Annotated in this window: 59 protein-coding genes and 1 tRNA gene (2 of these 60 cut by a window edge); 34 read left to right on the forward strand and 26 right to left on the reverse strand. The window is 37.7% G+C overall.

What is annotated here, in order from left to right; all coding sequences use genetic code 11:
• The 5 genes from mtaA to BLP52_RS11285 form a co-directional block, all read left to right on the forward strand.
• Positions 1-923 carry the 3' portion of a methylcobamide:CoM methyltransferase MtaA gene (gene mtaA, locus BLP52_RS11265; protein ID WP_091710589.1) on the forward strand. The gene continues 106 nt to the left of window position 1, outside the view, so the window shows 923 of its 1,029 coding nt (coding positions 107-1,029); its start codon lies off the left edge, out of view; its stop codon occupies positions 921-923.
• A 141-nt stretch (positions 924-1,064) separates the two neighbouring features.
• Complete coding sequence (locus BLP52_RS11270; RefSeq protein WP_091710590.1) at positions 1,065-1,976, forward strand: ATP-grasp domain-containing protein; 912 nt, start codon at positions 1,065-1,067, stop codon at positions 1,974-1,976.
• Between the two features lie 300 nt (positions 1,977-2,276).
• On the forward strand, positions 2,277-4,328 hold the full coding sequence (locus BLP52_RS11275) for a methyl-accepting chemotaxis protein (protein ID WP_091710591.1): 2,052 nt from the start codon (positions 2,277-2,279) through the stop codon (positions 4,326-4,328).
• A gap of 343 nt (positions 4,329-4,671) precedes the next feature.
• A complete protein-coding gene (locus BLP52_RS11280) occupies positions 4,672-6,741 on the forward strand; it encodes a methyl-accepting chemotaxis protein (protein WP_091710592.1) in 2,070 nt (689 codons plus the stop codon).
• Positions 6,742-7,043: 302 nt separating this feature from the next.
• Entirely contained in the window at positions 7,044-7,586 is a 543-nt protein-coding gene (locus BLP52_RS11285; protein ID WP_091710593.1) for a DJ-1/PfpI/YhbO family deglycase/protease, read from the forward strand.
• Positions 7,587-7,681: 95 nt separating this feature from the next.
• Here BLP52_RS11285 and BLP52_RS11290 read toward each other — a convergent pair whose 3' ends face one another.
• On the reverse strand, positions 7,682-8,449 hold the full coding sequence (locus tag BLP52_RS11290; protein ID WP_091710594.1) for an MBL fold metallo-hydrolase: 768 nt from the start codon (positions 8,447-8,449) through the stop codon (positions 7,682-7,684).
• An 86-nt stretch (positions 8,450-8,535) separates the two neighbouring features.
• Between BLP52_RS11290 and BLP52_RS11295 the strand changes: the two genes are divergently transcribed.
• Together BLP52_RS11295 and BLP52_RS11300 are read left to right on the forward strand one after the other, a co-directional pair.
• Positions 8,536-8,619 (forward strand) — tRNA-Leu (locus tag BLP52_RS11295).
• Positions 8,620-8,742: 123 nt separating this feature from the next.
• Positions 8,743-9,222 (forward strand): DNA-deoxyinosine glycosylase, encoded by a 480-nt coding sequence (locus BLP52_RS11300; RefSeq protein WP_091710595.1) that lies wholly within the window; start codon positions 8,743-8,745, stop codon positions 9,220-9,222.
• 32 nt (positions 9,223-9,254) lie between these two features.
• Here BLP52_RS11300 and BLP52_RS11305 read toward each other — a convergent pair whose 3' ends face one another.
• The 6 genes from BLP52_RS11305 to BLP52_RS11330 all read right to left on the reverse strand — a co-directional run bounded on the left by BLP52_RS11305 (position 9,255) and on the right by BLP52_RS11330 (position 17,801).
• Positions 9,255-12,152, reverse strand: a complete 2,898-nt coding sequence (locus BLP52_RS11305; protein ID WP_091710596.1) for a type I restriction endonuclease subunit R — start codon at positions 12,150-12,152, stop codon at positions 9,255-9,257.
• Positions 12,142-13,404 (reverse strand): restriction endonuclease subunit S, encoded by a 1,263-nt coding sequence (locus tag BLP52_RS11310; protein ID WP_091710597.1) that lies wholly within the window; start codon positions 13,402-13,404, stop codon positions 12,142-12,144. The genes BLP52_RS11305 and BLP52_RS11310 overlap by 11 nt, the downstream gene beginning before the upstream one ends.
• Positions 13,401-14,894 (reverse strand): type I restriction-modification system subunit M, encoded by a 1,494-nt coding sequence (locus BLP52_RS11315; RefSeq protein WP_091710598.1) that lies wholly within the window; start codon positions 14,892-14,894, stop codon positions 13,401-13,403. The genes BLP52_RS11310 and BLP52_RS11315 overlap by 4 nt, the downstream gene beginning before the upstream one ends.
• Positions 14,891-16,375, reverse strand: coding sequence for a type I restriction-modification system subunit M (locus BLP52_RS11320; RefSeq protein ID WP_091710599.1), 1,485 nt, complete (start codon positions 16,373-16,375; stop codon positions 14,891-14,893). The genes BLP52_RS11315 and BLP52_RS11320 overlap by 4 nt, the downstream gene beginning before the upstream one ends.
• A gap of 184 nt (positions 16,376-16,559) precedes the next feature.
• Entirely contained in the window at positions 16,560-16,706 is a 147-nt protein-coding gene (locus BLP52_RS14450; RefSeq protein WP_154717860.1) for a hypothetical protein, read from the reverse strand.
• A 261-nt stretch (positions 16,707-16,967) separates the two neighbouring features.
• Positions 16,968-17,801, reverse strand: a complete 834-nt coding sequence (locus tag BLP52_RS11330; RefSeq protein ID WP_091710601.1) for a TrmB family transcriptional regulator — start codon at positions 17,799-17,801, stop codon at positions 16,968-16,970.
• 175 nt (positions 17,802-17,976) lie between these two features.
• On the opposite strand from BLP52_RS11330, the gene BLP52_RS11335 reads away from it, so the two are divergent.
• From BLP52_RS11335 to BLP52_RS11345, 3 genes are all read left to right on the forward strand, one after another.
• The gene (locus BLP52_RS11335; RefSeq protein ID WP_091710645.1) at positions 17,977-18,729 is read left to right on the forward strand and encodes a class I SAM-dependent methyltransferase; all 753 of its coding nucleotides are present in this window, start codon (positions 17,977-17,979) and stop codon (positions 18,727-18,729) included.
• A gap of 74 nt (positions 18,730-18,803) precedes the next feature.
• Complete coding sequence (locus tag BLP52_RS14710; protein ID WP_238380814.1) at positions 18,804-19,001, forward strand: CRISPR-associated endonuclease Cas1; 198 nt, start codon at positions 18,804-18,806, stop codon at positions 18,999-19,001.
• A gap of 251 nt (positions 19,002-19,252) precedes the next feature.
• The gene (locus BLP52_RS11345) at positions 19,253-19,810 is read left to right on the forward strand and encodes a GNAT family N-acetyltransferase (protein ID WP_238380815.1); all 558 of its coding nucleotides are present in this window, start codon (positions 19,253-19,255) and stop codon (positions 19,808-19,810) included.
• Between the two features lie 130 nt (positions 19,811-19,940).
• Here BLP52_RS11345 and BLP52_RS11350 read toward each other — a convergent pair whose 3' ends face one another.
• The 4 genes from BLP52_RS11350 to BLP52_RS11365 form a co-directional block, all read right to left on the reverse strand.
• Positions 19,941-20,366, reverse strand: a complete 426-nt coding sequence (locus BLP52_RS11350) for a GNAT family N-acetyltransferase (protein WP_091710602.1) — start codon at positions 20,364-20,366, stop codon at positions 19,941-19,943.
• A 388-nt stretch (positions 20,367-20,754) separates the two neighbouring features.
• Positions 20,755-22,458 (reverse strand): SulP family inorganic anion transporter, encoded by a 1,704-nt coding sequence (locus BLP52_RS11355; protein WP_091710603.1) that lies wholly within the window; start codon positions 22,456-22,458, stop codon positions 20,755-20,757.
• A gap of 440 nt (positions 22,459-22,898) precedes the next feature.
• Positions 22,899-23,501: a c-type cytochrome gene (locus BLP52_RS11360; RefSeq protein ID WP_238380816.1), complete on the reverse strand. Its 603-nt coding sequence runs from the start codon at positions 23,499-23,501 to the stop codon at positions 22,899-22,901.
• A 140-nt stretch (positions 23,502-23,641) separates the two neighbouring features.
• Positions 23,642-24,079: a hypothetical protein gene (locus BLP52_RS11365; protein WP_091710604.1), complete on the reverse strand. Its 438-nt coding sequence runs from the start codon at positions 24,077-24,079 to the stop codon at positions 23,642-23,644.
• A gap of 385 nt (positions 24,080-24,464) precedes the next feature.
• Here BLP52_RS11365 and BLP52_RS14455 point away from each other — a divergent pair, with 385 nt between their 5' ends.
• The 5 genes from BLP52_RS14455 to BLP52_RS11390 all read left to right on the forward strand — a co-directional run bounded on the left by BLP52_RS14455 (position 24,465) and on the right by BLP52_RS11390 (position 27,479).
• Positions 24,465-24,716 (forward strand): hypothetical protein, encoded by a 252-nt coding sequence (locus BLP52_RS14455; protein WP_154717861.1) that lies wholly within the window; start codon positions 24,465-24,467, stop codon positions 24,714-24,716.
• Positions 24,717-24,918: 202 nt separating this feature from the next.
• Positions 24,919-25,350: a DUF2798 domain-containing protein gene (locus tag BLP52_RS11375; RefSeq protein WP_274377649.1), complete on the forward strand. Its 432-nt coding sequence runs from the start codon at positions 24,919-24,921 to the stop codon at positions 25,348-25,350.
• 169 nt (positions 25,351-25,519) lie between these two features.
• Positions 25,520-25,786 carry a hypothetical protein gene (locus BLP52_RS11380; RefSeq protein ID WP_091710607.1) on the forward strand — a complete coding sequence of 89 codons (267 nt, stop codon included), beginning with the start codon at positions 25,520-25,522 and terminating at the stop codon, positions 25,784-25,786.
• 394 nt (positions 25,787-26,180) lie between these two features.
• Positions 26,181-26,765 (forward strand): YkgJ family cysteine cluster protein, encoded by a 585-nt coding sequence (locus BLP52_RS11385; RefSeq protein WP_091710608.1) that lies wholly within the window; start codon positions 26,181-26,183, stop codon positions 26,763-26,765.
• A 153-nt stretch (positions 26,766-26,918) separates the two neighbouring features.
• The gene (locus BLP52_RS11390; RefSeq protein WP_162272981.1) at positions 26,919-27,479 is read left to right on the forward strand and encodes a YkgJ family cysteine cluster protein; all 561 of its coding nucleotides are present in this window, start codon (positions 26,919-26,921) and stop codon (positions 27,477-27,479) included.
• Here BLP52_RS11390 and BLP52_RS11395 read toward each other — a convergent pair.
• Entirely contained in the window at positions 27,438-27,692 is a 255-nt protein-coding gene (locus BLP52_RS11395) for a hypothetical protein (protein ID WP_091710610.1), read from the reverse strand. The genes BLP52_RS11390 and BLP52_RS11395 overlap by 42 nt on opposite strands.
• A 229-nt stretch (positions 27,693-27,921) precedes the next feature.
• On the opposite strand from BLP52_RS11395, the gene BLP52_RS11400 reads away from it, so the two are divergent.
• The 7 genes from BLP52_RS11400 (at position 27,922) to BLP52_RS11430 (ending at position 33,957) form a co-directional block, all read left to right on the forward strand.
• A complete protein-coding gene (locus BLP52_RS11400) occupies positions 27,922-28,230 on the forward strand; it encodes a (2Fe-2S) ferredoxin domain-containing protein (RefSeq protein ID WP_091710611.1) in 309 nt (102 codons plus the stop codon).
• Positions 28,231-28,567: 337 nt separating this feature from the next.
• Positions 28,568-30,016, forward strand: coding sequence for a saccharopine dehydrogenase NADP-binding domain-containing protein (locus BLP52_RS11405; protein ID WP_091710612.1), 1,449 nt, complete (start codon positions 28,568-28,570; stop codon positions 30,014-30,016).
• Between the two features lie 173 nt (positions 30,017-30,189).
• Positions 30,190-30,792, forward strand: coding sequence for an NAD(P)H-dependent oxidoreductase (locus BLP52_RS11410; protein ID WP_162272982.1), 603 nt, complete (start codon positions 30,190-30,192; stop codon positions 30,790-30,792).
• 157 nt (positions 30,793-30,949) lie between these two features.
• Positions 30,950-31,711, forward strand: a complete 762-nt coding sequence (locus tag BLP52_RS11415; protein WP_091710614.1) for a formylglycine-generating enzyme family protein — start codon at positions 30,950-30,952, stop codon at positions 31,709-31,711.
• 43 nt (positions 31,712-31,754) lie between these two features.
• Positions 31,755-32,129, forward strand: coding sequence for an iron chaperone (locus BLP52_RS11420; RefSeq protein WP_091710615.1), 375 nt, complete (start codon positions 31,755-31,757; stop codon positions 32,127-32,129).
• Between the two features lie 40 nt (positions 32,130-32,169).
• Positions 32,170-33,132 (forward strand): NAD(P)-dependent alcohol dehydrogenase, encoded by a 963-nt coding sequence (locus BLP52_RS11425; RefSeq protein ID WP_091710616.1) that lies wholly within the window; start codon positions 32,170-32,172, stop codon positions 33,130-33,132.
• Between the two features lie 219 nt (positions 33,133-33,351).
• The gene (locus tag BLP52_RS11430; protein ID WP_091710617.1) at positions 33,352-33,957 is read left to right on the forward strand and encodes a hypothetical protein; all 606 of its coding nucleotides are present in this window, start codon (positions 33,352-33,354) and stop codon (positions 33,955-33,957) included.
• Between the two features lie 77 nt (positions 33,958-34,034).
• Here the strand turns inward: BLP52_RS11430 and BLP52_RS11435 are convergent, their stop codons facing one another.
• From BLP52_RS11435 to BLP52_RS11445, 3 genes are read right to left on the reverse strand one after another with little or no spacing between them, the layout of a single operon-like run.
• Positions 34,035-34,814 (reverse strand): alpha/beta fold hydrolase, encoded by a 780-nt coding sequence (locus BLP52_RS11435; RefSeq protein WP_091710618.1) that lies wholly within the window; start codon positions 34,812-34,814, stop codon positions 34,035-34,037.
• Complete coding sequence (locus BLP52_RS11440) at positions 34,792-36,063, reverse strand: radical SAM/SPASM domain-containing protein (protein WP_238380821.1); 1,272 nt, start codon at positions 36,061-36,063, stop codon at positions 34,792-34,794. Before BLP52_RS11440 ends, BLP52_RS11435 begins: the two co-directional genes overlap by 23 nt.
• Positions 36,064-36,089: 26 nt before the next feature.
• Positions 36,090-36,803 (reverse strand): hypothetical protein, encoded by a 714-nt coding sequence (locus BLP52_RS11445; RefSeq protein WP_238380818.1) that lies wholly within the window; start codon positions 36,801-36,803, stop codon positions 36,090-36,092.
• Positions 36,804-37,103: 300 nt separating this feature from the next.
• Between BLP52_RS11445 and BLP52_RS11450 the strand changes: the two genes are divergently transcribed.
• The 3 genes from BLP52_RS11450 to BLP52_RS11460 all read left to right on the forward strand — a co-directional run bounded on the left by BLP52_RS11450 (position 37,104) and on the right by BLP52_RS11460 (position 39,068).
• The gene (locus BLP52_RS11450; RefSeq protein ID WP_091710620.1) at positions 37,104-37,709 is read left to right on the forward strand and encodes a methyltransferase family protein; all 606 of its coding nucleotides are present in this window, start codon (positions 37,104-37,106) and stop codon (positions 37,707-37,709) included.
• 55 nt (positions 37,710-37,764) lie between these two features.
• Positions 37,765-38,049 carry a ferritin family protein gene (locus tag BLP52_RS11455; RefSeq protein ID WP_091710621.1) on the forward strand — a complete coding sequence of 95 codons (285 nt, stop codon included), beginning with the start codon at positions 37,765-37,767 and terminating at the stop codon, positions 38,047-38,049.
• 149 nt (positions 38,050-38,198) lie between these two features.
• On the forward strand, positions 38,199-39,068 hold the full coding sequence (locus tag BLP52_RS11460) for a cation diffusion facilitator family transporter (protein WP_091710622.1): 870 nt from the start codon (positions 38,199-38,201) through the stop codon (positions 39,066-39,068).
• Between the two features lie 45 nt (positions 39,069-39,113).
• Here the strand turns inward: BLP52_RS11460 and lon are convergent, their stop codons facing one another.
• On the reverse strand, positions 39,114-41,510 hold the full coding sequence (lon, locus tag BLP52_RS11465) for an endopeptidase La (protein WP_091710623.1): 2,397 nt from the start codon (positions 41,508-41,510) through the stop codon (positions 39,114-39,116).
• A gap of 80 nt (positions 41,511-41,590) precedes the next feature.
• Positions 41,591-42,022 (reverse strand): MarR family winged helix-turn-helix transcriptional regulator, encoded by a 432-nt coding sequence (locus BLP52_RS11470; protein WP_238380819.1) that lies wholly within the window; start codon positions 42,020-42,022, stop codon positions 41,591-41,593.
• A 152-nt stretch (positions 42,023-42,174) separates the two neighbouring features.
• Between BLP52_RS11470 and BLP52_RS11475 the strand changes: the two genes are divergently transcribed.
• Complete coding sequence (locus BLP52_RS11475; protein WP_091710625.1) at positions 42,175-42,402, forward strand: ChaB family protein; 228 nt, start codon at positions 42,175-42,177, stop codon at positions 42,400-42,402.
• Positions 42,403-42,509: 107 nt separating this feature from the next.
• On the forward strand, positions 42,510-43,169 hold the full coding sequence (locus BLP52_RS11480) for a YggS family pyridoxal phosphate-dependent enzyme (RefSeq protein ID WP_091710626.1): 660 nt from the start codon (positions 42,510-42,512) through the stop codon (positions 43,167-43,169).
• Positions 43,170-43,179: 10 nt separating this feature from the next.
• Here the strand turns inward: BLP52_RS11480 and BLP52_RS11485 are convergent, their stop codons facing one another.
• The 6 genes from BLP52_RS11485 to BLP52_RS11510 all read right to left on the reverse strand — a co-directional run bounded on the left by BLP52_RS11485 (position 43,180) and on the right by BLP52_RS11510 (position 48,202).
• Positions 43,180-43,944: a helix-turn-helix transcriptional regulator gene (locus BLP52_RS11485; RefSeq protein ID WP_238380822.1), complete on the reverse strand. Its 765-nt coding sequence runs from the start codon at positions 43,942-43,944 to the stop codon at positions 43,180-43,182.
• A 71-nt stretch (positions 43,945-44,015) separates the two neighbouring features.
• Positions 44,016-44,801, reverse strand: a complete 786-nt coding sequence (locus BLP52_RS11490; RefSeq protein WP_091710628.1) for a helix-turn-helix transcriptional regulator — start codon at positions 44,799-44,801, stop codon at positions 44,016-44,018.
• 149 nt (positions 44,802-44,950) lie between these two features.
• A complete protein-coding gene (locus BLP52_RS11495) occupies positions 44,951-45,739 on the reverse strand; it encodes a helix-turn-helix transcriptional regulator (RefSeq protein ID WP_238380820.1) in 789 nt (262 codons plus the stop codon).
• Positions 45,740-45,965: 226 nt separating this feature from the next.
• A complete protein-coding gene (locus BLP52_RS11500) occupies positions 45,966-46,364 on the reverse strand; it encodes a hypothetical protein (protein ID WP_091710629.1) in 399 nt (132 codons plus the stop codon).
• A 125-nt stretch (positions 46,365-46,489) separates the two neighbouring features.
• Positions 46,490-47,008 (reverse strand): pentapeptide repeat-containing protein, encoded by a 519-nt coding sequence (locus BLP52_RS11505; RefSeq protein ID WP_091710650.1) that lies wholly within the window; start codon positions 47,006-47,008, stop codon positions 46,490-46,492.
• Positions 47,009-47,446: 438 nt separating this feature from the next.
• On the reverse strand, positions 47,447-48,202 hold the full coding sequence (locus BLP52_RS11510; RefSeq protein WP_091710630.1) for a hypothetical protein: 756 nt from the start codon (positions 48,200-48,202) through the stop codon (positions 47,447-47,449).
• Positions 48,203-48,363: 161 nt separating this feature from the next.
• Here BLP52_RS11510 and BLP52_RS11515 point away from each other — a divergent pair, with 161 nt between their 5' ends.
• The 3 genes from BLP52_RS11515 (at position 48,364) to BLP52_RS11525 (ending at position 50,235) form a co-directional block, all read left to right on the forward strand.
• Complete coding sequence (locus BLP52_RS11515) at positions 48,364-48,882, forward strand: hypothetical protein (protein WP_154717863.1); 519 nt, start codon at positions 48,364-48,366, stop codon at positions 48,880-48,882.
• Between the two features lie 176 nt (positions 48,883-49,058).
• Complete coding sequence (locus BLP52_RS11520; protein ID WP_091710632.1) at positions 49,059-49,592, forward strand: PGF-CTERM sorting domain-containing protein; 534 nt, start codon at positions 49,059-49,061, stop codon at positions 49,590-49,592.
• A 4-nt stretch (positions 49,593-49,596) separates the two neighbouring features.
• Complete coding sequence (locus BLP52_RS11525; RefSeq protein ID WP_091710633.1) at positions 49,597-50,235, forward strand: CDGSH iron-sulfur domain-containing protein; 639 nt, start codon at positions 49,597-49,599, stop codon at positions 50,233-50,235.
• A gap of 53 nt (positions 50,236-50,288) precedes the next feature.
• Here BLP52_RS11525 and BLP52_RS11530 read toward each other — a convergent pair whose 3' ends face one another.
• Complete coding sequence (locus BLP52_RS11530) at positions 50,289-50,765, reverse strand: metal-binding protein (RefSeq protein WP_091710634.1); 477 nt, start codon at positions 50,763-50,765, stop codon at positions 50,289-50,291.
• 83 nt (positions 50,766-50,848) lie between these two features.
• Between BLP52_RS11530 and BLP52_RS11535 the strand changes: the two genes are divergently transcribed.
• From BLP52_RS11535 to BLP52_RS11550, 4 genes are all read left to right on the forward strand, one after another.
• Positions 50,849-51,328: an META domain-containing protein gene (locus BLP52_RS11535; RefSeq protein WP_091710635.1), complete on the forward strand. Its 480-nt coding sequence runs from the start codon at positions 50,849-50,851 to the stop codon at positions 51,326-51,328.
• A gap of 54 nt (positions 51,329-51,382) precedes the next feature.
• Positions 51,383-52,168 carry an HD domain-containing protein gene (locus tag BLP52_RS11540; RefSeq protein ID WP_091710636.1) on the forward strand — a complete coding sequence of 262 codons (786 nt, stop codon included), beginning with the start codon at positions 51,383-51,385 and terminating at the stop codon, positions 52,166-52,168.
• Between the two features lie 128 nt (positions 52,169-52,296).
• Positions 52,297-54,663 (forward strand): PAS domain-containing sensor histidine kinase, encoded by a 2,367-nt coding sequence (locus BLP52_RS11545; protein WP_091710637.1) that lies wholly within the window; start codon positions 52,297-52,299, stop codon positions 54,661-54,663.
• Between the two features lie 112 nt (positions 54,664-54,775).
• Positions 54,776-55,855, forward strand: a complete 1,080-nt coding sequence (locus tag BLP52_RS11550) for a hypothetical protein (protein WP_091710638.1) — start codon at positions 54,776-54,778, stop codon at positions 55,853-55,855.
• Positions 55,856-55,900: 45 nt separating this feature from the next.
• Here BLP52_RS11550 and BLP52_RS11555 read toward each other — a convergent pair whose 3' ends face one another.
• Both BLP52_RS11555 and BLP52_RS11560 read right to left on the reverse strand, forming a co-directional pair.
• The gene (locus BLP52_RS11555) at positions 55,901-57,076 is read right to left on the reverse strand and encodes a type III PLP-dependent enzyme (RefSeq protein ID WP_091710639.1); all 1,176 of its coding nucleotides are present in this window, start codon (positions 57,074-57,076) and stop codon (positions 55,901-55,903) included.
• Positions 57,077-57,340: 264 nt separating this feature from the next.
• Positions 57,341-57,671: the 3' portion of a PAS domain S-box protein gene (locus BLP52_RS11560; RefSeq protein WP_091710640.1), read on the reverse strand. Its footprint extends 2,330 nt past the window's final position; 331 of the gene's 2,661 nt are visible here — the last part of the coding sequence; its start codon lies beyond the right edge, outside the window; its stop codon occupies positions 57,341-57,343.

Below are 57,671 nucleotides of genomic sequence, written 5' to 3' on the forward strand. Positions count from 1 at the left end.
TGGAACTTACAGGTTCAAAATGGCCGCAGGCCCACTACGATCCTGGCATGATGGCAAGCCTTGCAATAGCCGGTCATGAAATTGCCGGACTTGAGGCTGTAAGGTTTCCTTTTTGCACTACGGTGATAGCTGAAACCCTTGGTTGCACTTTTGATGAAGGTTCAATTGATACGCAACCCTATCAACTTGACTTCCCGTGCAAGACAAAAGAAGATGCAGAAAACTTATCCCTTCCTTCCAATCTGGCTGAATGCAGAAGAATAAAGATCATGCTCCAGGCTGCAGAAATCATCAAAAACACTATCTCAGATGACATTCCACTAATTGCCGGAATGATAGGTCCGGCTGCGATCGCATTTTATCTTTCAGGCGCAAAGAATTACCTGCGCTGGTGTATCACAGAACCAGAACTTTTAAAGCATCTCATGAAACTGGGAACTGAAGTATGCATCGAATATTCCAATATGCTATTTGAAAAAGGTGTAGATGCAGTGGTTATTATTGATTCTGAGGCAGGACCTGATATACTTCCGCCACCGCTCTTCACTGAACTTGTACTTCCTGAATATCATTTGTTGACCGCCGCAATGAAAGGTCACAGTATTCTGCATATTTGTGGTGATGCCACAGATATTCTTGAAAGCATGGCAGAATCAGGATTTGAAGGCCTCAGTGTTGAAGAAAGAACTGACCTTTCTTATGCAAAGAGTGTTGTTGGAGAACGAGCTTGTTTAATTGGTAATGTATCACCTGCTGCTACTCTTTTGTCTAGATCAAGAGACCAGATAAAAAAGGAAGCAAAACAATGCATTGATGATGGAGCAGGAATACTTGCCCCAGGTTGTGGTATAGCCCCGCGCACACCTGTTGAGAACATTAAAGCCTTTGTATCTGCCAGGGATGAATATTATGAAGAAAAGTAAAATACTATAAATATTCCTTTTCTGTTCTTTTTTAATTACATCTTTTTCCGATAGGTCTATTCTAATTTCAATGTCTGATCGACATACAATTTTTATTTTATAATCGCATATTATATGGAGCCTTTAGAGAGGTTTTATCGATTGAAAGGATGGATACTGTACAAAACTGCTCAGAATTCTCTGAGCCCGGAAGCTTATGAAATTCATCGTCTTATAGAGACTGCCGAAAAAAAAGGCATCTACATCGAGGTTGTTTCACCTGACCAGTTCGATCTTCTGGTAACACGGGAAGACCGTAAAAGTATATTGCTTAATGGTGAAGTGGTACCTCTGCCGGATTTTCTCTTGCCGCGAATGGGTGCAGGTACTTCTTATTTTGGGATGGCAGTTATAAGGCATCTGGAAAAACTTGGTGTTTATATTGTAAATTCTGCACAGTCTATCGATACTGTGAAGGATAAACTTTATTCACAGCAGATACTTGCAGGTCACAATATTCCTGTACCGCGCACAATGCTGGGTAAATATCCAATTGATGATGCACTTGTAGAAAAGTACCTGAGTTTTCCTCTTGTGGTGAAAACACTTTCCGGCTCCATGGGAAAAGGAATCTTTCTTTGTGATAACAAATCACAGTTCAATGATCTGATGGGACTTATACACGTGACCAATCCCAAACTGAACATAATCCTTCAGGAATTCATCAAAAGCAGTCATGGAAAGGATCTCAGGGTCTTTGTTGTAGGTGGAAGGCCAATAGCCTGTATTGAAAGGACTTCAAGTGACAATAATTTCAAGGCCAATTTTTCACGGGGAGGACAGGTTTCCAGATTTGCAATGACCCCTGAAGTAAAATGGCTTGCAACAGAGACTGCAAGATTGTTCGGTCTTGATATAGCAGGTATCGATCTTCTTTTTGATGGAAAGCATTTCAGGGTTTGCGAAGCAAACTCATCTCCGGGTTTTAAAGGTATTGAAAGTTGTTGTGATATTGATATTGCCGACGAGATATACAATTTCATTAAGATCCGCCTGGGCCGTTTTGAAGATTGAGAACTTTGTAGGGGAACCGATTATTCCAAACCAAAATTTTATTTTATTTTATTTTATTTTTCAGATAATATATTTATAGCACGAGTTTCATTTTCTATTATGAGAGTTGGCTTAGTAAAAGTGGGTAACTGTTGGCAAGACGGCAGTCTCCTTCCGTGTAATATATAGCAACATTACTTTTATATAGTCAATATTTATATAATACTGTGTGCAAATGAGTAACATGAGTATTTTGTCGAGGGAATAATTATACTATATTACTGACAGGAAAATAAAATAGAGTTAAAGGGATGCGATCGATTGAACTTCAAAAAAATTACTATTAATAAGAAGATCATTGCTTTTGCTTTGATCCTCACCATACTGCCAATGACAGCAGTTGGTATATTTGCATACGGACAAACAGCCACTGCTATAAGAGAACAGTTGCATGAAAGACTTGATGAACAGGTATCTATGGAAGAACAATATATTGATGCCGTGTTCTCTGTTGCTCAAGAAAGCATGTTGGCGGATATAAATATAGCACAGCAAGATTTCTATTCACACGGAGAGGCCAGCATATCAAATGGAAATTTGATCATTGGTACTGACTACGTCGTAAATGGGGATACTGCTCTAGTTGATAAAATTCAGAATCAAGTAGGCGGTATTGTAACAATATTCCAGGTGAAGGATGGTTCTGCTACAAGAATATCAACAACTGCCCTGGACTCCAACGGAAACAGGGCAATTGGTACCACACTTGGATCTGACATTTACAGTACAGTGGTAAGTGGTGGAAAGGCGTATAGTGGACGTGCAAATGTGCTGGGTCAGTACTATCTGAGCTATTATGATCCTATCAAAGATCCAAGTGGAAAGGTCATAGGTATTCTTTCAGTTGCAATCCCTGAAGAGATATACCGTTTGAAGATCAAAGAACAGATGTCCACAATTGTTTTCGGCCAAACCGGATACATGTATGTAATGGATTCCAAAGGTAACGTTATCATTCACCCAAGTATAGAAGGTGACAACCTTTTGCAAAATGATTTTGCCAAAACAATGGTGGCAAACAAAAAAGGAAGACTTAATTATATGTGGCAGGGTCGCGAAAAAACAGTCAGTTATACTTATTATCCTGCCAAGGACTGGATCATTGCTTCAGGAACTTATATAGATGAGTTCGAAGCACCTGTAAGAACTATCAGGAATGGTCTTATTGCAGCAATCATTGTATTTGCTATTTTGGGTTCAGCTGCTGCATTCCTAATGGGAAGATCCATTTCAAAAGGAATCCAGAGGATCGTTTCAGATTTCAAGCAGATCTCAGATGATGCACTTGGAGGCAAGATCAACAGGCGTGCAGAACCTGATGTTGATATCGACTTTGTAGCGATCCCGGCGGGTCTTAATGAAATACTGAATTCGCTTACCAGTGTTATTAGTGTTGTCAGGAATAGTGCTGATAGTGTCGCCTCTACAGCAGAGGAAATGTCTGCATCAATAGAGGAAATGACTGCAGCTTCATCTGAGATCTCTGATACAGTCGGTGAGATCGCAAGGGGATCACAGGAGCAGTCTTCCAGGGCTGACGATGTTGCAAAGACCATGAACGACATGACTATCAGTGTCCAGGATATTGCTAACAGTGCACAGAACGCAGCTGAAGCTGCAAATGCTGCAAGGGACTTTATCTTTAATGTCGGGATGCAGTCTAAAGAAATGCTTACTCAGATGGATGCCATTAAAGGTGCAACCAACACTTCCTCTTCCGTAATAAAGGAGCTTGAATCAAAGTCCAACCAGATTGGAGAAATTGTGGATATCATCACAAATATTGCTGACCAGACAAATCTGCTGGCTCTAAACGCTGCTATTGAGGCTGCAAGGGCCGGAGAGCACGGACGTGGTTTTGCTGTTGTTGCGGACGAGGTCAGAAAGCTTGCCGAGAACTCAGGAACCGCAGCAGCACAGATAGCAGAGTTGCTTACGGAGATCAAGAATGGAACACATGAAGCTGTCTCATCCATGGATGCAGGTTCCAAGACCGTTGAAGATGGAGTTGTAGCACTTTCCGGTACAGTTGAAGCCGTACAGAAGATCGTTGAAGAGAGTAACAGGATCGCTGTAATGGCAGAAAGTATTGCTGCTGCTGCAGAAGAGCAATCTGCTTCCATTGAAGAGGTAACTGCCACGGTCGATGAGGTTGCATCTATCTCACAGGAAGCTGCTGCAGGTACTCAGCAGACATCTGCTGCAATGGAACAACAGAACGCAACGGTACAGGAAATCTCCAGGAGTTCGCAACTGCTTGCTCAGATGGCAACTGATATGCAGGAGATTGTTGGAAAATATGTTACTGAATAAAATGGTTAAACCTTAAGTCTGCCAGACTTAAACAATGAACATGAGGGTTGCATCCCTCTTCTTATTTTTTTTCAGTTTTGTTTATTCATTTTATTGGTATTTTCTTATCATTTCTTTTTTGTCAGATTTTATACTGACTATTATTGTATATACGGGATTTCACAAAATATCATTCTCATATCTTTTTACATCTGGCTCATATTTAAAAAAAAGTAAAATCTGAGAACCACTATATTTATATAATTTACATATTTATAATAGCTGCATAGTGTGCAACATATACACTATTGGGGTGGTAATATACACTTCACATACACACTATGTAATTTAAGGATGTGGATCTTTGAATTTAAATAAATCTTTCAATTTTAAAAACATAACAATAAGTAAAAAAATCATTGTATTTGCATTAATTCTCACAATATTACCGGTTACAGCAGTAGGTATTTTTTCATACGAACAAACAGCCGGTGCCATTCGGGAACAGTTGCATGAGAGACTTGATGAGCAGGTTCTCATGGAAGAACAGTATATTGATGCTGTCTTTTCGGTGGCCCAGGAAAACCTGGTTGCAAGTGCCGGAGTTGCAGATGAAGTATTTTATTCAAATGGGAATCCGTCGATATCAAATGGAAATATGATCCTTGGAGAGGACTACGTTGTTAATGGAAATAATGAAATCGTCGACAACGTCAAAAGACAAACAGGAAGTGAAGTATCTATATTCCAGGTTCGTGATGGATATGCAACCAGAATATCAACAACGACTACAAATTCAGATGGCAGTCGTGCACTTGGATCTAGAGTCTCAGATGAAGTATATAATGCAGTCGTAACAAATGGCAAGATATACACAGGACGCGCTAATGTCCTTGGTGAGTATTATCTGGCCTATTACAAAGCAATTAAGGATACAAGTGGAAATACCATTGGTATTCTTTCAATAGGTATCCCTGAAGAAGTATATCGTCTTCAGATCAAAAAGCAGATGTCTGGGATCGTAGTTGGTCAAACCGGATATATGTATGTGATAGATTCTAATGGTAATGTTATCATTCACCCAAGCGTAGAAGGCGATAATCTAATTACAAATGATTTTATCAAAGAAATGATCGCCAACAAGGATGGCAGGATCACTTACATGTGGGAAGGCCGTGAAAAGGTAATGAGCTATGCTTATTATCCTGACAAGGACTGGATCATTGTTACAGGAACCTATGTCGATGAGTTCGAGGCTCCTGTAAGGGCTATCAGGGATGGTATTGTTGCAGCAGTACTTGTTTTTGCTATACTTGGTGCGGGAGCTGCAATAATTATCAGCAGGTCTATTTCAGGTGGAATACAGAAAATCGTTGCAGATTTCAAGCAGATATCAGATGATGCTCTTGAAGGCAAAATCAATACAAGGGCTGAAACTGATGTGGATATTGACTTTACAGCAATTCCTTCAGGTCTTAATGAGATATTGAACTCACTTTCAGCAGTCATAGGGGTTGTAAGTAAGAGCGCAAACAGTGTTGCTTCAACAGCTGAAGAGATGTCAGCTTCTATTGAGGAAATGACAGCCGCTTCAACTGAGATATCAGATACTGTTAATGAGATCGCAAGAGGATCACAGGAGCAGTCTTCACGGGCTGAGGATATCTCAAGGACTATGAATGATATGACAATAGGTGTGCAGGATATTGCTAATAATGCTCAGAATGCAGCAGAGGCAGCAAATGCTGCAAGGGATTTCATTGCAAATGTCGGTCAGCAGTCCAGAGACCTGCTCGCCCAGATGGATGCGATACAGAATGCTACTAACACTTCTTCAACTGTCATAAAAGAGCTTGAATCAAAGTCCAACCAGATAGGAGAGATCGTGGATATCATTACAAGCATTGCAGACCAGACAAACCTGCTTGCTCTTAACGCTGCTATTGAAGCTGCCAGGGCAGGAGAACATGGTCGTGGATTTGCTGTTGTTGCAGATGAGGTAAGAAAACTTGCCGAGAACTCAGGAACCGCAGCATCACAAATTGCAGATCTGCTAACTGAGATCAAGGATGGTACACATGAGGCAGTAGCTTCCATGGACAATGGTACTAAAACAGTATCTGATGGAGTTGTAGCACTTTCCGGTACAGTTGAAGCCGTGCAGAAGATCGTTGAGGAAAGTAACAGAATCGCCCAGATGGCAGAAAGCATTGCTGCAGCCGCTCAAGAGCAGTCTGCTTCTATTGAAGAGGTTACTGCAACGGTTGATGAGGTTGCATCAATTTCCCAGGAATCTGCTTCAGGTACTGAACAAACCTCTGCAGCAGTGGAACAGCAGAATGCCACTATGATGGAGATAACCAGAAGTTCTCAGGAACTTGCTCAGATGGCAACTGATATGCAGGAAATTGTCTCAAAGTACATTACTGAATAAGGAGTGCTTTTTCACTCCTGATATCTTTTTTACTCATTTTTCTTTTTGTGTCTTTTTTTAGGCTAACATTGACTTTTAGTAATCATATTTTTGAATTTGAATTTTTGATTTAAAAGGCGGTTGGCAATTATTTTATATCATAGTTCTTTCTTTTCGTAACTGCGTGTAAAATGCGTCAGATATAAGTATTTGAAATGAAAAATATCCAATTATCAGTATAAAAATAAATGGTCCTTATGGATTTGAATTATTGAGCCGAAAATTGAAAAATGATATGGAGAAGTTGATAATAAAGTGATAATATGCCAGGATCAGATCTTGATAGTAAAAAAGTTTTAATGGTTGTTGCGCAGGAAGGTTTCAGGGATGAGGAGTTCTTTGAGCCAAGAGAAGTTTTTGAGGATGCAGGTATAACCATCACCATTGCAAGTAAAACCACCAATGAGGCATCCGGTGTCCTGGGCAGGTCTGTAAAGCCTGATGTTGCAATTGATAAAGTTAACATTGCAGAGTTTGATGCCATAGTCATATCCGGCGGCCCGGGTTCCAGGAAGTATCTGTGGTCTGATAAGGACCTCAGGGAACTGGTTGCAGATGCATTTGAGCAGGAGAAGGTTGTCGCTGCTATTTGTGTTTCTCCGGTTGTTCTTGCAAGGGCCGGTGTTCTTGAGAGTAAAAAGGCTACTGTGTTTAAGGATCCTGAATCGATTAAAGAACTGGAAAAGGGTGGAGCTATCTATGAGGATGAAAGTGTGATCGTTGTAGATAATGTTGTCACCGGAAGAGACCCAGCCAGTGCGGAAGAGTTTGGTGAGGCTGTCCTTGAAGCTCTGGAGAATTTGTAAGGATTGTAAGATCTATAAGCTATAAGCCGGATACCCGGCTTATCTCTCATATATGCTATCTGTAAACAAGTCAATTTTTTGCTTTTATGTTAAGTTCAAAGTTGAACTATCATGAGGTCTTTTGCGACTATGACCTCGCCTTTGTAGTACTTTTTTATGTGGTCTGTTGCTTCCCTGTAACGTCCCTGCATGTGTGGATAGAGATGCGTGAGATAGAGCTTTTTTGCGGTTAACGGATATTCTTCCATCATGAGGGTGAGCATGTCAGGTGTGGTGTGGTTTGTCATGGGGAATCCCAGCGGGAAGGAGCATTCGTGTATAAGCACGTCTGCACCCTCTGCCAGTTCCATTATCTCTTCACTGGGCTCGGTGTCGCCGGTGTATACAACGGTTTTGCCGTTGCTTTCGATATGATAGGCAAGGGAATTGTCGGTGTGTACGGTCTTTGCAGTTCTAATGGAGCAGTTGCATTTTCCATTAGTTCCTTCAGGAACAAATTCTTCATCTGGCGAGAGTTCTGTGATTTGCGCACTGAACCTGCCTTTTAGATAATCGTAAACTTCCATTGTCTTTGCATACCACTCTTTTGTGCCCTGTGGCCCATATATACGCATTTCTGTCCTGCCTATGAGCCAGTTTGCCTTGAGAAGAGCAAGTATATCTCCTACATGGTCAAGGTGCAGATGTGTGATTATTATAGCATCTATTGCTTTATGGTCATGCCTGCTTTCATGAATTCTTCCAAGAACCCCGCAGCCGCAATCAAAAAGCAGGAGATTTTTCTCTGTATCCAGCAGAACTCCGGACTGTACTCTTCCATCCTGAGGTATCCCGGTACCTGTGCCAAGAAACGTGATTTCCATACCAGCTATAATAAGACTTAAGTAACTTAATTGTTATTATCTGGTGTTCAAAACCACATGACCGGCATTCCACTACTATTCTAACTGCGAGGGTTGCCCAGCTGGTCAAAGGCGCCGGACTTAAGATCCGGTATCGAAGGATTTCGAGGGTTCAAATCCCTCCCCTCGCATGTCTTTTTAGGGATATAGGTAACACCTAAAAATACCACTCTTCAAAAATTTAAACTTTTATTGGATTGAATACTTGTTTAATTGACAAAGTTTATCATATTTGAAGTGTTAATATATTTATAATGAGTCAAAGAACCAAAGGTTTAGATCCAATCATTTATGACAATACAGAAATATTGATTATCGGAACTTTTCCCGGTAAAAAATCAAGGGATGAGAATCAATATTATTATGATTCTCGAAATCAATTCTGGAATATAATGAGTGATGTGCTTAATACCGACTTTTTGAATTTAGAATATAATGACAGAATCAATATTCTACAGGAATACAAAATTGGATTATGGGATGATATAGAATCTTGTGAAATAGAAGGGAGTTTGGACAAAAACATCAAAGAACCAGAGTATAATGATTTTTCTCATTTCACCCAAGTAAAGAAAATAATCTGTAATGGAAAAGCAGCAGAAGAAAACTACAATAAAAATGACAAAAAACTAACCGATGTAAAGGTTTTAAGGGTTCCATCTTCTAGTTCTGCAAATAATGGTTCAATTGGTCGTTTTGAACAATGGAAGAATGCAATAATCGGTCAGGTTTAAAAATTTAGGTGACTTTTTACTTTAAGGTTCACTTAATAATGCTCTCTGATATACTCATAAGCCTTGTCGAACAGTTCATTCTCCTTATGCAACTTATACTTCAACAAAGTCCTACGCAAAGCTTTCTGAACATCCCTCTCACCTGCAGATGTCCATTGCCAGCCATCGAATCTGGTATATTTAACAACCTCATCAATATCATTAACAATTCTTTCTATGATTGCTGGTGTCGTTTCAACCTTGCATTCAAGGAACAATTTTGTTAATGCTTGTTTTGTATCGTCAACTGGCTCTGCTTCAGTTTCTCTTTCCAGTTTGACGGTGTCACGGGCAATTTCTAGGAGTTTTTTGAGGAAATCAATACTGCTGATAGCATTTCTGTAATGCATTTCCTTTACTTTCTCCAGTCTTTCTCCAAGCTCCTGGAATCTGGGATCATCTACGTGAACGTGTAATCTCCATTCAATCTTCAAGGCAAGTTTCTTTCCTTTTACATCAGCATCTTTATCCGTGAGATGATCGAGAATATTGGCATCCATTATCAAGGTTTCAAGGTCATCCCTGATTGTTTGCACTGTGACGTTCTCATGTATAAGTTTCAGTGTTTTGGCACCAAGGGCATGCCAGATAAGTTTTCCATTTCCACTTGGCGGTCTTATGGATTCATATACTTGTGTAAGCCATTTGTAATCCTTCTCATATGGATCCAAAAATGAATCTGGGGATATAGCTTCCCAATGACGGGACAAATATGAGTAATCAGCTGCAAAGAAATCCCTGCTTTCATCTGTTCTCAGACAATCCTGGGCTGCGAGCAAGCCTTCATATCCATCAAGGGTTCTGTCAACACCTTCAAAATGTGAAAGGCAAGTTTCCAAAGCACGGGGGAACTCTGCTTTTAGCATTTCAATGTTGGAGATTACTGTTTTCATTTCCTCGACATCAAAATCCAAAGCTGATGCTACATTGTCAAATATTCCAAGGTAGTCTATTATTAATCCATGGTCTTTGTCTGGGTAAGGTCTGTTAACACGACAGATTGCCTGCAGAAGGTTATGGTCCTTCATTGGCTTGTCAAGGTACATTGCCTGGTTGATTGGTGCATCAAATCCAGTAAGCAGTTTTGATGTTACAATAAGAAGTTTCAGTGGGTCATTGGGATCTCTGAACCTGTCCAGTAGTTTTTCCTGTTCATCGTCTGTCAGGGAATAACTTTGCTTCCAATCGTCGGGGTCCTTCTGCCTCAGCGTCATAACAACAGCAGACTCTTCAGGTGGCATGTGTTTGTCAATTTCCTGCTTGTACAGGTGACAGGCTTCTCTGTCCCATACGACAACCTGTCCTTTGAAATCATTGGGGTCAACATGTTTCTTGTAATGCTGGACAATATCCTTACAGACTCTACTAATTCTGTCAGGTGTTTTAGCTAGGACTCCGTATTTTCCTGCACGATCAGAAAGTTCAGCTTTGTCACCGTAGCTCAGATTATTTTCCTTTGCCATCCATTCGAATTCTTCATCAATGGCTTTTTTATTGATATGTAATTCAACGGGACGTGGTTCAAAATAGATTGGCAGGGTTGCCTTGTCTATGATAGACTGTTCGAAAGAGTACCGACTAAGATATCCGTTCTCGTCTTCTTCAGCACCAAAGGTCCAGAATGTGTTTCTGTCCCTGGTGTTGATTGGCGTACCTGTGAGACCAAATAGGAATGCATTTGGAAGAGCTTGTCGCATCTTCTGACCAAGGTCACCTTCCTGGGTTCTATGGGCTTCATCAACAAGGACTATGATGTTTTCCCTGTCGTTGAGAACTCCATCAGCTTCTCCGAACTTATGAATGGTTGTGATTATGATTTTCCTTGTATCCTGTTTCAGTAGCTGTTCAAGTTCTTCCCTTGAATCAGTCATGACAACATTCGGAACATTGGAAGCATTAAAGGTTGCACTTATCTGAGAATTAAGGTCTATTCTGTCCACAACCACAAGCACGGTAGGACTTCTGAGTTCAGGGTTACGTCGAAGTTGCATAGCTGCGTAAACCATGAGCAAGGATTTACCTGAACCCTGGAAATGCCATATCAGACCTTTTCTGATCCTTCCATCGATAACTCTCTGTACGATTTGTTTTGCAGCTTCATACTGCTGATAACGGCAGAGAATCTTAATCTTCTGGCCACCTTTTGTGGTGCTGTACAGGGTGAAATCTTTCAGTAGTTCAAGGACAACTTCAGGTTTGAGCATTCTATTAACGGAGCTTTTGACTTCATCCAGCAGATCGAATGCATCTTCCTCAGTCTCTCTCCATGGTTGCCATTTCTCTATTGGTAACTTTATGGAGCCAACACGATAGACCTTGCCTTCAGTTGCAAAGCAGAATACATTAGGTACAAAGATCTCAGTAACAGAGTTCTGGTACTCTTCCAGTTGTACAGCTCCGTCAACCCATGATACTGCAGGTCTTACAGGACTTTTTGCCTCTCCTATTACCAGTGGAATACCATTTACCAGCAGAACAATATCAGGTCTTCTCTCCTGACCAGTCTTAAAGGTGTACTGGGTTGTTACAATGAAATCATTGTTTTTGAGATTATCATAATCAATAAGTCTGACAGAAACATGCTCTCCGTTCTCCCCAAAAGGCATGGTCTTCTCATTACGAATCCACTCGGAAAACTCCTCGTTTGCCCGTACAAGCCCCATTCCCTTTGCACTTTGGATAATTGCTCGAAGCTTGTAAAGAACTTCATCAGCACGACCTGGTTCTTCAGCAATGGAAGGATTCAGTCTGATAAGAGAATCTATGAGATGCTTCTCAACCAGCACATCAACTTCCCTCCTTGGAAGCTGCTCTCTTGGTACAAATTTCCATCCCATATTTGTCAGAAGATCTCTGACAAAATTCTCGACTGAATTTTCCTCATTGAACATTTTGAAGAGCCTCTTGGGGAATTTTTAGGATTCCTGAAATAAAATCATTTGTAACTTTAAGTTTTAGATTTTCAATATTATTCTTATGTTCTTGATACTTTTGAATATTTCTATCTAATTCTAAAAAAATATCTGTGATTTCATTTTGTTCAGATATTGGTGGAAGAAAAATAATTAAATCCCTTACATCAGATAAATTAACTCTTGGTCTAGTGCTTCCAACCGTTTTCGCAACAAATTGATAATTACAAATTGGAGAATTTAGCATATATTCAATAAACTTTTTATTTGCTTTTTGTGATGAAACCCTAATTCGTACTACATCAGAAGTTACAATGCCATTTTTCATATAAGCTGGCACTTCACATGTCTTGCCAATTGGATCACCTAACTTGGCAAGTACAATATCTCCTTCATTATATGAATGATAAGATAATTCGTCAGCTTTCTCTTTTGATATATATTTGATATCTTTAAGTATGAAGTTATTTCTCTCAATGTTCTGTAAACGAATAATTGGGACACCAGATTCTTTGTAGTCTTTAACTTTTAGATTTGATCCAAAAGGACCTGCAACAATCGAGTCTTTATCTTCCCCAATTTCTGATAACTTTATAACATTCCAATTTTCAGGTATGTCCCCATAATCAGTTTTTTTGAAGGAACTATGATTTATTCCTTTAGTTAACAATTTATTTAGAAATTCTTCTTTTACTTTTCGTGATACTAATAGGAGTTTTTCTATTCGATTTAGGTTATCCTGAATACTCCATATTGTTTCTACAATCTTTTTTTGTTCTTCGATAGAAGGAATTACAATTTCTTCTTCAGCAAGTTGTTTCCATTTGATTCTTTTTGAAAATGCACCTGCCGAAAGTGCTATAATTTTGTTCTCAAATGGTTCAAATTGCATAAAAATAGGTAAAAAGCCCTCTACTATATATTTAAGGATTGGCTCTAAAACGATAATATCACCAGAGCAGACACCATCAAAGGGAGCTACAGATACTCTTCTAAGATATGTGTTCCTTCTGGCAAAAAGAATGTCATCTTTTTCAAATAGTTTCATCGTAGATGTGACATCACTTGTACTGCCATATCGTTTTACAACTAGTTCCCCTGAATCAAGATGTTCCAATCCAACGTATTTTTCATACCCAGACTCACCTGGATCATCTACTCTAACGGACTTTTGTTTTGCAAGTTCCTTGAACTTGACTTTTATCCAGTTCTCTGGAATTTCCTGGTTCAATTTATAACCTCCTTGAGAACATCTGATAAATTACAATAGGATTCTTTTAGCTGTTGTGAGCTATTCTGCCACTCTGAAACAACCTCTTCAATAGTTTGTTCTTCTTTCTGGTTCTCTTCTGATAATTCAGGTCGCACGTATAATGCGACATTAATAACATGTTTATTATCTCTGATTTGCTGTAATGTAGCAATCTTTGTCCTTCCTGGAACTTCCTTAAAATCAGAATACCATTTGTATATGCTGGAAATATGTTCATCTGAAAGGAAACTTTGAGTCTTTTCCTTTATGATTTGGTCATAAGCTCTAATAAAAACGACTTTACCTTTTCGTTCCTCTGGTTTGTTTTTGCTACAGACTACAATGCAGGAATCCATTGGTGAATTGTAGAATAAATTTGGTCCAAGCCCAATTACACAATCTACTAGATCATCTTCTATGAGCTTGCTACGCATATCCAATTCTGCATCTCTGAACAAAATTCCATGTGGCCAGAGTATTGCACATCTCCCAGTATCTTCCTTCAGGGAAGAAACGATGTGCTGAAAGAAAGCATAATCCGCACATCCCTGGGGTGGTGTTCCATAGATGTTTCTGCTCCAAGGGTCATGTTGCCAAGCTTTCTGATTCCACTTCTTTATCGAATACGGTGGATTGGCGAGAACCATATCGAACTGTTTAACTCTGTCATTTTCCACAAATGCAGGATTTGAGAGTGTGTCTCCCCTTACAATATGGAAATCCTCAAAACCGTGGAGGAACATGTTCATCCTTGCGATTGCTGAGGTTATGATATTGATTTCTTGCCCGTACAGACTGATATTCCTGTACTCCTGACCATTTTCCTTGGCAAGAAGAGCAGCGTTGAGTAACATGCCTCCTGAACCACATGTTGGATCATAGATACTCTCGCCTGTTTTAGGGTCAACAATCATGCTCATCAGGCGTACAACAGTACGGTTGGTGTAGAATTCCGCAGCAGTATGGCCGCTGTCATCAGCAAACTTCTTGATCAGGAACTCATAGCCTGTACCGAACTCATCCTGTGGTACATTCTTGAGTGAAAGATTGATTGTTGAGAAATGTTCTACAAGGTCGATCAGAATCTTATCGGTCAGACGGTTCTTATTTGTCCAGTTAGTATCGCCGAAAATTCCTGCAAGTCTGTCAGGATTGGCCTTTTCAATTTCACTCATGGCAGTCTTTATTGCCTTGCCAACATCGGTGGAAACGTTTCTGACATCTTCCCAGTGTGCACCCAACGGAACCTGGAATCTGTGGTTCTCTGCAAACTCTGCGTATTCCTTGTCTCCATCAGACTCTTCAAGAGCTTCCTGATACTCTTCATCATATACATCAGATATACGCTTAAAGAACATCAACGGGAATATAATGCTCTTATACTCTCCAGGATCAATAACACCTCTGAGAAGTACAGCAGCTCCCCAGAGATACTGCTCAAGTTCCTGCTGTGATATCATTTTGCTCATAATACACCCACCTCTTTCAGCAAAGCTTTCATTTTCTCCTCGGATTCAAGGAACTCATCGTATGCATCATTCAATTCCTTGAAGGTTTCTTTAAGGTCAATCTCTTCGACAACAAATTGCTTCCTGACATATCTGGAAATATTGAGGTTGAACTCGTTATGCTTGATCTCATCAATATCTACTACCTTACTAATGTCTTCAATATCTTCGAACTTCTCATACCATTCAAGAACCTGCTCAGCATGTTCCTCTAAAAAGAAATTCTGATTTCTTCCTTTCTGGTATTGCTCAGAAGCATCAATAAACAGAACCTTATTCTTATTGGCTTCATCCTTCTGATTTCTGTACACAAGGATACATGCACTGATGCTAGTACCATAAAACAAATTAGGTCCAAGACCAATCACAGCTTCCAGCATATCATTTTCAATCAGCTTCATTCTGATCTTACCTTCAGCTCCACCCCTGAACAATGCACCATGAGGTAATACAATTGCCATTCTGCCTGTCATTGGAGCCATGGATGATATCATGTGCTGAACCCATGCGTAATCTCCATTACTCTTTGGTGGCGTTCCTGCAATATTCCTTCCAAATGGATCATGCGACCAGTGTTCATGTCCCCAGTTCTTCAAAGAAAATGGGGGATTGGCTATCACCGCATCAAACTGAGAAAGCATATCGCCTTCATGGAAAGAAGGATTTCTCAGTGTATCGCCTCTGATAATCCCAAAGTCCTGGACACCATGTAAGAACAGATTAATTCTGGCAATAGATGAGGTTGTCAGATTCTTTTCCTGACCATAAAGTTTCAGTGTCCTCTCATCTCCACCCTTATTCTTAACATAATGATATGCTTCCAGCAGCATGCCACCCGAACCACATGCTGGATCATATATGGATTCCTTCTCCTGTGGCTTGAGGATACTACCCATTAAATGAACGACAGTTCTTGGAGTATAGAACTCTCCTGCTTTTCTGTTGGTCAAATCTGCAAACTTCTTGATTAAATATTCATAAGCCTGCCCCAGCATATCAGGTTCGACATACTTCTTGGAAAGGCTCTTACTTGAAAAATGATCAACTAAATCTATCAGAAGCTCATCAGATAATCTGTCCTTGTTGCTCCAGTTAACGTCACCAAATATCTCGTATAACTTGTCCTGATTTTCCTTTTCAATTTCCCTGAAAGCATGCTGAAGTGCCTGACCAACATTGGTTGTTTTCTCTTTAACATCATCCCAGTGAGCACCTTCAGGAATTATGTAATCGTGCAGTTCTGGAAAAGATGCATATTCCTCATCACCATCAGATTCAGCCAATGCTTGATTATATTCTTCATCATAGACATCTGATATTCTCTTGAAGAACAAAAGCGGGAATATGTATGCCTTGAAATCCGATGCATCTACAGGACCTCGTAGGATGTTTGCTGCATCCCATAGATATTGTTCAAGTTCTGAGAGAGTGATTTTTTCCATTATTGGAGTGTCTCCATATTCTGTTTTGATGGCATCTAAGAAGCCCCTGAATAAAATAATAAGTATGTATCAATAAAATGGTTTGAACACTGTATGTCACACAACTTCATAAATTAAACTTAATAAATTTAAATTTATGTATATCGCATCTTCTCAAGGTACTTTTCAGTGTTTAATTTATATCCTAGAAAAGTCTCCTGAGTCTGTCGCTTTGTCCGTTGTGTCCGTCTCCTATCTGTCGTTTGAATTTGTCTCCCATGTCTCTTGGAATGTCTCCTAAATATTGTACGAGGAGACAAAGGAGACTCATGTCTCCATCAAAATTAGCCATTTGCAACAAGTTTCTCCCACTTATCCAAGCGTTCTTTATTATGTGCATTAAGCGTAAAAGGAGTGTCTGCCTTCGCATTTTTCTTCATATAATGCAATGTTCCCTTTGAAAATCCTAACTTTTTCCAATCAGAATAAGAAATACTGAGTATTTTCTGTCTTCTGTCGCTTAAATTACAATTTATTCCATAAGTATCATGCAACAATTCAATGAGGTTACAAACTAGCAGGCATCAACAAGAAGCTCATAACTTAGACCAGTTTATGCGAGATCGAATCGCTTCCCCTTATTCCAGAGGTCGTCGAATTTAGCCTTGAAACGCTTTGTATATGATTCATCATGAATTTGCGTCATACCGAGGCTGGTATCCGTATTGATCTGATCTTCAATATCAAGCAAGAGCGTCTTTGAATCAAAGATAACAAAATCATGCTTTGTTTCCAGAATTCTTATTTCCATGAATTTCTGAACATTACTTTTGACTGACTCATCTTCTATTGAAGTAACAAGTTCTTTTATTGACGGTAACAGTTGAGAGTGGGAATCCAGAATTTTAACATAAATACCACGCTGTGCCAAATTTAAGTAAGCCTTGCTGAATACTGACATTGAATCATCATATTGTTCTGATACTCCTGGCTTATACTTAATGGGAGTAACAACACATATTTCATGCTCAATATCCTCAAAAAATGAATTAACTGTCTCTTTTAGTTCATCATCATGGAACTTGTCAGGCCAGAATATTGTTTCAACATGCGTTGGAGAATCATCATTGGAGAGCTGTCGTTCAATTTCAGCCAATGCTTCCCTGAGAAGTTTGAGCTCATTGAGTGCTTCTTCTTCTCTTCTTTTGTACATAACATCAAAAGCAATTTTCGTATCAACAGGCCTGTATTTTCGTGGTCTGGAAGGTTTGATCTCCACAAGGCCATACTTGTTCAAATCACTCAAAACCTCATAGATCTTTCCAATGGGAACTCTTGATAACTGTGATAATTTACTTGCTTCCAGCTCTCCTTTTTTAAAAAGCATCCAGTAAACGGTTCTTTCATATTTGTTCAAACCGATATTTGCAAGTAACTTTTCATCCATCTTTTCACTACTTTTTAGTTTATCGTAAAGTAAAACTGTTATCTATTCTGCGTGGTATTAAGAATCACTGCTTGAACATATAAATTTGTAATTATCAATGCAATTATCAATAAATCATATGGACTTTATTGCATATTTATATCAAGTAAAATAAATGATAAATATAGGTGCAAATATGGAATCGGAATCAGCAATTTTTGAGATATTTGATGGGTTACCCAGACAGGGACCGGGTAGTAATGAATGTACTGAAAAAGCATTCAATATGCTTTCTTCCCTTCCCGCAGGTACTAAGATACTTGATATTGGATGTGGTGTCGGTATGCAGACAATTCATCTTGCTAAGATCTGTAAGGACTGTCATATTACTGCAACTGACATTTACCAGCCATTTTTGGATAAACTGATGGAAAATGCAGCTAAAGCAGGAGTTGATGGCAGGATTACTACAGTTTGTGCTTCCATGGATGACCTGCCTTTTGAAGCAGGAGAATTCGACGTGATCTGGGCAGAAGGCTCCATCTTTATCCTTGGTTTTGAAAAGGGGATCAGCTACTGGAAACGGTTCCTTAAAAGTGGTGGCTATATGGCAGTGACAGAGAACACATGGTTCACGGACGAACCTTCTCCGGAAGTTGTTGAATTCTGGCAGGAGATATATCCTGGTATAATGAACATACCTAACACTGAAAAAGTTATCAAGGCAGTAGGATATGATGTCATTGATAACTTTAAGCTGCCAGTTTCTGTCTGGTACGAGTTTTATGACAATCTGGAAAAAAGAGTTGATGAGATCAGTGATAACTACAAAGGAAACACTGAGGCAGAAATGATACTTGAGTTTAACAGAAAAGAGATAAAACTCTTCAGAGAAATCCCGGATGAATATGGTTATGCATTCTACATTTTTCAGAAGAATGCAAATTAATGGTCTGTTACTGATGAACAATTAAATGATGCAGAGACTCAAAAGGAACAGGAGCATGAGATAAGACTAACGTTATGCTAAATTATGGCTATTCATTGCTTGAAGCTGAATGTATAAGAGTCATTAATTCAGTTTGTCTTTATTCTCATGTTGGTTTCTTGCATGAGATGAAGCTCACAGATGAGTTAAATGCTATGATGAATTCCAGAGTAGAATACAGAAAAAAGAATACTACTTGGGGAAGTATTCTTTTGTTGAAGGCTAGGAATTAGCTCAATACTTAGTAGGCAAGAGGAGAACTGTTGAATTCAGCAAACCTGCTTACATTGGGAAGAGAGACGATACCAATCTATTGAGAAAGAAGATTCTTATCATCAGTTATACAGAATGGAAGAAAATAGGATTCTCAAAAGGTACTTTACACCACATGAAGAAGAATTCCGAAGCTGATAAGCCTTTTAGTTTGAATGCTCATGTTAGGGAAAGGCTGGAAAGCCTTTAAATGAATTATACATTATTTCTAATGATAAAAATGAAAGATGATATTCATATCAGGGAAGCAAAAGAATCTGATTTTGATGATGTAATGCGCGTGGAAAAAGAAGCATTTGGTTATGAGAAGGAGGCAATCTTAGTATCTGAACTTCTTGAAGACAAAAGCGCAGCACCAGTTTTATCGTTGTTGGCTTTCAAGAACGATGAAGCAGTTGGACATATTTTATTTACAAAAGCAACTTTAAATGGAAAAACATCTCCTTTAATTTACCTCCTTGCACCTCTTGCAGTAAAACCACAACATCAAAAAAAAGGAATAGGTGGAATGTTGATCAATGAAGGTTTGGAGAAATTGAGAAAAATTGGCGCTGAAATGGTATTTGTTCTCGGACATGAAAGCTATTATCCAAAGTACGGATTTAAGCAGAATGCCGGATGTATGGGTTTTGATGCACCTTATCCGATTCCCGAAGAGCATGCAGGTGCATGGATGGTATATCCTTTAAACTCAGAATCTAGTGGTAAAGTTAAAGGCCAGGTTATTTGTGCTGATGCTTTGAATAAGCCGGAGCATTGGAGGGAGTGAAAGGTTTTTTATATTGATATTCTAGCTGAAACTGAAGCCAGTAAGCCATTTACTCTTAATGCTCATGTGAGGCTAATAGGCCTGCATCTTTATTAGAGGGGCATATACTCAAAGTGAAAACATTAATTGTTTAGTCTATATCGTTTAATAACTTAGATAGAAGTACAGATGAAGGACATTTCCATCCATTCTTTTCATAAAAACTGATTGCAGGTGGAAAAATATCTCCAATCACCAGATGGCAACCTTGTGAAGAAAGCATTCTTTCTCCCTCTTGTAGCAACTTCATACCAATTCTTTTATTTTGTTCCGATTTTGCAATAACCAATTCACTTAAATATGCTCTGAAACCACAGTCATGAAAAGAAGCAAATCCTATGATTGTTTCATTTTCTTCTGCAACCAGTACATTACCTCCGCTGCTACGTAGAACAATCTCAACTACATTTTCTCTCCATAGCTCTTGCCAGACTCCTGGAATTGATTTCAGAAGCTTTTTGATTTGATTTTCATCTGATAGCCTTGCTTTTCTTATGATCATTTTTATACCTGCCATTGTATTTTTAGAGCCAATACCTAAATATATTTAATGCGAAGTTTAGCACCACTAAAACGCATGCCTATACCATGTTCATATTCTATTCAGAATTAAGAAGAAGTAATTTCATTTTTAACCTCACTTCCAGTATTAAGAGACGTTATTATTAATACGCAATCTTGCATCATAACTTTTATGACTTTATTCGGATATAAAATAATACTGTGACTGTTAAATAGAATAATAATACCCCTATAGAATCTGATTTTGTATACGAAACTTTTGATTTGTCACTTACTTCTATACAAAAATCTATAGTGAGATATTTGTGATAGCAATGTCATTTGCATATTTGGTTCATATATACAAACTTAAATGGTGACCCATCTTCATCCAGTCAAAGAAATCATTCTTCTTGCAAGTTCCTGTAAGCTTCCAGTACATCCTGAACTGACTCGAAAATATGATCCTTACCGATCATTTCAGTTATACCGTCCCTATCAAGCTCATCCATAACAGGCTGCACCACATCACTTAATACAAGAGTGATATTCATTTGTTGCAATTTGGTGCATACATTTTTAAGCGCCTCTATCGATGTGAAATCGATATCTTCGATATTCGTAGCAGAAACACAAAACCATTTAAGTCCCCCATCTTTTTTGGCAAGTGCAATTATTTCTTCCATGAAACGGGTTTCGTTAGCAAAGTAGAGATTTGAACCGAAACGGTATATCAAAAGCCCCTTTACAGCTTGCTGCCCTTTTTCGAGTGGAACTGTCCTCATGGCTCCTCCCTGTTTTGGAACAAGCAGCAGGTTCAGTGGCCGGTAACTGTGGCGCAGGTGAGCAATAACCGAGAGTATTATAGATATCACAATTCCCTGCTCAACACCTATAATTACAACTGTCATAGCTGTTATCAGGGCAACATTGAATTCGACAGGGCGCTGTCTGTAAAGAGCAGCCATCCCTTTGGTATCGATAAGTCGCAGACCAATGAGGAACACCACCGATGAAAGTACGGCAGTGGGCAAATAAGCGAATGGCTTTGTAAAGAACATCAGAACTATCACAACAATGAAGACCGTTGTGAGCTGGGTAAGCTGGGTACGCCCTCCTGCACTTCTGACCATTTCGGTTTTTGTCGGACTGCCATTGACCACGAAAGTACCTGAGATCCCTGCCGCCACATTGGCAAGGCTAAGTCCGATGAGATCTGAATTTTCATTGAAAGTGTCGGAAAACTTCATAGCATAAGCCCGGGAAGTTGCAGCGCTCTGGGCGAGAATTATAATGAAACAGGCCGCTGAAATGTTAAGAAGCTTGGGAATATCAGAAAGCGAAACTTGAGGCAAACCGAGATGAGGCAAACCTACGGGTATCGTATCAAGAATAATGATCCCGTAAGAAGAAAGATTAAACATCCAGCTTGCGGTAATTGCCCCGACGATAGCTATTAGTGCACCGGGGATTTTACTTTCAATTCTTTCACTAAGAACTATAATCCCTATCACAGATAATGAGACTATAAGAGTAGGAACGTTCGTAAGAGCCAGGGTTTTTACTATAGACGAGAGTAAAGATGAGAGATGCATTAGCGTCCAATCTAACCCTGAGGATATCCCTAACATCCCACCAAGCTGTGAGATCGAGATACGGATACCTACACCTGATAGAAATCCTATCAGAACTGTGTGAGAGAGGAAGTCAGCCAGAAAACCGAGTTTCAGCAGGCCTGCAATAAGAATGAAGATTGCTGCAATTAGAGCGATCATTCCGGCATATGCAACGTATTGAGGAGATCCCGGCACTGCCATTGTTATAAGTCCGCTCGCTATTATCGCTGCAGTTGCAGAATCGGCTCCGACCACAAGATGGCGGGATGAACCGAAAATGGCAAAAGCTAGCATAGGAAGCAGGATTGTGTAAATTCCGGTAACTAAAGGCATACCTGCAATCCTGGTGTACCCCATAACTTCTGGAATGGCGAATGCTGCGAATGCAATCCCTGCAGTGATCTCCATAGGTATTTGTTTAGGGCTTGAGGGTAATACTCCCTGGAAAAGAGGAATGCGAAGAAACCTTCCTGGATTTTTTGCAGGTTTCATATTCGTTTTGATCTCCTATTATTACTTCATCTATGATTTTCAATCATAATTCATTTATAATCTTTACTTATATTCCTTCAACAAACTTCTGTTTATCTTAAGGAAGAAGTTTTATTTTATTTTCCATGGCTCTTTCCTGAGAAAGTCATGAACTGTCAGTTTTCAAGTTAAAACTTATATTGTTTAATCCTTTTCAAAACCTCTAGGAAATATTTCAATGTCAAAAACTGGTTCTAATACAATTAAAATTACTTCGCAAATTATTATTTAAATTTAGATATAAATACCTAATTCATATTATGAGTTATTTATCAAAATCCTTGATGTTTCTTATTCCGAACAGTCTTCAAGAGTCAACTATAAGAATATTGATAAAGCCAAAAATAAGAATGCTAAAAAAATAAGGAAAATCCAGTTATTTAGTATCTGGATTCAAAAACTTATATTTCTTTTAGATACTCAATAATATCATTCAGATCTGCGTCAGACATCTGCCATCTTGGCATTACCAGATCAAGTTGTTTGCCAGCAGGATCAACACCATCTCTTATTGCCGCCTTGATGTTCTCATCGGTAAAGACTTCATCTCCAGATGTAAGGGTACTATAAGTAATGTCAGCTGGTACCGTATAGGCCATCATGACCGGAACACCACCCTTACCATCAACTCCATGGCAGTTGACACAACTTCCACCGTGTACGTAAAGCCAATTAGGGCCATAGGTAAAAGCGATCTTCTGCCCGCTTACATTGTAACCCGTGTAGTAGATTGTTTCACCATTTGAAGTAAAATTTGTTTTCATATCCACTCCATAAGGGTAAACATAGCCAGAGTCCATCATACCATTCTGAGAATAATAACCGGATCCCATCATTCCGCCTTCACCATAATATCCCTGCCCCATCATGCCTCCTGGCTGATTGTAACCTGGCATATATGCATAATTTGATTGCTGATTACTCATCATGCTGATTACTACTACCAGAAGGATAACAATGATCAGTCCCACTAAGGCAAAGAAGTATTTTTCTACTTTTTCCATTTCTAAACCTCATATATTTATGGAACTAAAAGAAATATAACACTTATCTTTGTATTAATATTTCATATGATTTATTTAGCCCTTAAGTTGAAGCATTTTTTATGAGAAAACTTTTCCCAACATAACAGGCTTGCATGAAATCATGCCCATAAAAACCACCATGCAAGCAAAGCGATTATGGGATATGTGATATACATTACAGGTAGGTTTGTCTGACCAATCTTCACCCAGGGATAATAATCAACAAATTCGGGGTTCCATTCAGAGAAACTAACGACCGGGTTCACGAGAAACCAGGTGAAGTCCTCAATGACTATGCCTGAGAAATATGCACTCACAAGCATTCCGAAAAGGTGGATATCCCAGCCGTTGACAACCAGCGGCAGGGTCAGCAGCAAGGGCCACATGACAAAGAAAAGATAGAAATGATAGGCTGTGAGGCTGACATGCTTACCAAAGTGGATCGTCCAACCGATCTTCCCTCGATTACCTGCATTTCTGCCTTCAACATATGCTTCCCAGAAAGCTGTAGCTATCATTGCAGCCCATATCCACGCAAAGATCAGATAAACATTCACAGTAGTAATCACTTTTCATTGCATATATTTTATTTGACAGAGAGATGACAATTCAATTTTTATGGATATCAGCAATCTTTGTTCATTTTCAGTGATACAAAAACAACCTCCGGGCTAAAAACAAAGTAACCATTCACCAAAAGCGGTACATTGCGATGCTGCTATGTAGAAGATTAGTCAAGAGATTATTGCATTTTACTGAGAATGCTACAGAAGTCCTGTGAATAAACTATTCAGATTTTTGCAGATTATTTTGTTTTATCTTGTTGGAAAAGGCTGGCTTTGCCGAATCCCGGGGAATCTATCAAGTTATTCATTGCCTACAATAGAGTTTAATCTCCCATTTTTTCAACAATTATTTATTTGCATAAAATCAATCCTTTTTATGCCAAAATCACCGGAACCAGATAAGCAATCATCCAAAGTTACTGAACGGATAAATGCGACAGCACTTGAATTACTCGAAAAGCATCCGGAAGGGCTACGCTGGTCAGAACTGACATCAATGATAATGGAATCTAATCCCACATTTCATCCAAAGACTGTTAACGGATGTATCTGGAAACTGATTAATAGATATTCAGACAGGGTTTACAAGCCATCTAAAGGGCTTTTCAAATTACTGAAATATAAATAACGTAAATGATGCTGACTGCAAACAGGACAACATGCGTTAAATTTATCTTCGATCTGGACTACTATCAGCTATTATAAGAAGATGTCAATTTTTTTGATACATATAAACACTCCTTGTGTTAAACTTTCTTATTACTAAAAAATCACATGCACAAGGTGACTATTTGATAACTAAGAAAAAAGAGAATCTGATCCATACATTCATGTATGTTTGCTTTATGGCTTTTGTAATGACAGGATATAACATAACAGTACATCAGGGATTTTCTGCAGATCTCATTAAAGTAACCTGGTTAAGTTTCCCTCCTACTTTTATAATTGCATTTACACTTGAATATTTCATTGTAGGAAGGCATGGGATGAAACTGGTATTAAAATTACACAAACAACATCATACCCCTTTCCAGAAAAGAGCTATTACAGCATTGGTTTTTGTTGCCGCAATGGCAACTTTAATGTCATTATGCTTTTCAATCTTATCAGTTGGGATTTCAAAAGAACTGCCTTTGACCTGGGCTTCAAATCTAGCCATTAATGCTTTATTTGCCTATCCTCTGATAGTGTTTGTTGCAGGTCCACTGGTTGGTTTTGTATTCAGGAAGATATTTCCTGAAGGTTCTATCGTTGATGTTTAAGGGATTTTATAACCAAACTCCCATATTTTTTTAAGAATTGCTGCCTCACCTCTAATAATATGTTCAATTGTTGAACTTATTATGTTTTTTATATTATTATGTGCAAAAAAGTCTTTTTTGGAAAACTATAACAATTATTAATTGCATAACCATTTTGGGGAAGTCACGTATGTCATCATCAAACTATATTCAATTGATTAAAGATGAAATGTTGAATGAAATGTCAACAAATATTAATGAGTTATGTGGCAAATCTTCTATTGTTAAAGGACAGGATGTACTTGTAGAAAATGTAAAAATTGAGACAAGTCGTGTTGTAGATATTTACAAACATCCTATGTATAATATTTACATGAACCATCAATTGAAATTCAAAGATGTTTCACTATTTGATGCAGTGTATCACGTTAGCATACATTTTGGGAATGGAAGATAATTGTTTTGTATTTCATTTTTTACAGTTCAAATTATGGCTGCTATCAGTTTTTATCTTTGATTTCAAAGATAGTCGTCAAAATCATTTAATACATTTATCCAAAATATCGCATAATATTTGATATTTTCGTTATATATTGATTAATAGAAGTTTTTTAAGCTTAAAATACTATATTATCTTGTTTTATTATAAGAAACAGCTCATTATAAGGCTTTATTTTCATAAAAAAGCTAAAAACATACATATCCAATATTAATCATTATCTAACCTCTTTTTAATCTTTAAATTAGTTCTAATCAGTTTATTCTAAGCAAAACCATTATATTCTTGATATTTATTTACAAGAATAATTCAGAATAGCCCGAATGGGTAAAAAGCTGGTGAAATAAGGTTTATGGAAATAAGCGCTGCTGTCAAAAAAGAAATTCGCTATAGCGTTGTACAGAACATTTTGAAACATTATCAGTGCCCTGAAACATGTGAAGCACATTGTTGTTGTAATGGGCAGATACATTTTTTTGAGGATGAAGTGAAAGTCCTGACAGGCATAGACAGTGAGAAAGCAAAAAGGATCACAAACGAAGGATTATGCGCAGGTCTTTATCAGATGGTCACACCCTGTTCTTTCCTCAAGGAAAATGGCAGATGCGGTGTTTATGAAAATAGGCCTACTGTTTGTGGTATGTATCCATTCAAAGTCAATACATCAGGTAACTCTGTAGGATTGCAGCCATGTCCTATTGGATTTATGATAATCAGGGATTTTGCCGAATTGATCGTTGAATCATTTTCAAGATCCGGAGCATCAGATGAAGAAAAGGCCATGATAAAAGAAGAATGGCAAAAAAATGTAGACTCGTATGAGACAGAACTTACTGAATTCCACTCAAGGACAAGCCTTAATGAAATGCAAATTCCATTTGATGAGCTCGAAATGCTTTCAATATTCCTGTCTTCAAAAAAAGCTAAGAATAGCTAGGCATTTTTAAAAATACCTCATTGATTCATATTTTAACTCCATTTCATTTTTTAGTAATTTGTGTTCTGGAATACCTTTAAAAGATAATTTAGAAAAATTCATATAGAAACCGGTTTACCAACTTATTATCTTAGAAAATTAAAGGTGGTTGGTTTGCTTATTTCTGAAACTTATGAAATTGTTGAGGTAATCCTCTCGCATTATTCCTGTCCTTCCAGCTGTAATGCTTTTTGTTGTAAAATAGCAGACATCAGGCTGGATGAAAATGATCTGGAACGATTAAAACAGACACCGGAATATAAAGCTGATAAGGTCAGGCCCTTCAACGAAGATGAAGAACATCATCATAAGATATCTCCTCCCTGTCCCTTTCTAAGATTTGATCGATGCACCGTATATGATAAAAGACCAGCTATATGCAGGTTGTTTCCATTCAACATTTGTGGTCTGCCGGATGCATTGCTGTTGTTCCCGTGTGATATGGGAGTAAGTATATTCAAAGATTATGTAGAATATTCAGATAAGATCTTGAAGCATCCGATCTCAGTATCAACGATCGAGTCTTTTGCACAGTCTCATTGTTCTTTCAGAACAAAATTTAATGAGGGGTCATACATTCCTATGTTAATTCTCAAAACCAATGATCTCGAAGCTTTTAAAGAATATCTTGTATCAGGATTCAGATCTCAGGGAAACCCGGAAATCCCAATTTAATTTATTTTTATTCACTGGTGAGAAATTACATCTGACCATTGCTTCCTTAAACTGTTTATTTGTGATAAAAAAACCAACAGGTGATTCCTCAAATAAGGTTTTGAGTGCAAAGCTTGCATGAGTCTTTTTTGATCCTTTTTGCGGGAGAATGTTTTCCATTATCCACTTGTCAATGGTTTTAATTTCAATATCACTTAGCTCGTAATCACCCATTTCGCTCACTCCTGTCTTTTAACTATCCTTAGATTAAGACTCTCTATATGGTACATGGCTTTTTTAATGTTTGTTCTTTTTAGTGAACCATTAATTTAGTAAACGAAAATAGCAAAATATGGCTAAAACGAAGTTTTAAATATAATAACATCAGTAAATGCATTCCGAGTATTCATCAGTTAACGATACAGCTCAAAACACAGACTGAACTTGATTAAGGAGGATTATCATGCAAAAACCAGAAACTCATATATTCGTTTGCGCAAGCACAAGACTAAACGGAATGGTAAAGGGCGCTTGTGAGAACAAAAAGTCACACAACCTTGTAGGAATGTTTGCTGAAGAAGTAATGGACAGAGACCTTGAAAGTGAAGTGATGGTTACTGCAACCGGATGTGTAGGTCTTTGCGAGAAAGGACCAATTGTCATGATCTACCCACAGCAGATCTGGTATGGTGAGGTTACAGCAGGTGACATCGAGGAAATACTTGATGCAATAGAAGAAGGCGAAGTAGTAGAAAGACTGCTCATTTCATAAAACTAAACACAAAAACGTAAGGCGATTTATTCAATCAAGCTGAATAAGTCGCATTTATTTATCTTATTCTGACTATTTCTTTTTATTTATTGATTAGAGCATTTTACATTAATAATAGATTACAGAAGCTTCTTCTCTTCAATTAAATCTATAATCCCTGCCTTATAACATATAGATTCATAATAACCATCTTTTAATCAATTAACATTCAAAACAAAGCAGTATGAATATATATTTTGACGGTTACCTCATTTTATACTCATGACTTTTGATTTACTCTGGTTAAACAGGCCCAAAAGACAAAAAGTTATATGTCAGGGATGCCTGTACCAAAGGTATGAAACCCAAATTCTCAAAGAAGGTTCTCATCATCGGTTATGGTTCGGTTTCACAGTGCACCTTACCACTTTTACTGGACAAACTCGATGTTCCGTTAGAAAACATTACGCTAATAGACTTTGAAGACAAATCAAAAGCCCTGAAAAAATATACTAATCAGGGATTAACATTTGTCCGTGAAAAGATCACACCGAAAAACCTGAGTCAGGTCTTATCCAGACACATGGATAATGATGGCCTGATAATAGACCTTTCATGGAATATTGATGCAATTGACATCATTACCTGGTGCCATGAGCATAACGTATTGTATGTAAACACATCCGTAGAAGTATGGGACCCTACTGAAGATTTCCTTAACAGAAGCCTGCTGGAAAAATCCCTCTATCTGCGCCAGATGAAATTGCTTGAACTTTCCCGTGACTGGAAGGATGCACCTACTGCCGTTGTAGATCATGGTGCAAACCCCGGTCTTATTACACATTTTGTAAAGCAGGGCATTCTGGATATTGCAGAACGCACCTGTGCGGACAAAATAGTCTCCCCTGAAGAAGAAGAAGAAATTAAGCAGCTTGCTGAGAAAAGAGATTTTGCTCAACTTGCCCACAAACTAGGTGTAAAAGTTATTCACTGCAGTGAACGCGACACACAGGTTGCTAACCGCGCAAAGGAAGTTGATGAGTTCGTAGGTACATGGAGCATAGAAGGACTTCGAGAAGAAGGAACAGCTCCTGTGGAAATTGCCTGGGGCACACATGAGAACAAGATGCCACCATTGGCTCAGGTTCCTGACTTTGGCCCGCAAAATGTTATTTTCATGCCACAGATGGGTATGAATACCTGGGTAAGGTCATGGATACCTGACGAAGAGATCGTGGGTATGGTTATCCGTCACGGTGAATCATACGGCCTTTCTAAACTACTGACAGTATGGGATGAAGAGAAAGCGGTTTTCAGACCAACCATTCATTATGCTTACATGCCATGTCATGATACACTTTCATCTCTCTTTGAGTTACGTGGACGCAACTATGAGCTTCAGTCAAAGCTCAGAATAATGACAAATGAGATAGTTTCCGGTGAAGATATATTGGGTGCACTTCTGATGGGTCATTCTTACAATTCATGGTGGACCGGAAGTGCATTGAGTATCGACGACACAAGGTCTCTTGCTCCAGGTCAGAACGCAACAACTCTTCAGGTAGCTGCCGGTGTAGTAGCTGCTGTACTCTGGATGCTTGAGAATCCGAAGGAAGGGATCAGAACACCTGAAGATCTTCCACATGATTTTGTCCTGAACATTGCCCTACCGTATCTTGGTAATTTCATATCCACACCATCTGACTGGACACCACTTAAGAACCGTAAGATCTTCTTTAAGGAGAATCCGGCAGTGGAACATGATCCGGACCCATGGCAATTTGAGAACTTCCAGTTTATAGGATAATCTCAATAGAATATTGAATCATTAGCAAGAATAGATCCACAATGAGATGTTGAGTCTCTTTGTGAATCTATCATATCTATTTCTAATTTGCAGATGTTATTTATAGTGTAAAATATACTTATTCTAAGTAATTATTCTACAATAAGCATGGGTTTATTGAAAGAGGTATGAATATGGAGTTCAAAGAACTGACAACAGCAAGATATGCCAGCAGGAAATATACTGATAAGAAGATAGATAATGAGACTCTGGGACTCATAAAGGAAATGATCAGGAACAGTCCTTCTGCTGTGAATGTTCAGCCATGGAAAATCAAGATTATAAATGAAGCTGAGATTAAAGAAAAACTTGCACCACATGTATTTGGTGGACAGACTCAGATTCCAAGTTGTTCACACATTTTGGTCTTATGTGCAAATACTGACTGGGACAGCCATATCCAGGCAAATATAGAAGGTATGAAAAAGGCACAGGTTCCGCAGCAGAACATCAAATATTATCAGATGGCAGTTGATGGTATGTTTGGTCGTATCTCCGATGACGAGAGACTTGTGGAATCACAAAAAAATGTGTATATAACAGCAGCAGCAGCTGTATTTGGAGCGAAGTCACTGGGCGTGGATTCATGTATCATACAGGGATTTGATGTAGATGCTCTCAGCAAGGTTCTTGATCTGCCAGCAAATCTTACGCCCACATTAATAGTAACTCTGGGTTATGCTGCAGATAGTCCAGTTCCAAAAAGCAGACTTCCTGAAGATGAAATATTCTTTTGAATAGCTGCCAATAATTTTATATTTTTTTAGTTTCTCTATAGATCAGTCCAGAAACACATTGTATTAACGCAGCAATTGCACAAGTCATAAATTAGAAGTCCATCATAATCTTATTACGAAAAAAATCTTTGAAAACTAAAGAATATGGCTGGCAAAAATGGATGATAGAGATCAGACTTTAGGAATGGATGTACATATGAACAATATGTGCAACGAAACCACTGAGAAAGTATCTGCCGTTTCTATAAAAAATTCCATAGGAATGGAGTTTATGCTTATTCCTGCCGGTGAATTTTTTCTGGATCCCTCTGAATTCGACTATGAAATCTCAGCAAAGGTTACTATACCAGAACAATTCTACTTGGGAAAGTATCAGGTGACCCAAAAACAGTGGAACATTGTAATGGGAGACTATCCTTCCTGTTTTGAAGATGATAACAGACCTGTTGAATGCATTACATGGAATGAAGTTCAGAATTTTGTTAAAAAGCTGAATGAGCTGGAAAACACAGATAAATATCGTCTTCCTTCGGAGACAGAGTGGGAATATGCGTGCAGGGCCGGAAACGATACAAAATACTTTTTTGGCAATTCAGATATGGAACTGGATAATTATGCCTGGTATTATCTGAATTCAGGACATGAGACTCATCCGGTAGGCCAGAAAAAGCCAAATCCATGGGGACTGCATGATATGTATGGAAATGTCTGGGAATGGTGCCAGGACAGATATCACAGGAATTATGAGGAAGCTCTTGCCGAAGGCAGTGCATGGGATTTTGTTGGCAGCATTGGAATAGTCCTGCGTGGCGGTGCCTGGGTCAATTATTCTGATAAATGCCGTTCATCATATCGAAGTAGCTTTGATTCTGATTATGCTTCTTACTCTGTAGGTTTCCGCCTTCTTATGACATTGTGATCTTGCAGTTAAATTTAAAATATCAGAAAATCTTCAGTTAATTATGGAAAAAAGCACTTCAAAAACAGAATTTCATAATGTCGATGAATATATTGCAATGTTCCCGGAAAACATTCAGGATAAGCTAAAAGAGCTGCGAGAGTTGATACGGGAGATTGCACCAGAAACCGAAGAGATTATCAGTTACAAGATGCCTACATTCAGACTAAACGGCATTCTGCTTCATTTTGCAGCCTACAAGAACCATATTGGTTTTTATCCCACTCCTTCCGGAATTGCTGAGTTTAAAGATGAGCTTTCCAGCTATAAACATGCTAAAGGATCTGTTCAGTTTCCAATTGATGAACCGCTTCCAATTAATCTTATCAGAAAGATGGTAGCTTTCAGAGTTAAAGAGAACAATGCAAAAACAAATTAATGAAATAAAATAAGGTTCAATGACTTAGCAGGTTGGGATTATGAAAGCAGTTGTGTATGAAAAATATGGTTCACCTGATGTCCTTGAATTCAGATATATAGATAAACCTGTTCCAAAGGACAATGAGATACTGATCCAAATTCATGCAACCACCGTGAACAGGACGGATTGCGGTCTTCGCAAAGCTGATCCTTTCATTGCAAGATTTTTCACAGGTATTCTCCGCCCAAAGAATAAGGTTCTTGGAACTGAGTTCTCCGGGGTCATTGAAGCAACAGGCAAGAGCATAAAGGAATTCAAAACTGGTGATAGTGTCTTTGGTCACAGTGGTGATAAGTTCGGGACGCATGCTGAGTACATATGTCTGACAGAAGATGACCCGATAGCATTTAAACCTCAGAATATGACCCATGAGGAAGCCGCTTCGATCTGTGACGGAGCAACACTGGCATGGACATACCTGAGCAAAGCTGATATTCACAAAGGGCACAAAGTTCTCATCAACGGGGCATCAGGTTCTATTGGTACAGCCGCAGTAATGCTTGCAAAATACCGCGGAGCTGAAGTCACTGGAGTGTGCAGTACTGATAATGTGGAAATGGTCAAAACTCTAGGAGCTGACAGGGTGATAGATTATACAAAGGATGATTTCACAAGAGATGCTCAAAAATTCGAAGTTGTCTTTGATGCAGTGGGAAAAAGTTCATTTTCACGTTGCAAAAACATCATAAAATCCCGTGGGATATATTTTTCTACTGAACTGGGATTTATGGCCCAAAATCCATTCCTGGATATTCTTACATCGAAGATTGGTAATAAGAGAGTGATGTTCCCTCTTCCGAAATACACAAAAGAAGATGTCCTGTATTTTAAGAAGCTTATTGAAGGTGGATATTTGAAAGCTGTAATAGACCGTTCTTATCCACTGGAAGATATTGTGGAAGCTCACAGGTATGTTGAAACCGGCCATAAAAAAGGAAATGTTGTAATCACTCTGGTTTAATTCTTGCCCTGATATCACTAATCTAAAATCCTTTTTTTCCTTTTTTAATCTCTAAAATGAAAAATAGGAAAGTTTATCTTGTCTGATTTTGCATACACATTCATAAAATAGCTAATAGTTAATTTTAAGTATTATTAGCTAAGTAATGTGCTTCCGTGTACAACGAACTGTACCATCAATTCGTTAACCAGCAACTAAAATCCCTTCGGAGTTATTACCATGAAAATGCCTACACAAATTAAACATGCTTTGATAGAAGCAATGATATCACAATATACTGAAGATTTTCCTTCATGTAAGATAAACCAGGAACCGCTTACATTCCAGGTTGCTGTAGGCAAAATCCTTGAGGATACGGAAGTTTTCGGAATTACGCAATCAGATATCAAAGAAACTATTGCAGCAAATCCGGGTTCCCTGTCATTAAATGATGATTCAGAATACCTGCAATTCACTCCGCCGTTTATCAGAGAATGTGATTCCTACAACAAGCTTCTTGATTACATGCAGGAAAGCACAAAAGCCAACAGGAAGTTCACTGTTGAATACGATCCCGCGATAAGAGAATCTCTGATATACAACTTCTTTAGTGGAAACATTGTCCTCATGGTTCCTGAAGAAATGAGAAGCCTGACGCAATTGAGATTTGCTCTCATGGCAGGAGGAAGCAAACTCCGTGCCATTATTGATGACACCGGTGGATGGATCTATGTGTTCCCTAAATATATCATGGAATCCATGGAATGCGGTAAAATGCCTTCTAGAGACACAAATGTTAATATGGTGATCGCAAGTTATCTTGCAGATGTTTTCCCGGATGAATAATTAAAACCGAATTAAATTGAAAATAGAAAATGAGCTCATGGATCCATGTTCTCATATATTTTTTCTTCTATTTCACTTTAATTAGCAGATTGGAGATATTCATAAACAATATCATTAAACCTGCCATATTGTTCAATTGAACACACATGACCACAGTTTTCAATAACCTCTACCCTGGAATTTTCCATTTTATTGGTATGCAGTTTTGTGTCTTTTAAGAATAGATGGTCCTCACTTCCTGATACAAAAAGGATTTTGATATTGTCATCAAGTTCATCTAGCCATCTTAAACTAGGTTTTGTCTGGGGTATAAGGTCTACCCATCTGCAAAATTCATCGTAACCAAGTTTCTCTGCTTCAGTTACGAAGATACTTCTTGACCTGTGATGATTCTTTCTTGGAAGTATGATATAGGCGAAGAATCTGTAAAGGATCATGTAATTGATCCATCTTTTGAAGTTGATGGCCAGATAAAGCAGGAAGTTTGTTCTCAGATTGAATTTTACAATTCCACCACCCATGATAAGAGTGTCAACCTTTTCAGGATAGAGGACAGCAAAACGCAGGCAGATCAGAGTACTAAAGGAAAAGCCCAGGAAATGGGCTTTTTCAATTTCATGATAAACCAATGTGTTATTGATCAACCTGCAGACTTTATCGATTTCAAGGTCACTGACCTGCGGTTCCTTGTGCATCTCCAGCACAAGCAGGTTGTAATGTTGTGAAAAGAACTCTGTCTGCTTTTTCCATGTCCTGGCACTGCCACCGAATCCATGCACGAATACAAGCCACTTAGCAGAATCACTCTTTAAGTGAAATTCTGCATTGAATCGTTCAAACTTTTCTTCGTCTGCCATCGGTTATTCCTTTCTTAAAGGCAAAATACCTCAGGAATTTGGGGAAATTCTTCCGGTTATTTTCAGGCATTCTCTGAAAAAGGTCATCAGCCAGTTCCTTCCATTCCTCTGCACGTTCAAAGCTCTTACTGGCAAGCTCTTCGGCAGATTCGGGATTTGCCAGGTGAGTTGACTTTGCACCTCCGGCTTTCACAACATCAATGATAGCCTGTGGATTATCGATCAAAGGACATGGACGCAAGGGGTTATCTGAAAATGGTTGTGCTTCCCTGAATGTGGTAAAGAACTTTGAACGCAGTGCATCTGCAAGTGAAACATCATAGATGTTCGAATCTGAATAATGACAAAAGGCACACGGTTCAACATCACCTTTTGCGTTGATATGTGCAAAGCCAACACCAGCTCCTATACATCCAAAGCAAAGATGGCCGTTGTTCCAGAAATCAACGATCACATAATCGTGCTTTTCACAATAATCTCTTATTTTCTCATGCACATAAGCTCGTTCTTCTGCGGTACACATAAGTGAGGTATCAGCTGTGCTACCAATTGGAATATACTGGAAAAGCCAGCCAAACCATGCTCCTTTTGCACGCATCAGGTCAAGGAACTCATCACTGGCTATGGTCTTATAGTTCTTTGAGTGGTAACATGCTGAGAATGCAAAACCGATATTTCTGTCTCTCAGGATATCCATAGCCTTTATTGCTTTAGTGTAAACTCCTTCGCCTCTTCTAAAGTCGGTCTGCTCCTGTGTTCCTTCGATGCTTATGAAAACATTAAGATTACCAAGTTCAGCCATTACATCGGCAAACTCTTCATCTATCAGAGTGGCATTGGTAAAAGCACCGAATGTCATTTTATTATGTTTTCTGCAAAGTCTGATGATGTCATCTTTCCTGAGAAGAGGTTCACCGCCTGTCATCAGACAGTCCATAATACCTAACTCTTCAGCCTGGTTTAGTATATCATCGAATTTCTCATATGAAATATTGTGACCGCTCTCATAATCCTGTGACCAGCAGCCTTTACACCTTAGATTGCAGTCACTTGTAGGATCTACAAGAAGAACCCTTGGAATTGAACATTTATGCTTGAATCCATTATACAGTTCCTTCAATGTGATGAAATCACCCATTGTAAGGTGACTTGCAACGCCTTTTGCTGTAAAGAATTGTTTACTCCGGTACACGTAAGCTTTGTGATGTGGGAATGGAGGAATTTCCTCTTTTTTCCCATTAATCATCATATGTTTCAACAGAAAACCCCGCAAACTTACTTTTTGGTCACGGATACTTTCTGAGGAATAACGCCATCAAATACAAACTCACCATCTGAGTTGGATGTCAGGCTTTTAATTTCGAGTCCGGGGACTACTGTATAAATGCGGGGGAAATATTCATCCATTGTGTTTACACTATCTTCGTTCAGATAGTCTTCAGGAAGAGAGACTGCTCCAAGATAGAAACTCTCAGGGTCACCGCTAAGTTGGTTATTTGTGATACTGATCTTTCCTTTACTGTAAATGTTGAGTGTATCCGGTAATGGAATAGGAACATCGTCTGCAACATCAGCGTAAAGATCGGTCTTCAGTCTCTTTATATCAGCAGTGCTTGATCCTTCCATGGTACCATCAGGCAGAACCTTTACCTGGAGATTGTCGAACCACCAGAATCCGGGTGCAATTTCATTTAAAAGCGCCGTGGATTCTTCCGCAGTAAGCGTGAATTGCTTTTCCTGATAGTCAGAGAATTCAAAATTGTAATCATTAATGGATTTCTTTTCTGCGTTCTGTTTGTATTCTTCTAGCTCTTCACCTGACATGCCTTCGAATTCTATCTGCATTCCGGTCTTTTCAAGTGCGCTTACATAATCCTCATGAGTGTATCTGACACCAAGATCCTTAGGTCCGAATAATGAAAAGCTTCCATATACCCAGAAAATACTACCTAATACCACCAGACCAACAGCTAATATAACTAATTTCATATTTCCTTTAATTGTATCACCAGCCAACATACAAATATAATTTTGCAAATATTATAATGATTGCACCATATATATAAATCAATATCCTACCCTGATCGATAAATATCAATGGCTATATATCATTAGTTCTTGTCCTGTTCTTTCAAGCAAAGAGAATATATTGAATAAAACAGCAACATTTATGTCATTGAACAGAGGATGAATATATTCTTTACTATATGATTTGATAAATAATAGAAAAAGACAGCATCATAAGTCCTAAATAGAACTTTATTTAACTATATCAATGGAGGTTGAGGTTTGTTATCATCAACATTGGTTCTTGTTCTATGTCTTGTGGGGTTTGCATTGATCCATAGTCTTCTTGCAAGCCTGCCTGTTAAGCGAGTAATAAGACGGTCTTTAGGATCAAAAGCAGACAGTCTGTACATGCCAGTCTACAATCTCATTGCTGTAATTACTCTCATGCCACTGGCATATCTGTTATATGAGAATCCAGGTCCTTTACTATATATTATACCATCTCCCTGGCGCTGGTTCATGGTAGCAGGTCAGGTAATTGCTTTAATAGTGGGTCCAAGAGCTTTAAGAGATGCACCACACAGATTCCGGTTGCCAGCCCAGTTATCGGCACCAAACACATCTGAAGCAGGCCACCTTGATATACATGGTATCTACAGGTGGATAAGAGATCCTTTCCTTCTTTCAGGGCTTGTGATAATGTGGCTAACACCTTTTATGACAACAAACCTGCTTGTAATTTACATCCTGACTACGATTTACCTTATAATAGGTTCACTTCACTGGGAAAGCAGACTTGTAGCACAATTTGGTGATGAATATCGTAATTATCAGAAGCATGTTCACAGGATAGTTCCAAGATTAAAAGCGTACTATGAACAGTAATTCAATCCTCCCATAAAATATATACAATTTCATAACCAATAAACAACTGATTAAAATGATGCATGAAGACCGTAGCAAGATGTCTGAAAAGACTTTAAACATGAAAAGAGCTATCGATTCTTTAAGAGAGGAACTGGAAGCAATTGACTGGTACAATCAGAGAGCAGAATCATGCACTGATGAGAACCTTAAGAAGATCCTTATTCACAACGCAGATGAGGAAAAAGAACACGCAGCAATGCTTCTTGAGTGGATCAGACAGCATGACGATGCTTTTGCACATGAGTTAAAAGAATACCTTTTCTCAGAAGAAGAAGACATAGCAAGCCTTGAAGAATAAGGCTTGATCTTTTTTATCCTTATTATTCCTTTTTTTAGTCAGAATGATGATTTTGATAACTGTCTGTCAAATAGCTAAGAAATAGTTGCTTATCATAAACTGTATGTACTTAAGGAAAACTTAACAGTCATACAGACAATAGATAAAGTATGGGTGACAGGGAAAAGAATGTGGGGTTTGCCGCCTCTTTAAATATATTATTTACACTAATCGAACTTGTAGGCGGAATATTAACTAATAGTCTTGCTTTGATGGCTGATGCGTTGCATGACTTCGGTGACAGTATTGCATTGATCGTGGCCTGGTTTGCTGAAAAACAGGCAAAAAAGCCGGCAACAAACAGAATGACTTTCGGATATAGAAGATTGTCATTATTATCAGCGATATTTGTTACCATCGTTCTTATAGCAGGTTCATTGTTCATATTATCTCAGGCGGTCCCACGTCTGATGAAACCTGAAGCTGTGAATGCCGAAGGTATGATATTGGTAGCAATGATCGGAATTACAATAAACGTTCTTGGCTATTTGAAATTAAAAAAAGGAATAAGTCAGAATGAAAAGATACTTTCATGGCATCTTATGGAAGATATTCTGGGATGGATAGCTCTTCTTACGGGTTCTGTCATTATCAGATTATGGGATATGCCTATTGTCGATCCATTGATGACAATTGGATTCACACTTTTTGTATTGTGGGGCGTTACTAAAAATGCAAAGGAGAGTTTTAATCTTCTTTTACAGGGAGTTCCTGAACAAATTGACGTCGATGCCGTCAAAGAATCCATACTCTTTATTGAAGGTGTAAAAGCAGTGCATGATATTCATATTTGGTCCCTGGAAGGTGAAACCAATATTTTGACAGCGCATGTTGTTGTTAAAGATAAATATCTTCAAAAACCTGATGAAATCAGACTATCTATAAAAAATAAAGTAAAAGAGTACCACGTATATCATTCCACCCTTGAACTGGAAAGTGAAGGATATTGTTCTCAAAAAGAATGTTTTTTTGATATCTGAATTCAAATTAAAAAAGAACAGGAAGCCAAAAGCTTCCATTAAATTTTAAATTTCACTTATTCCATGATGATGCAGACACTGTCCTGAATAGCATGCCATAGGCCTGTGCAGATCAATATCAAGGGCTTCTTTGAGTACATCTTCAATTGTTTCAACCGGCACGAATTCCAATTCATTTCTGACATCCTCAGATACGTCCTCAAGATCCCTTTCATTCTCATGTGGAAGAATGATCTTTTTTATACCTGCTCTGTGTGCTGCAAGCACTTTCTCTTTTATTCCTCCAACTGGCAGGACCGCACCACTGAGGGTAACTTCACCTGTCATGGCAAGTTTGGAATCAACTGCCTTTCCGGTTATAAGAGATGTAAGTGCAGTAAGCAGCGTTACACCTGCAGACGGACCGTCTTTTGGTGTAGCTCCAGATGGCACATGGATATGGATGTCACTTTCTGTGAAATCAAAGCTGTTTGCAGTGTTTGCAAGCCTTGACTTTACAAGACTAAGTGATATCTGTGCAGATTCCTTCATCACGTCTCCAAGCTGCCCTGTAAGGGTGAGTTTACCCTTACCTGGCATGAAAGTACCTTCTATGAACAGGATATCTCCTCCAACAGGGGTCCATGCAAGTCCGGTCACAACACCAGGTACATTCTCTTTACGGGCTTCATCCTGACGTATCAGTTCCTTGCCAAGTATCTCTTTCAGCATGTCAGCATTCACAACATACGGAAGTTCAGCCTTACCAGACACTATCTTTTCAGACACAAATCTTGCAGTCCTTGCAAGCTGCTTTTTCAGACCTCGAACTCCTGCTTCCCTTGTATAGTGATCAATGATTCCGTCCAGTGCCTCATCTTTTATCTGAAGCATAGTCTCATGAAGCCCGTGATCTTCCAGTATGTCCGGAAGCAAATGGTCCTTTGCAATTGCAAGTTTCTCATTCTTTGTGTAGCCTGATATTTCTATAATCTCCATTCTGTCAAGCAATGGACCGGGGATGGTTGAGAGCGAGTTGGCAGTTGCTATGAACAATACATCGGACAGGTCGTATGGGACTTCCAGGTAATGATCAGAGAACGCATTGTTCTGCTCCGGGTCAAGGACTTCAAGTAATGCACTTGCAGGGTCTCCAGAGTAGGAAGCTGAAAGTTTGTCTATCTCATCCAGTATGAATACAGGATTTCTGGTTCCTGCCTTCTTTATACCCTGAAGGATCCTTCCAGGCATTGCTCCGATGTATGTCCTGCGATGTCCGCGTATCTCAGCTTCATCCTTGACACCTCCAAGACTTATACGTACATATTCCCTGCCAAGAGCATCTGCAATACTTTTACCAAGACTGGTTTTTCCAGTTCCAGGAGGACCTGTGAAGAGAATTATAGAGCCCTGCTTCTCATGTTTTAGTTTCATTACAGCAAGGTGCTGTATAATTCTCTCTTTTACCTTTTCAAGACCGTTGTGATTATTTTCAAGAACCTTGCGCGCTTCGTTGATATCGATGTCCTTCTTTTCTCCGTTTGTCCATGGGAGATCAAGCAGAAGGTCAAGGTAATTCCTGATTATGTTCGCTTCAGGACTCTGAGGACCTGCAGATTCCAGTTTTCTAAGTTCTGAAGTAGCTTTCTTGTGAATCTCCTCAGGCATATTAGCATTATCAATTCTTTCCTGATAGCCGCCTTCACCTGAGATTGGGTCATCGGCTTCATTAAGCTCTTCCTTGATCACCTTAATCTGTTCACGCAGCATAGCTTCACGATGTGTCTTGCTCATCTTTTCGCCAACTTTCGTTGCAAGTTCCATTTGAAGCTGAATGTTCTCTTTTTGCTTTACCAGTATGTAGAAGAATTTCAAATAGCGTTCACGAATGGAAAGTGTTTCCAGTAGTGCCTGTTTTTCTTCCACGCCCACAGGCAGATAAGGCATGACATATCCCATTATCTGGTCAATTGACTCCATATCATCAATAGGTCTGAGGAAATGTTCTGAGCGCTGGAAATTTTCTCCAATATTTTTTATAGTTCGTTTTGTGTCATGAAGTATAAATGCTCTCATATCCTCCTCAATATCTTCTATATCGGGAAGTTCTTCATATGTTGCGTAGAACATTTCGTTTTTCTGATACAAAGAAACAATTTTAATTCTTCCGACAGATCTTGCAGATATTAAGTAGCCTTCACGGGCAGGAGTAACCGATTCTATTTTAAGGAGGTTTCCTACCCTGTAAAGATCATCTTCTAACATTTCAGTAAGCTTTGCATCTTCTTTAATGGTCAGGCCTACTGCATATGTTGTTTCCTGTTCATTTTCTATCTTTGAGAGCAATATCTCTCCGGCATTTCTATCAGCCAGGAATTTTGTGTGGCTTTCAGGATAGACTACTATCTCGGAGAGCCTGATTATTATACTCTCATTTTCTATGTTATTTTCCTGTGTTGTCATTATAATAGTCTCATTTTCCAGCCTTTTTGGCTGTATTTTAATTAGTTAGTCTTTACCTAATGAATGATTTACAAAAAAAATCATTTTACTTTTTTCAGAATTCTCACAAGCGTTTTTATCTCATCTTCAGTTAATGAGTAGTTCATTTTTTCAGTTAGCCGGAACAAAGCCTTTTGTTCGCAGCGACATATTGTCTGTCCTTTTTCGGTAAGACAGATATGAAACACCCGGCCATCCTGCAGAGATCGTTTTTTATAAACACATTCCATCTGAATGAATTTGTTAATCATCTCCGAAATTGTGGGTTTGGAATTGCTGGTAACTTCAGCCAGCTTGCTGAATGTTATTTCCCCATACCTGTCAATTATTTTCAGGTATCCTATCTGTTTCAGGGTAATATCAGGTAATCCACATCCACAAAGGATTTCAGATGAACACTCACTTTTTATTTTGAAGAGATTCTCAAAGATCAAAAATAAATGTTCATTATTCCCCGTCATATCTCGATCCAATCAATTAGTTAGGCTTTACCTACATATATAGTTTTTGCTCTGTTATGCTATAATTAATTTGGTTAGCGTATCAGGAAAGATTTATACGATAACAAATAAAACGTAGAACATATTCTAAAAATAATATCGTAATATTCAGGGGGAGTGAAAAAATGCCTTACGATAAATTAAGTGAATTACCTGATGGTGTGAAGGATAATCTACCAAAACATGCTCAGGAGATATACAAAGAAGCATTTAACAATGCATGGGATCAGTATAAAGATCCGGAAGATAGAAAGGGAGATGCTTCACGTGAAGAGGTTTCCCATCGTGTTGCATGGTCTGCTGTGAAACAAAAGTATGAAAAGAACAGCAACGGAAACTGGGTAGAAAAATAAGTGTATTAATTTTTCCGGCATACTTTCAGAATACGGTTTACCTTATAAAAGAGTAAGTAATCAATAGTACAAACCATATATTAACAAAGTTATCGCCGGGAACACAAATGTCAATCACTGAAAATATAACTTCGATTCTGAATGAAATTGCAAACACACAACTTATCTGTGTTACAAAAACCGTTGAGCCTGAAAAAATGAATGAGGCTATCAAAGCAGGTGCAACTATAATAGGTGAGAACAGGGTCCAGGAATTTGAGGAAAAAGCTGACAAACTCCTTTCATGTGAAAAACACATGATAGGACATTTGCAGACAAATAAGGTGAAAAAAGCTGTAGAGTATTTTGATGTGATCCAGTCTGTGGACTCTCTTAAAGTGGCTCAGGAAATAGATAAAAGAGCTGAGGATGCCGGCAAGATCCAGGAAGTATATCTTCAGGTGAATATAGGCAATGAGCCACAAAAACATGGTTTTAAGCTTGATGATATAAGACAGGAAATTGGTGAAATAGAATCACTCAAAAATATCCGGGTTACAGGAATGATGTGTATTCCACCTTATGTTCCTCCAGAGGAGGCACGTCTTTATTTCAAACAAATGAAATCTCTTTTTGATGAATTGAAAGCAGAAACTGAAGGGAAGTTCGATAATATTGAACTAAAAGATCTTTCCATGGGAATGTCCGGTGATTACAAAGTCGCTATAGAAGAAGGAGCCACCATGGTCCGTATTGGTTCAGCTATTTTTGGTGAGCGGAATTATTGATTTTTTCATATTAGATCTCTGTTATCAATTCAGCATCCTTTTCGTAAAAGTCGTAGAGGCCCTTTGCCCACTCACGTCCTTCAGGACTCACACAAATTATCTGTTTATTGCTGAATTCATTATTTTTGGAAAGCAATCGCAACAAGAATCCGTTATCAGTTACCGTAAGAGAACATATTCCTATAGTTTTTGGATATGAGTAAATTCTAAGATTATCAAATGAAAGGAAATACTGGCAGGTATCAGGCATTTCGTTTATAAGTTTAAAAGTAAGTTCTTTACTATCAATAACGTAAATGTTGATATTACTATCTAGTAATTGCTGTAGCACCGGGATGGTCCCCGGATGCATGAAAGTAAAAACAAAATACACTGCCTCTGATCCAAGTGCCTCTGCAAGATATTCTGCATTCAATTTTTGTGAATCCACATGATCTGGCTCTATGAGAACAAAATCTTTTATTTCTCTGATACGTTTCAGGAACTGTTGTGGAATTCCATCAAAATTATGGGTTGATAGATAAGAATTGCCTTTGTCAAATGTTTCAAGTGTTTCAAAGAAAGGTTTTGCTTCATTAGCCAGCAATTTTCCAATTCTTGTGAGCTTATAATTGCTTCCTGAATGAGAAAGGATATTGTGCTTTTCCATAATCTTTAATTGTGGAAGTAATGATGTTCTTGTTGTTTTCAACTGTTCAAGAAGAAATGTGATATCCTTTGGTCCATCCTGTAACAATATAAGAGTATTTTTTCGTTTCTCTGAAGCAAAAATCACATCTAACAATGACTTAATCACAACACTTCACTTCCTTGGGAAAACATATTTACAAATCAAATTCACAGGCATCAGACATGATTTATAGGCTTTGCATCTTTTAAATAATAATCAAATAATTCTTTACCCCATTGCCGTCCCTGAGGACTCAGACAAAGCACCTGCTTATTACTGAACTCATCATTGCTGAACAATAATCTCAAAAGAAAACCCGCATCAGTTACAGTAAGGGAAGAAATCCCAACTTCTTTTTCATATATGTAGAATTTTACATTGTCATATGCAATATAATGTCTGAACTCTTCAGGCCATCCTTCAATTAATTTATCGACCAGATCTCTGGTGAAAATAATCTCAACATTGATGTTATTATCTGCAAGCTGTCCCAGAATCCAGGGACATGCAGGATGCATGAAAGTAAATACAAAATAGACAGCTTTAGATGCTAATGCAACCTTGAGATAATCAGAATTCATCTCATGAGCATTGACAACAGTTGGCTCAACTAAATTATAGCCTCTTATGTCACTGATCCTTTTAAGGAAATCTTCAGGTATACCGCCAACTTTGTGTGTGGTCAAATAATTACTATTCTCATCAAGAGTTTCAATAGTATTCAGGAAAGGTTTCATCTCATCGACCACAATCTTACCGATGTTTGTAAGTCTGTAATTATCACCTGATTGGCATATGAGATTACTTTCTTTTAGTATCTTCATCTGTGGAAGCAATGCTGGCCGTGTAGTATCAAGACTGGCAAGTATGAATGGCATTTCTTTTTGCCCATCATACAACATCAAAAGCACATGCTTTCTTTTTTCGGAGTTAAAAATAATATCTAGCAAGTCCTTTTTCATATATTGATACCTTCTGGTAGTTTAAAACAAAACCTCCACCACTTTGATAAATCTCATAGAAAATACCAACCAACCAAAATAATGTTAATCTTATTTTATAGCTACTAATATTTAATCTCTACTTTAAGATATATATAAATCTAACAATTTCATAAACCTGTGATCCTAACTGCATCGCTCATAAAATGATCGAAAAGGTCCCTGCTCCATTTATAAGCTTCAGGATGACAACAGTAGATCTGCTTACTGCTAAATTCATTATTAGCAAAAAGTAACCTAAGGACAAAACATTCATCACTCAATGAAAGAGATGAAATCTTTATGTCTTTTCTGTAAACATAAAATTTAGTTCTATCACAATTCAGTGCTTTTTTAAACTGGTCTGACAATTCATTTTTGATCTTATCATACAGATCCTGGGTGAGTATTATAGAAATATCAATATCCATTAAAAGATAATTGGCAAGTATTTCTGGAAAAGTAGGATGCAGAAAAGTAAAAACAAATCTTAAAGATTTAGATGTTTTTGCTTTTTCAAAGAAGTCCTTGTTAATCTCGTATGTGTTCACAAGGCTTGGTTCTATTATCTTGCAGGTTCTTATTTCGCTGATACGCTCAAAAAGATAATCAGGTATTGATTCTGTATTGTGAGAACTTAAATAATTACTGTGTTTGTTAAGCGCTTCAATAGTATCAAGGAATGGTTTCATTTCGTCGACCACAATTTTGCCAATGGTGGTAAGCCCGTAAGAATCTCCTGATTGGTAGACAAGGGAATGATCTTCAAGGATTCTTATCTGGGGAAGAAGGGCCGGTCGATTAGTGTCCAGCTCCTCTAAGAGTTTTTTCATTTCCTGAGGACCATCTTTTAACATAAGAAGTACGTATTTTCTTTTCTCAGAAGCAAATATGACATCTATAAGCTGTTTTTTCTTCAAAGTTCAACCCTCTTGAGAATGTACCAAATATCCTGTCCTTCAAAGTGAAATTAAATTTGACCTATAGTTAAATTTGTATTCTTTTTCCTAAACATGTATACCTACTCATTCATAAGCTTTTATATTTGAACTCTATCTTCTTCCTGTTTTTTAATGATAGTAGATTACATATTTAGTAAGTATCATTAATAAGAATAGTTCTAAGAACTCATTATCCCTTAATAGATCAAATTCTATGTTCTTTCATAGCAAATCCATTTTCTGAGATGGAAATGTAGGGCTCATTCCATGGATTGTAATCAATGTATAAAGAAACAGAAGAATTATCATCAAGAGTACTTTTAACACGACACCCACATTCTTCATCAATAAAATAAGTCTTTGCAACAAGAACAGGAGGTTTGGCTTTTTCCAAAGTTTGACCCGGACTCAGGTAATAGTCTTTTTTGTGTATCGACTGATTTTGAGGGTCAAAAATCTCCACAGTTATTTTGTGATCTACAGTGTCAATATTCTTTATTTGATAGAATGATGTGGGTGTACCTACGATCAAAAAAGGCATTAATACATACAAAAAGAGGAAAGACACCAGTAGACCACCTGCAATCTTGTATGCTATTTTCATGTTTTCACCCACTTTCCAGATAATCCTGGTTCATAATTAGAACTTTGTAGAATTAATTATCAATATACTATTTCTTTCTTTTTATTAACCAATATATTATAATATATAATGAATTATTCTGTCGCTTATTCTATCACTATATCATATACACTTAAAAGAGAGAGAACTTCGGGAACAGAGAATTTCGTCTGTTTGAGGAAATTGTTGTTTGGGTCTATAGAATAATTTCTGGCATTTCTGAATGAGGCATGACTCATGTTCGTATTCCTGAAAAGACTGTTTATAAGATCAGAATCTTCAAAATTTGCATTCTTAAGACCTGTATTTACAAAATCACAGTCTTGAACCTGACATCCTGTAAAATCAGTATTTTCCAGATCCATATCAGAAAAAATACAATATGAAAGATAGCAATTCTCAAATCCAATACTTAATACGAAGTCGTTGCATTTAGAAAAATCCAGACCTACAATTTTGCAGTCGGTAAATCTGACATCCTGTAACCTGCAATTGTTCAGATCAACATTTGATAATCTGCAGTTATCAAAAAAGCATTCAATAAATTTTGTGTTCCTGAATGATTCATCTGCAAGATCACTATCCTTGAATGTCTCATCCTCAAATTCCTCGTTTTCGTATTCCATGTTCATTAGAGGTGATAGTAAGCTATAAAGAATCTTCTAAATCAAACAGGAAATGGATCGAGAAGGTAATTGAAATCAGATCAAAGCAGCCATTATTAATCCAATAAGAAATGATGATAGATTGCATAAGAACGATAACTGAAAAGCTCTTTGGATACTCACTTTCAGAATGAAATGATAGATAACAGCTTCAATTAAAATAACAGAAATTTCACCTAGCAAAACAAGATTTTCGTATGAATCTATGAATTGTGGTAACAAGAACCAGAGATACGGAAGCGTTGAAAAAGAAGCTAAAATACCTGCAAATAAAAGAATGGAAGTGCTTATACAATCAGTTTTAAAGTAATATCTTACTAACAGGAAAAGGACTGATGTCTCTATCAGTATTGTCAGAAAAAGAGAAGACAGGAACATATATTCGTATGACATTCACTTTCAGAGTAATTCTTGATCCAGATTATTCCAGCAATCATTCCCAAACTGTTTCTTGAAGAAATCCAATATTGAACTTTTAAGTGTAGGTTTAAGAATGAGACAATTTTCTGATGAGACAAAAATTTCTGTTTCATTCGAGTTGCTATTTTCCTGTATTTCAATAAAGTAGTAATTTAGTGTACTATTTTCAATATTTGTTTTTGACTCATTAATAACTGACCTTATATCAGGTATTTTTGGTTCATCAAAAATTTCTTCTTTATTAATAATTGAACCATAATAAGATACTCTTCTTTCTTCATAAAGTATAAGTGCTGTGTCATTAAAGCCTGCTACAGAATAGTATCGTTCCTCTTTTGTCAAAGGATTTGCAACAACAGTGTATTCTGAATCTACATTAATATCAAAAGTATAAGATAATACATTAGGATCAGACTCAAAATCAATGTTATCAAGCCCTATATTTTCAAAATACTCTTTCTCAACCGCATAAATTGTTAGATCATTAGCTTTGTAGAATTGTGTCAGGCATTCACTGGAATTGATTATATATGTATTTTCACACTGGATTACAGGTCCGGTTATGTATCCCACAAAAACAACATCCTGATAATCACTAAGATTTGATATGCTTACGCACCTATCGTAAATCTTCATGCCGGGAAATATAACATCGGCATTTGCAGGAATTATAATAAGTACTGCAAAAAGTATTACAAAAAGAATTGCTATCAAAAAATGGCTTTGATTTTTCATTTAGTTTCCACGTTCCCAATCAATAAAAACGCCTTAACTTATAATAAGTATTTTGATTAGACCTATAATTTTTATACTCGTTTGAAAAGATTACCTTTTATAAAAACATCTAAATATCACTTGATCAAAATAATACCTATCTGTTAATGTGGAGAGTAAATATGAAATATAAATTAATTCTTCTATTTATTTTAGTGGCCATTGTTCTAATGGGCGCTCCTATGGTATCAGCTAAGTCAAGTTATTTGTCTTCTTTTAATCAACACTACAACACTGGAGATACAAGACTTAACACCTGTGATTTGTGCCACTCCGGATCAAACGGTGGATCCCTTAATCCTTATGGAAGAGCATATTCCAACACCATGAGTTTTACAGGAATTGAGGGACAGGACTCTGATGGGGACGGATTTACTAATCTGGAAGAAATAAATGCTTTAACATTTCCAGGAGATCCAACTGATTATCCTGTAATTGAAACTGTAGCTACGGTAAATACAACTCCAGAAGTAATCGAATCAGTAGTAACCGAATCTGTAGTAAATGATACGACAAACATATCTGCACAGGATAATGCAGAAACTACCGGAACCACTACAAGTGACCAGCAATCTCCTGGATTTGAATCAATTATTGCAGTTTTTACAATTTTAGCAGCACTCTATCTTGGAAAAAAATAAAATTATTGAGCATTCTGACATAATGTCAGAAATTCTTTTTTCGTGTTCATTTCTATTTGAAGACCAACAATGTTGCAAAGAGATTCCGATTTCATAATCAAATGAAGCAGCCATATGTCAGAAAATTATAAGATGTAGTCCCTGAAATACTATATATAAAAATGTGGAGTTTGAGTATGAAATATAAAGTTATTATGGGAGTATTATTACTAACAATCCTGCTGGCAACTTTTACACCATCTGTTTCTGCAAGACCCAATTATATGTCGGCATTCCTGGATCAATATAATGTTGGTGACACACGACTTGCAACATGCGATATGTGCCATATAAATCCCAATGGTGGAGGTCCCCGGGACAGTTATGGTCTGACATATGCTGAAAATGGAAAAGACTTTGTTGCAATAGAAGGACAGGATTCTGACGGAGATGGCTTCACAAATATCGAAGAGATCAATGCACTGACATTTCCAGGTGACCCGGATGATTATCCGGTAGTAGCAGAAGTTACTAAAACAGAAACAATTAATGTTGAGAACTCATCTGTCAATTCTAAAAATGAAACAGACACAATTGTTAATACTGAAACTTCAACAAATACTGGCAGTAAATCAGATCTTGAGAGCACAACAACGGAAGTCCAATCTCCTGGATTTTCAGCAATTATTGCCGTTTTTGGAATGATAGCAGTTTTCTATTTAAAAAGGTAAAAATATGAATGCAGAGAAGAAACCTATTATCAAAGTATCAAAAGATGGGCCTTTTATTGTGAAGGATCTTAAAACTCTTAGAAATTCAAAGGGTGTTTTCATAGAATTAAATTCTTCCATGGCACTTTGTAGATGTGGCGATTCAAAGAACAAACCTTTTTGTGATGGAACTCACCTGCACAACGATTTTTCCAGAAAGAAAGAAGGTTCCAAATTTCCCGATAAGATTGAATCTTTTGGAGGGAAAGAAATAATCATACATGACAACAGGGCAGTTTGTTCTCACATAGGACATTGCATCCTGAAATTACCGGGAGTTTTCAGGAAAGGTGAAAAACCATGGATCGATCCAGATGCTGCTGATCCTGAAGAGATTGCCAAAGTCATAAGGACCTGTCCATCAGGAGCTTTAAGCTACACATTTAAAGGTCTGCTACATAAGGATTATCCGCATGAACCGGAGATATTCATGGTAAAGAATGGCCCTTATCATGTAATAGGCGGCATTGAACTTGAAGATAAAGATGGTTCAAAACCGGAAACAACAGATCATTATGCTCTTTGCCGATGTGGCAGATCTAAAAATAAACCATTTTGCGACGGGACACATATTGAAACTGAGTTCAAGGACAGGATCAATTAGATCCTTTTCTTTCTTGATCTCTTTCTAACAAATGTCCTTGAAAATCCCTAAAATCAGAAAATTCCCTTGAATTTTGAGACCACATTATCAGAAATAATGTGTACCTCTATTGAAAGTACTATTCCTGCAATGCTGGATATCATCAGGCTGGATGGTATTGCTTCATAATCGATTCCGATTATCAGAAAAACTGCAGCAACTATCACCAGCAGATTTGCTACGATGGACAATGGACCGACCACAGGATGATGTGACAGACCTCTGTGTTTGAATAACTCTTTATAGGGCCACCAGAGTATCCTGAGAGCTCCCCATCTTTTGTATGGTTTACTGCTGATATCAAGGTCAGGACTCAGGAACAATGTGGCAAAAATATAGGCTATTGAGAAGGCCACTATTGTATAACTATTCAGATAAGTGATGCCAGGACCAATACCTTCCCTGAAAGAATAGTAAAAAACAGCCAGTACTATCGTCAGCACTGCTGCGTTAATAGCATCATGTGTTTTTCCATCTGGAATACGTTTCATCTCCTGAGCTCACGCTCATTAAAGGTATTGACCGGATAATATATAATCTTCTTCCATTTATATTGAAATTCAGGAGGTTAAACGTGAGGCTTACAGACAAGGTAATAAGAACATTAATAGTTCTGTCCATGCTTACAATAGCAATATCAGTTTCTGCCTGCATGGATAAAGATACAGGTCAGGAGAACAATCAGGAAAATGTAGAAGTTACTGCAGAAAGTATCTCTAATGTAACATGGGAATGGACAGGTACGATTGAAGCAGATGCAAAAACACCGCTAGTTGTTCCTGATCCAAAGAGATACACGATCAAGTTCATGGAAGATGGTACATATTACATCGTTGCGGATTGCAATACAGGAAGTGGCACATATGTCCTTGATAACAATAGAATAACATTGAATCCCGGGCCAATGACACTTATGGCATGTGGGGAAGATTCAATTGACAATAAGTATCTTGCATATCTTGGAAATGTGGACTCAGTTGTGCTTGAAGGTGAACAATTGAAACTGTACCTGAAAGGCAGTGATGATAGAATGCTTTTCTCATTGCAGTATTGATCATCTGAAATCAATGAAAAAATATAATGCTTTTAATTACAATTCAGTATCAAAATGGATGAAGAAAAATTCGATGAACTGAAAACATGGTTCCATAACTATGTCAGATCATTTTACACAGATGATAGTTTCATTCAACAGAATGTGATATTAAAAGAAGAACACAGCATCAGGGTTTGTGAAAACGCATCCCTGATAGCTGCTTCTGAAAAACTGGATAATAACAATTATTTTCTTGCACTGACAATTGCACTTCTCCACGACGTGGGACGCTTTGAACAGATAAGCAAATACAGGACTTTCAAAGACAGCGAATCTGAGAATCATGCAGTTCTAAGTGTAAAAGTATTGAAATCTGCAGGAATACTTTCAAATCTTCCTGGGAATGAACAAAACATAATTCTGCTTGCTATTGTTAACCACAATAAGTTTCAAATAAAAGGCAATCTGGATGAAATAACTCTTTTTCATGCAAAACTTATAAGAGATGCAGATAAACTTGATATCTACAAAGTAATGTTAGAACACCAGAACCAGAAAGATAAAAAATCAAATCCGGCCCTTGATATGGAACTCCCGGACAAACATGAATATTCACCGAAACTTGTAGAGGAAATATTTGAAAATAAAATTGCCAGTATTGAACACGTAAAAACCTGCAATGATATGAATCTCACCCGACTGGCATGGCTCTTTGATCTGAACTTCAGGGAAACTTTCCTTCTTGTTAAAGAACGTGAGTTCATTGATAAACTGATAGCAATACTACCGCAAAATGAAGAGATCACATCCCTTCAAGATCATTTGAATGAATATATGGACCAAATATTGCGTATCTAATTTATTCTGGTTTAAGTTATGTTGACTATTGAATCTGAATTTCAGTTCTTTTATTATTCAGGAAAGTTTTTATTTAATAATTATTATATCATCATTGATAATTATAGTTGATGATAGGATATAGTTGAATGTCCGATTTTAACAGATATAAAAAAATAATATCAGAACTTCCCATTGGTATCATTTGTTCTGATGTTAACGGAAACATCACATTTGTCAATAAATTCCTGATACAAAGTAACTGGTTCATAGCTAAGGATCTAATCGAAGGCAAAAACATATTATCATTGCTGTCAGGCAGATCAGAAATCAAAGAGATATTTGAAGAAAGTCTGAAATATAAGCATGAAACTGATCAAATTGTCAGACACGCCATAGATAATGTAGATGGGATTTCTCTCAGGATCAGGACAAAAATTGAAATAGACAATAATGAAAATATCAATGGTTTTGTCTTTTTGATCGAGGAGCATTCTATCGGGATAGATATAACTAATCGTTTTCAGAGATCAGCAGCAGAAGATGTCATTGAAAGAACATACTTGAGATTTAAAGACCTTAATGTAGCTGATATCGATGATAACATTCTACAATCACTGCCAACAATTGCTGAAATAACAAACTCAGATATTATTTGTATATTCCAGTTCACATCCAGAGGTGGGCTATTTTGCGATCATAGCTGGCACAGAAGTGTAACTGATATAACAAAAGAACAAAAATTAAAACAACTTGTAATTGCAAATCCAGACTGTTTTTCCATTACAGACAAAAAACTGTTCTTCCTTACTTTTAATGATCTGAAAAAACAGAAATGTGACATCAAGCAATCACCTGATATTTTCACCGAAGAGAACAAACACTCACTGATCATTGTTCCAATGTACGGACACAGAACAAAGATTGGTTTTATATGTCTTAGTTCTTCAATCGAGCCGGAAAACACAGACCCTGAGTTACTACGTCTTTTCAACTATCTCGGAGAAATATTTGTTAATGCTCTTGAACACCGGAATACCAATAAACTTCTGCTTAAAAGTGAAGAAAAATATCACAGGATATTCAAAGAGATCCATGATATATATTATGAGACAGATCTGGGCGGCATCATACTTACCGTTAGTCCATCTGTTCAATATTACCTTGGATATGAAGCTAGAGAATTGATAGGTCGTTCCATACAAGCACTTTACAAGAATCCTCGTGACAGAACTGATTTCCTTCGTGAGATAGTAAAGAATGGTTTTGTGTCCCATTATGAGCTTATTCTTGCAAATAAGAATGGCAATACAGTTTATATTTCAGTAAATGCTCACCTGGTTTATGAGAATGGCATTCCTACAATGATTGCTGGAATGATACGAGATGTTACGGAACTTAAAAAAGCATACAAGGAACTCAAAGAACAAAAAAAACTGCTTGCCAGTACATTTGAATCAATTCCTGATCTTCTTGCAGTTATCGACAGAGATTATCAGATAGTTCTGAGTAACTGGAAAGGACATGGATATTTCACAGATGAGAACAAAGGTCATGGCAGTCTTTGTTATAGAACATTCCTGCAAAAAGATATGCCCTGTGATCCATGCTTACCATTCAGTGTTTTTGAGTCCGGTGAAATATTAACTTATGAAATGCATAATGAAATTGATGCTACCTTCCGAGAGGTACGTGTAATTCCAATTTTTGATAATGATGGCAGTGTCTCTAAGATACTTGAGCATGTCAGGGATATCACTGAGCAGAAAAGGGCTGAAATGGAGCTTATTGATGCAAAAATAATAGCAGAAATTGCCAGCAAGGCAAAAAGTGAATTCATTGCCAACATGAGCCATGAATTACGTACACCTCTTAATTCAATAATAGGCTTCTCTGATTTTTTACTTGAAGGTGCTTTTGGAGAACTTAACGACAAACAGGGAAAATACCTGTCAAATATATCTAACAGTGGTAAGCATCTTTTAATGTTAATAAATGATATTCTGGATCTTTCTAAAATAGAAGCCGGAGAGATGGAACTCAGGCTTGGGCAATTTGCTGTAAATCAAGCTATTGAGGAAGTCATAACCATAATGGATTTACAGGCCCAGAAAAAAGACATAATACTGACAAATAGAACATCTGGTCTTCTTTCCGTAAATGGTGATCGAGCAAAGATAAAACAGGTTCTTTACAACTTGCTGAGCAATGCAGTTAAATTTACTCCTGATGGTGGTTCAGTAGATATAGATGCAAATATAAACAATGAACTTCTAACGATAATTGTTTGTGATACAGGCATTGGTATTTCAGAGAAAGACAAAGATATATTATTCCATCCGTTCAAACAGATAGATTCTTTCTACAACAGACAGCATGAAGGAACAGGTCTGGGACTTGCTCTTGTCAGCAAGTTCGTAGAAATGCACAATGGTAATATCGATGTAGACAGCGAGCCGGGGAAGGGGAGCTGTTTTATTGTAAAAATACCGGTAAATCAGAATTTACCTGAATAAAATAAATTCAATGTCAAATACAGTTTAGGATATTCAGGATTTCGGTAATTGGTAAAAACTCAAGTATCTTCAGCGATAGCAGGTGACTTCCATCCAGAGAGAGATCAGATTTTTGGCAGTGTTTCTAATTATCCTTTTTTTAATTGTGACTTCTTTTGGATGCATTGACACACCAATGCAGGAAGTATCGGCAGATGAAAATACGGAACAGAATACCAGTGTAGACCGGGTTACTGATCCCGAACCAGTTAATTTAAGCAGGACTGATGTAAAAGTAAACAGTAAAAGTATAACACGGTATTATCGCTGGGAATATGATAACACGGATTTTTCAGTTGAATATGAATACGATACGGATGCATATACCGCATATTCCCTAAGAAGCCGTAACAGGGATTTCAGCCATTTTGTAAATGACCCTTATGATGATGAACTTATATCCATGATAACAGCTCAGATGGCTGAGCTTGCAAAATCAAAAGGTTACAGCAGGGACGAGATCCCTTATATTGTAATGGCTTTTGTACAGTCCCTACCCTATGTCAGTGACAGTGCTTCTGCAGGTTTCGATGAATATCCACGTTTTCCCTTTGAAACTCTTTATCACGGTGGCGGAGACTGTGAAGACTCATCCATACTCCTGGCAGCCCTGCTCTATGATATGGGATACGGAGTGGCACTGGTAGAGTTCCCCGGACACATGGGTGTAGGCGTGAAAGGTGCACATGCCCTGGAAGGTAGCTACTTTAATCATTCTGGTGCTCGGTATTATTATCTTGAAACAACAAATTCCGGATGGGAAGTAGGTATGATACCTGATGAATATGCCAGCTTTGAAGCTTCAGTTCGTCCGGTTCTCAACTCGTATCCTGAATTACAGATCAGATTCAGTGGTCATGCAAGAGGAAACAATTATGTGACCTACGCAGACGTGGACGTTGAAATAACAAACGTTGGTTCTGCAGCCATAGAAGATCTGGTTATTTATGCAACTCTTGAAAGCACAACTCAAAACATGGTATGGGATTATCTCCAGACAGACACGCATGAGGGCATGGATGTTGATGAAACTGTGACCTACACAATATCCAACCTTAAAGTCCCTGACGGGAAGATCTACCGTGTTGGAATATGGGCCTGGGGCTCTAACTCTGAGAGAAAATATGTTTATAGTGAATGGACAACAGCCTGAGATAATTAATTAAAATAAAAAAGGGAAAAAGGAGTTTTCCTTTTTTTATCTGATAACATATGCTTTCAAAGGTGGTAAGCCATTAAAAGCAATGGAACTGTAACTCTGGGTATAAGCTCCTGTAGTGAATATATAAAGTCTTTCATTTTCATGAAGACTTTCAGGAAATACATATTTATGGTCTTCATAAAGAATATCCATGCTATCACATGTAGGACCTGCAAGAATTACTTCTTCTTCATATCCTTCACTTTCTGAATAGATAGGATACTTAATACATTCATCAAGTGTTTCTATGAGTCCGCCAAACTTTCCTATGTCTAGATATACCCAATGGTACTGGTTCAGTTTTGCTTTCTTTGATATCATTATGATCTCTGTTACAATAACACCTGCATCAGCGACCAAGGACCTGCCAGGTTCTATTATGATCTCCGGATGTTCCTCGCCAAAATCTTCCTGTATAAAACGAAGTATCTCATGTGCATAGGTTTCAAGTTCATTAGCTGGTGACATATATTTTGCAGGAAAACCTCCACCCAGATTTATCATTTTAAGTTTAATACCCTGAAGTGATACAGCTTCAAAGAGGTACTTACATTTTGAAAGGGCATTGTCCCACTGTCCTATATCACGTTGTTGTGAACCTACGTGGAAAGAAAGACCATATGGTTCAAGTCCCTTTTCATGTGCTTCAAGTATGAGTTCATAAATAACATCAGGGTGCGCACCGAATTTTCGTGACAGTGGCCAGTCTGCACCATCACTTTCAGTAAGCAGACGGAAGAACACACGTGATCCCGGAGCATTTCTTGCAATCTTATGCAGGTCACTCTCAGAATCCGTTGCAAACATCCTGATGCCTTTTTGATATGCATATGCAATATCTTTCTCCTTTTTGATGGTGTTACCGTAACTGATCCTTTCCGGAGAAACATCAAGTCTTAGAAGCTGGTCAATCTCATATATAGTTGCAGCATCGAAATTGGAACCTTTATCTCTAAGGACCGAAATGATCTCATCAAGAGGATTTGCCTTTACTGCATAATGTATCTTAACATAAGGCATGTTCCTGACAAGTTTATCATACATTTTTTCTACTTTAGAAAGGTCTACAATAAGAAATGGAGTCTCTTTGTTTTTAGAAAACTCTTTAATCTTCTTAAAGTCAGCCTCTGATGTGAATTCACTCAGAGGGAAGTCATATTGCACTTTTCTCATATCTACTCCTTTTAGGTTTCTAAATAAGCATTATTTAAGATTATTAAAGCTAACAGTTTATTTTAAAATGATATTTTAAATAAATACTTGATAAATCATCCCTATTATCATTTTAAGTATTTAAAACTGATTCTTAATTGTTTTTAATGCAAAAAATACAGATTAAATAAAAACATAACAAGTTAGCTATGTATTTAAGAAAAGCAACATTTAATAATTTTTAAAAATAATTATTATACAGGCTTTACAGTCAAAAATGAAGTTTTAGCTTTTATTGAGAGGTATGGTGAAAAAGAACTCACTTCCTTCTTCCTTTATGCTTTTAACCCAGATACTGCCGCCATGTATTTTTACAAATTTTTTGATGATGGCAAGACCAAGCCCACTACCCCTGTATTTGCGTGTTGATGAACCATCGACCTGATAAAATGGATCAAATATCCTTTTAATGTCCTCTTCTAAAATGCCAATGCCAGAGTCAACTACTGATATCTGTAATGTATTTTCGTTCCGCAGGCCAATATTGATGTGTACAGATCCACCTTTGGGAGTGAATTTAAGTGCATTATCTATCAAATTGTAAAGAATCTCTTTG

It is taken from the genome of Methanolobus vulcani (genome assembly GCF_900100715.1).
In the GTDB taxonomy this organism is placed as follows: Archaea; Halobacteriota; Methanosarcinia; order Methanosarcinales; family Methanosarcinaceae; genus Methanolobus; species Methanolobus vulcani.

Bases quoted from the DNA above. Each gene is read 5' to 3' on its own strand.
- BLP52_RS11520 (WP_091710632.1), top strand. From the start codon at position 49,059: ATGAAATATAAAGTTATTATGGGAGTATTATTACTAACAATCCTGCTG.
- BLP52_RS11480 (WP_091710626.1), top strand. From the start codon at position 42,510: ATGTCAATCACTGAAAATATAACTTCGATTCTGAATGAAATTGCAAAC.
- BLP52_RS11555 (WP_091710639.1), bottom strand. From the start codon at position 57,076: ATGAGAAAAGTGCAATATGACTTCCCTCTGAGTGAATTCACATCAGAG.
- BLP52_RS11490 (WP_091710628.1), bottom strand. From the start codon at position 44,801: ATGAAAAAGGACTTGCTAGATATTATTTTTAACTCCGAAAAAAGAAAG.
- BLP52_RS11515 (WP_154717863.1), top strand. From the start codon at position 48,364: ATGAAATATAAATTAATTCTTCTATTTATTTTAGTGGCCATTGTTCTA.
- BLP52_RS11385 (WP_091710608.1), top strand. From the start codon at position 26,181: ATGGAAATAAGCGCTGCTGTCAAAAAAGAAATTCGCTATAGCGTTGTA.
- BLP52_RS11320 (WP_091710599.1), bottom strand. From the start codon at position 16,375: ATGGAAAAAATCACTCTCTCAGAACTTGAACAATATCTATGGGATGCA.
- BLP52_RS11380 (WP_091710607.1), top strand. From the start codon at position 25,520: ATGTCATCATCAAACTATATTCAATTGATTAAAGATGAAATGTTGAAT.
- BLP52_RS11290 (WP_091710594.1), bottom strand. From the start codon at position 8,449: ATGGAAATCACGTTTCTTGGCACAGGTACCGGGATACCTCAGGATGGA.
- BLP52_RS11505 (WP_091710650.1), bottom strand. From the start codon at position 47,008: ATGGAATACGAAAACGAGGAATTTGAGGATGAGACATTCAAGGATAGT.
- BLP52_RS11335 (WP_091710645.1), top strand. From the start codon at position 17,977: ATGGAATCGGAATCAGCAATTTTTGAGATATTTGATGGGTTACCCAGA.
- BLP52_RS14450 (WP_154717860.1), bottom strand. From the start codon at position 16,706: ATGGCTAATTTTGATGGAGACATGAGTCTCCTTTGTCTCCTCGTACAA.
- BLP52_RS11305 (WP_091710596.1), bottom strand. From the start codon at position 12,152: ATGTTCAATGAGGAAAATTCAGTCGAGAATTTTGTCAGAGATCTTCTG.
- BLP52_RS11455 (WP_091710621.1), top strand. From the start codon at position 37,765: ATGATGCATGAAGACCGTAGCAAGATGTCTGAAAAGACTTTAAACATG.
- BLP52_RS11510 (WP_091710630.1), bottom strand. From the start codon at position 48,202: ATGAAAAATCAAAGCCATTTTTTGATAGCAATTCTTTTTGTAATACTT.
- BLP52_RS11415 (WP_091710614.1), top strand. From the start codon at position 30,950: ATGGATGATAGAGATCAGACTTTAGGAATGGATGTACATATGAACAAT.
- BLP52_RS11435 (WP_091710618.1), bottom strand. From the start codon at position 34,814: ATGGCAGACGAAGAAAAGTTTGAACGATTCAATGCAGAATTTCACTTA.
- BLP52_RS11445 (WP_238380818.1), bottom strand. From the start codon at position 36,803: ATGAAATTAGTTATATTAGCTGTTGGTCTGGTGGTATTAGGTAGTATT.
- BLP52_RS11475 (WP_091710625.1), top strand. From the start codon at position 42,175: ATGCCTTACGATAAATTAAGTGAATTACCTGATGGTGTGAAGGATAAT.
- BLP52_RS11430 (WP_091710617.1), top strand. From the start codon at position 33,352: ATGAAAATGCCTACACAAATTAAACATGCTTTGATAGAAGCAATGATA.
- BLP52_RS11300 (WP_091710595.1), top strand. From the start codon at position 8,743: ATGAGTCAAAGAACCAAAGGTTTAGATCCAATCATTTATGACAATACA.
- BLP52_RS11400 (WP_091710611.1), top strand. From the start codon at position 27,922: ATGCAAAAACCAGAAACTCATATATTCGTTTGCGCAAGCACAAGACTA.
- BLP52_RS11330 (WP_091710601.1), bottom strand. From the start codon at position 17,801: ATGGATGAAAAGTTACTTGCAAATATCGGTTTGAACAAATATGAAAGA.
- BLP52_RS11345 (WP_238380815.1), top strand. From the start codon at position 19,253: ATGATAAAAATGAAAGATGATATTCATATCAGGGAAGCAAAAGAATCT.
- BLP52_RS14710 (WP_238380814.1), top strand. From the start codon at position 18,804: ATGCTAAATTATGGCTATTCATTGCTTGAAGCTGAATGTATAAGAGTC.
- lon (WP_091710623.1), bottom strand. From the start codon at position 41,510: ATGACAACACAGGAAAATAACATAGAAAATGAGAGTATAATAATCAGG.
- BLP52_RS11530 (WP_091710634.1), bottom strand. From the start codon at position 50,765: ATGAAACGTATTCCAGATGGAAAAACACATGATGCTATTAACGCAGCA.
- BLP52_RS11355 (WP_091710603.1), bottom strand. From the start codon at position 22,458: ATGAAACCTGCAAAAAATCCAGGAAGGTTTCTTCGCATTCCTCTTTTC.
- BLP52_RS11460 (WP_091710622.1), top strand. From the start codon at position 38,199: ATGGGTGACAGGGAAAAGAATGTGGGGTTTGCCGCCTCTTTAAATATA.
- BLP52_RS11350 (WP_091710602.1), bottom strand. From the start codon at position 20,366: ATGGCAGGTATAAAAATGATCATAAGAAAAGCAAGGCTATCAGATGAA.
- BLP52_RS11425 (WP_091710616.1), top strand. From the start codon at position 32,170: ATGAAAGCAGTTGTGTATGAAAAATATGGTTCACCTGATGTCCTTGAA.
- BLP52_RS11540 (WP_091710636.1), top strand. From the start codon at position 51,383: ATGGATGAAGAAAAATTCGATGAACTGAAAACATGGTTCCATAACTAT.
- BLP52_RS11500 (WP_091710629.1), bottom strand. From the start codon at position 46,364: ATGAAAATAGCATACAAGATTGCAGGTGGTCTACTGGTGTCTTTCCTC.
- BLP52_RS11405 (WP_091710612.1), top strand. From the start codon at position 28,568: ATGAAACCCAAATTCTCAAAGAAGGTTCTCATCATCGGTTATGGTTCG.
- BLP52_RS11525 (WP_091710633.1), top strand. From the start codon at position 49,597: ATGAATGCAGAGAAGAAACCTATTATCAAAGTATCAAAAGATGGGCCT.
- BLP52_RS11440 (WP_238380821.1), bottom strand. From the start codon at position 36,063: ATGATGATTAATGGGAAAAAAGAGGAAATTCCTCCATTCCCACATCAC.
- BLP52_RS11360 (WP_238380816.1), bottom strand. From the start codon at position 23,501: ATGGAAAAAGTAGAAAAATACTTCTTTGCCTTAGTGGGACTGATCATT.
- BLP52_RS14455 (WP_154717861.1), top strand. From the start codon at position 24,465: ATGCCAAAATCACCGGAACCAGATAAGCAATCATCCAAAGTTACTGAA.
- BLP52_RS11375 (WP_274377649.1), top strand. From the start codon at position 24,919: ATGTATGTTTGCTTTATGGCTTTTGTAATGACAGGATATAACATAACA.
- BLP52_RS11410 (WP_162272982.1), top strand. From the start codon at position 30,190: ATGGAGTTCAAAGAACTGACAACAGCAAGATATGCCAGCAGGAAATAT.
- BLP52_RS11285 (WP_091710593.1), top strand. From the start codon at position 7,044: ATGCCAGGATCAGATCTTGATAGTAAAAAAGTTTTAATGGTTGTTGCG.
- BLP52_RS11420 (WP_091710615.1), top strand. From the start codon at position 31,755: ATGGAAAAAAGCACTTCAAAAACAGAATTTCATAATGTCGATGAATAT.
- BLP52_RS11545 (WP_091710637.1), top strand. From the start codon at position 52,297: ATGTCCGATTTTAACAGATATAAAAAAATAATATCAGAACTTCCCATT.
- BLP52_RS11395 (WP_091710610.1), bottom strand. From the start codon at position 27,692: ATGGGTGATTACGAGCTAAGTGATATTGAAATTAAAACCATTGACAAG.
- BLP52_RS11315 (WP_091710598.1), bottom strand. From the start codon at position 14,894: ATGAGCAAAATGATATCACAGCAGGAACTTGAGCAGTATCTCTGGGGA.